The organism is Amycolatopsis marina, from assembly GCF_900111885.1.
Classification (GTDB): domain Bacteria; phylum Actinomycetota; class Actinomycetes; order Mycobacteriales; family Pseudonocardiaceae; genus Amycolatopsis; species Amycolatopsis marina.
Genome location: NZ_FOKG01000001.1, coordinates 57,672 through 113,970 on the forward strand (window position 1 = coordinate 57,672; position 56,299 = coordinate 113,970).

Sequence of the window (56,299 nt, forward strand, 5' to 3'; positions counted from 1 at the left end):
GATCGCCGTGGGCGGTGAAGACCACGATGCGCGCGGGGGCGTACGCCTGCCGCAGCCCGGCGATCACCTCGGGCGCGAGCATGTCCGGCAGCCGCAGGTCGAGCAGCACGAGGTCGGGCAGCAGTTCACTGACGCGGGTGATCGCGGCGCGACCGGACTCGGCGGAGCCGACCACGGTGAACGTCGGGTCCGAACGCAGCAGCAGGGTGACCCCGTCCCGCACCACCGGGTGGTCGTCGACCACCATCACGGTGGCGCTCACCGGCATGGCAGGGGTAGCCAGGCGCGCAGGGTGCAGCCGCCGTCGTCGTCGCGTACCAGGCTCACGTGCCCGCCCAGTCGCGCTGCCCGTTCCGCAAGCGAGCGCACCCCCATCCCCGTTCCCTCTCCCGCCTCGACCTGCTCGCCGGTGCCGTCATCGGCCACCACGACCTGGACCCCGTCGTCACACGGGCCCATGCTCACGACCACCGAGACCGCGCGAGCGTGTTTCTCCACGTTCAGCAGACCCTCCCGGACCACGGCGACCAGCATCGCGGTGCGCTCGGCGTCCATCGGCGGCACCGAAGCCAGCTGGACGAACCGGGCCGGGACTCCGCAGCGCGCCTCGAACGACCGCGTGTGCTCGGCGATCTCCACCGGCAGTGCCCGCTCCGGGCTGGTCTCGGACAGCGCGAGCAACGCTTCCCTGAGGGCACTGGACGCGGCCGACACATCCGACTCCAGCCTGCGCAGCCGGAGATCGAGCATCGGATTGTCCTGAATGGACTGATGCAGATCGCGAACCTGGACGCCGATGGAGAACAACAGCGCACCCACGGAGTCGTGCAACGCGCTCTGCATCCGCCGGCGCTCGGCGGAAACGGCGTTGTCCTTCGTGTTCTCCGCGACCGCGGCCAGGCGCAGCGCGGTGGCCGCGCGGTCGGCGATGCCTTCGAGATCACGCACGGCGTCGTCGCCGAAGTCACCGGACTCCCGCAGTGCGGCGTAGGCGATCGCGACGGTCTCCGGCTTGCCGCCCTGCCGGTCGAGGATCGGCACCGCCACCATCGCGGCGAGGCCCTCACCCCTGACCTGCGCGTCGAACTGGTGGGTGATCGTCGGCGAGCTGATGTAGTCGGACACCCGGGCCGGCTTGCCCAGCGCCAGCACCCTGCCACCGACCCCCTGGCCGACCGGCACGCGCAGGTTCTGCAGGTTGCCGGTCCGGTTCCCGCACAGCCACCGGATGACCGCCTCGCCGGGGCCGTCCAGGTCGGCCACGAAGCCCGAGTGGGCGCCGACGGTGTCGCGGATCAGCTGCGCGGTGCCGTGCAACGCGACTACCCGGTCCAGTACCGCGAGCAGGTCGTCGCGCTCGCGAAGGAGACCGTCGAGCACCATGCTTTGCTCGACCGCCCGCTCCTTTGCGACGCGCTGCTCGGCAGCCACGCGCCAACCATCGCATATCGGTCGCCGTTCGCGGTATCCCCGATCGGAGACACGCCCTGGGCGCTCAGGTGGGAGCGGCGGGGCTTTCGGCTGGCTTTCCCGTCCTGCTGGTGCACTCCTCGTGTTGTTTCCAGACGAATTGGAGTATTCATGCGAATGAGGACGATGCTCGCCACCACGGCACTGGCGATCGCGGTGCCGCTGGCCGTCGCCCCGGCAGCCGTGTCCGAACCGGCCACCGGTTCCGAACCGCGAGTCAACACGGTACGTGGCGACACGACGGTAGACGGAGAGCGCAACTTCATCACTTTCGTCGTGTCACCGGATCCCGCGGAGGCGAAGAAGTTGTCCAAAACCAGGGTCGAGGAGGAACTGCGTCGTTACGAGGAGGAGCTCGGTGAGGACTGCACCATCACCGCGCGGCAGTATTCGCTGCACAAACAGCTGAAGGTCCACCTCGGAGTCGCCGACATCCTGGCCGACTGCGTCATTCGCTGACGGGCTCACGGGGACGGGGTGACCGCTCGGCGCACGACACTCAGCGATTCGGGCAGCGTGTTGCCGACCGGTCGCGCCACGCGCTCGACCGCGGTAAAGCGGTCTTCCGGAAACCACAGAACGAAGGTGCTGCCCGCGCCCGGTGCGCTCTTCACGGTCACCTCTCCCCCGTGGCCCTCCGCGATCTGTCGCACGATCGCCAGGCCCAGCCCGCTGTGTCCGGTGGTTCCCGCGGTTGGCACCGCCTGCCAGAACCGGTCAAACACCCGTTCCTGATCCGCCGGATCGATACCCGGTCCTTCGTCCCGCACCGCCAGCCAGCACCAGCCATTTCGGGATCCCATGTGGACCGTGATGGTGCTGCCGTCCGGGGAGACCCGCACGGCGTTGCTGAGCAGATTGGCCAGCGCCCTGCGCAAGGCCCCCGGGTCCCCGATCACTGTGGCCTCCGCATCCTGCTGTTCGACGAGCGTGATGTCCCGGTTCGCCGCGAGAAGCCGGTACTCGGCACACACCGCGACCGCCACCTCGCCGAGATCGATTTCGACCTCGGTGAAGGCCAGGGCGTCCCGGCGACTGGTGGCCAGAAGATCCTCGACCAGTCCGTCCATCCGCTCGACCGCCCTGCCAACCACCCGTCCTGCCTGCGCCCGCTCGTTGACCGACACATCGTCCCTGGCCAGGACGGCATCCAGGTTCATCTGGATGATCGCCAGCGGATTGCGCAGCTCATGGGAAGCGTCACCGAGCAGCCGGCGCTGGTCGGTGAAAGCCGTCTCCAGCCGGTCCAGCATCCCGTCGATGGTGTCCGCCAGCCTGCTTAGCTCGTCCTCTGGCCCGGCCAGGGCGATCCGTCGGGAGAAATCTGTGGAGTTGATGTCCCGCGCCGTGTCCGTGATTCGCCTGACGGGCCGCAGCACCCGGCCCGCCTGTCGCCAGCCGATCACCAGACTGAGCACGAACAGCGCAGGCAGCGCGACGAGCGAATAGTTCCGCAGTGCGGTCACGGTCGCGTACTGCGTTTCCCGTTGCCACCGCTGCAGGTCCAGGCGGCCCTCGGCCGTCTGGGTCACACTGACCGAATGCGTCACCACCGGGACCTCGTCGGTGCGCACCGAGGAGAACACTCCGGCATAAAGGACACCGAGCAGCAGCGCGGTGAGCAGAAACAGCCAGGCCGCATAGGTCACGGTGAGCCGGAACCGGATGGTCGATGTCCACTCGGGCCATTTCGGACGGAAAACCGAACGGATCATCAGGCATCCACCAGTCGATAGCCTCGACCGATAACCGTATCAATGCGCTGGGTCGGGCAAGCGTCCTTCAACTTCCTGCGCAGCGTGCCGACCGTGACCCGCACGGTCTCGGTGAACGGATTCGCGTGCTCGTCCCACACGTGTTCGAGCAGTTCCTCCGCTCCGACGACCTGTCCGGGACGGGACATCAGGTACCGCAGCACGGAGAACTCCTTGCGAGTCAGGGCCAGCGGGCTGCCGTCGAGGTTCACCGTCATCCGCGCGGTGTCCATTTCCAGCTCACCGACCCGCAGCAGGCAGTCTCCGCCGCTGACGTCGCGGCGGAGCAGGGCCCTGATCCGGGCCAGCAACTCGGCCAGCGCGAACGGCTTGACCAGGTAGTCGTCCGCGCCCTGGTCGAGTCCCCGCACCCGATCGGTCATGCTGCCGCGCGCGGTCAGCATCAGGATTCTCGGCGCCGGCTCCGGTTGGTCCGCTCGGAGCTGCCCGCAGAGTTCGAGACCGTCGATGTCGGGCAGATTCAGATCCAGCACGATCACGTCGTAGCGGTGAACCTGGGCCTTCTCCCACGCACAGCGTCCGGTTGGCGCCAGATCCACCGCATATCCCGCACGAGTCAGTCCCGAGTGCAGTGCCCCGGCGAGATCCTGCTCGTCCTCGACGATCAACAGTCGCATGACGCGAACGTAGCCGTCCTGATCTTCGGCTCCCCACCCGGCTTTCGGCAGTTTTTCGCCTTCCGGGCGCGGTCCTCCGACCCCCTTTACGCACTACGGAGACTGGCTCCGACCATCGGCGACCCTTCCGGCCTGCAACGCAGCCCAGGTCTTCGCCCCGACCACTCCGTCGGCGCCGAGACCGCGCGAGGTCTGATAACCGCGTACGGCGCTCGTGGTGTTCGGACCGAACTGCCCGTCGACGGCGAGCCGCGCCGTCGTCACCGCGTTCAGCGCCCGTTGCAACCGACTCACCGCCGCGCCACTCGCACCGCTACGCAACAGCGGCGTCGTCCCAGCAGCGAGCAACGCTGTCCACGTGCGCGCCGCCACGGTGCCCGTGACCGGCAGTCCTGTCCGCTCCTGGAACCGGCGAGTGGCCGAAACGGTGCCTGTGTCCATCGTGCCGGTGGCCCGTCCGCCGTAACTGCCGTCGGCGGCCAGCAGGCACTGGGCCGCCGCCACCTCCGCCCGGCTCGTGCCCGCCGTGAGCGCGGGATACGCGGGGTAGTTCAGGCCGACGGACGCGCAGCCCTTGCCCTGCCCGCCGACATATTCCCGCAGCGGCATCAGCCGAGGGTCGTCCTGGCCGTCGAGGTGTTGCAGCGACCAGGCCAGCACGCCCCGGTGACCGCCGGCAGTGGCGTAGGCGGTCTTCTCGGCAACCCGCTCCTTGGTGACGTCGTGATAGGGCTCCTCGTCGCCGGTGCCGGTGTAGAGCCCGATGCCGACTGCGAGCTTGTTCGCCCCGATGCCCGCGTCGGTGTAGGCCGAAAGCTCGTCACGCCACCAACTCCAGTAGGACATCACGTTTATCCAGTCCACGTCGTCGGCGATCTCGGCGGCCACGGCAGGTGAAACGAACGCCGTGATCACGTCGGTGGTGAGTTCGAGCGTCGGATCGGCGCGGTCGAGCGCCTGGCTCAGCCCCTTGATCAAGGCGATGTACCTGTCCTCGACCAGGTCCTCCTCCCAGTCGATGTCCACGCCGTCGTACCCGTGGGTGGTCACGGTCTCGACGATGTTATCGATGAAGACCGCGAGGTTCTCCGGGCGGGTCGCGCCCTGGAACCGGGCCCCGACCCCGTCACTGCCGATCACCAGATTGATCTTCCGCCCGGCCGCGTGCGCGGCACGGACGGCCTCGGCCGGGTACTGGGCCTCCATGTTGTCCCAGCCGAGGCCGCCGTCGCTGTTGGGATAGATGCCGAAGTGCATGATGTGCGTCCACGCGGAGTAGTCGATCTCCTCCGGCGGCAGCTCGTCCTGGATCCATCCCGGGTAGTAGGCCAGTGCGATGCGGGCGGGCGCAGGTGCCGCCTGTGCGATCTGTGGCGTCACTGCCTGCAGCATCGCTGCCCCGGTCACGGCCATCGCCATCATGGCGACCGCTTGCCGCAATCGGGCCCGTACGCCCGCCCGCACGCTCACTTGCCTGCCTGCAGCGCGCTCCAGGTGTTCGGCCCGACGATGCCGTCCACGCCGAGGCCCCTCGAGGACTGGTAGGTCCGCACCGCGCTCGTGGTGTTCGGACCGAACTGACCGTCGACTGAGAGCTTGGCGGTGGTGGCGGCGTTGAGCGCCCGCTGCAGCCTGGACACGGCGGCCCCGGAGCTGCCGTCCTTCAACAGCGGGGTGCTACCGGCCGAGAGCAACGCGGTCCACGTGCGGGAGTCCACTGTGCCCGCCGCCGTCAGACCGACCTTGTTCTGGAAGGCCTTCACCGCGGCCATTGTGGACTCGTCCAGCTTTCCGCTCGGCTGCTCGCCTCCGGTGTCGTGACCGTTGGCCCGCAACAGGCACTGCGCGGCGATGACCCGGTCGCCCTCGGCGCCCGCGGCAAGCGCGGGATAGGTGGCGAAGCTCAGCTGCGCGGTGACGCAGACGGTCGGCTCGGGTGGTGTACCCGCCCTGACGTCGAGGTAGTTGCGGTCGATGCTGATCCGCACCCCGCCGTGCGTTTCCCCGACCTCACCCACGTACTGCTTGATCCGCTGTCCTTGTGCCCATTTCCCGGCATCGAGATAGGGGCCGAAGTCGGTGTTCGCCTTGCCGTTCCACCAGGCTCCCCAGAGGTGGTCCGGCAGGGTGTAGGTGCTGCTGCCGTGGTGGTTGTTCATGTCGGTGATGCCGGAGGCCCCGCTGGAGTAGAAGCCGGAGAGGTAGCCGTGCTGGTGCAGGCGCTCGGTCCAGCCCGAGGTGTGCGAGAGCACCGCGGTCGTGCAGCTGCCGCCACGCGAGTAGGCCTCGATGTCCAGGTAGATGGCGCTTCCGGCGGGCAGCCCGAGGCGCTTCGCCGCGTCCACCGCGATGTCCGCCTGCTCGACGCCCTGCTGCTTCGCCGTGGTCGGGTTGGACGAGAACCGGGACCGGTAATTGGTGCACGGTGCCTGCGGGCCGACGTGGATCGGCGTCAGCTTCCAGCCCTTTCCGACCTGCCTGCTGACCCAGTTCGCGGTGAGGTTGCTCTGACCGCAGGCGCGGCTGCCGCCGCTGGTGTAGACGCCGATCGCGCGGTAGGGAGACGACAGCCAGGCGTCCATCGCAGAGTTCGACGGCGCGGCACAGGCGTCGAATCCCTTGCCCTTGTACGTTCCCGGCTGCGCGGCGACCGCCGCCGCGCCGACGTCCCCTGTGGACCGAGGTTGCGGCGCGGCGGAGGGGCGGGCGGCATCGGTGAGCGAAGCGGATTTCAGCACCTCGGCCACCACCGCGGCGTCAGTACCGTTGTGCACTGCCGTTGCGAGCACCCCCGCTCCTTCGACAGCGAGCTCGAAGCTCCCGTCCCGCCACGCGGGGCGGGCAGGGTCGAGTTCGGTGCCCGTTGGCTGGGCGCTGCCCCGCTCGGCGTGCACCGGCGCACCCTCCGCGGCCGACAGCGCGGGTGCGTCGAGTGGCTGCAGGAGCAGGCCGGCGGTCCTGCCGACCGTGTTTCCGGCGCAGGCCGACTGGTCGCCGGGCCTGCCGAGATAAACGGTCGGGGTGTCGAACCGCACGCAGGTTTCGGGTCGGGCCTCCAGATCCACCACCGACCAGTCCGCGGGCACCTGCACCGAGTATCCGCGGTAGTCGACAGTCCGGTCGTTCTCCGGCTGCGCGGCGACGGCGGTGGCTTCCGAGCCAAGCAGGAGGCCACCCAGCACGGCGGCAGCGGAGACAAGGGCAGTGGGGTTCTTTCGCAGGGAGCGAGACATAACTGTCCTCTCGAAAAAAGGGATTCGCCGGCACCTGTCACAGTGACGAGCGGAAACAGACGCTAGCGTCGTGAGCAACACTTCGACCATATTTCGGTGACACCTTTTTCCCGGCATTCATATCCGGTACTCCGAATCGCGCAGTTCCCATAATTTCACCGAATTCGATTGGGGCCAGGTTGGCGAATAGTTGGCTTCGCGTGCCCGGACGAAAGTTAGTGATACACAAAGTTCCACACACTTGCTAGACTGCCGCGATCGACAGGTCGGCGAACAGGGAGGCGAAGGTGGGCAGCTACTTCGTGACGGGTGGGACCGGGTTCCTCGGTCGCAGACTGATCCGGCGACTGCTGTCCCGCCCGGACTGCGAAGCGGTGTATGTGCTGGTACGCGAGCAATCCAGGCACCGGCTGGCCGAACTGACCGAGCAGTGGCCGCACCCGGATCTCGTCGTACCCGTCATCGGCGACCTCACCACCGACCACCTCGGCGTCGACCCTGCGGGACTACGGACTCCGATCGACCACGTCGTCCACCTCGGTGCCGTCTACGACCTGACCGCGGACACCCAGCTCAACGAGCAGGCCAACGTCACCGGCACCCGCAACGTGCTCGCCTTCGCCGCGCGGGCACAGGCGCGCTGGCTGCATCACGTGTCGTCCATCGCTGTCGCGGGCGAGCACGAAGGCCGATTCACCGAAAGCGACTTCGATCTCGGCCAGCGGCTGCCGACCTCCTACCACGCGACGAAGTTCGCGGCCGAGAAACTGGTGCGCGAACAGAGCGGAACCCGCTACCGCGTGTACCGGCCCGCAGCCGTCGTCGGCGACTCCGTCACCGGCGAGATGGACAAAGTGGACGGTCCGTACTTCTTCCTCCCCGCCTTCGCGAAACTCGGCCTGCTGCCGTCCCGCCTGCCGCTGATCGCACCCCGTCTCGGCGACTCCAACATCGTCCCGGTCGACTACGTGGTCGATGCGATGGAACACCTGATGCACATCGAGGCGGAGTCCGGCGCCACCTACCACCTTGCCGCGCCTCGGCCCCAATCGCTTACCGAGGTACACAACGCCTTCTCCGCAGCGGCGGGCGGGCCGCGGATCGTGGCGACTCTGCCTGTCGACCTCTCGGCTCGGCTGCGCAGGGCAGGACGCGCGCTGACCCGAACCGGCAAGCGGCGGACGCTGCCGCACCGGGCGATCGCGGCGATGATCGAGGAAGTCGGCATCCCCGCCGAGGTGCTGCCGGTCCTCAGCACCCCGGTGGAGTTCGACACCACCGCCACCCGCGCGGCGCTGGCCGGATCCGGCCTCAGGTGCCCACCGTTGCAGAAGTACGCGGGACGGCTCTACCGGTACTGGGCCGAGCACCTGGACGTAGACAGGGCGCGGCGCGGACCGGCGATCCGAGGACGAACGGTGCTGGTCACCGGGGCCTCGGCAGGCATCGGGCGGGCCGTCGCCGTAGCGGTGGCCAGCGAAGGAGCCACGGTGCTGCTGGTGGCGCGGCGCGGTGAGGAGCTCGAGGCCGTCCGCGCGCAGATCACCTCGACAGGTGGCAGCGCCGCCGTGTATCCCTGCGATCTGACCGACGCCGAGGCGGTCGACGCGATGGTCAAGCGGATACTCGCCGAGCACGGCCCGGTGGACATGCTGGTCAACAACGCGGGACGCTCGATACGTCGATCGGTCGCGCTGTCGACCGACCGGATGCACGACTACGAACGCACGATGGCACTGAACTACTTCGCCCCGCTGCGCCTGACATTCGCGCTGTTACCCCCGATGATCGAGCAGCGCTTCGGGCACGTCGTCAACGTCACCACCCAGGGTCTGCAGAACCACACGCCCCGCTTCTCCGCCTACCTGTCCTCGAAGGCCGCCCTGGACGAGTTCGGCAAGGTCGCGGGCAGGGATTTGCTCGCAGCGGGGATCACGTTCAGCTCCGTCCGACTTCCACTCGTGCGAACCGCGATGAGCGCGCCGAGCGCGAAGGTCTACCGAAGGGTCCGGTCGCTGAGCGCCGAGCAGGCAGCAGGCCTGGTCGTGCGAGCCCTGCGGACCAGGCGAGAGGTGCTCAACCTGCCCGCGGGAACCGCCGCGGAGTTCGCCGACCGGCTCGCACCACGCACGATGCGCACACTCACGCACCTGGCCGCCTACCAGGCCATGCCCGAGACCGCGCCGGACACTCGGAGCAGGCAGCGAAGGACACATCCCGTTGTGGCCGTCCTGGCGGCGGTCACCCGCTTGGCGTGGCGGCCCCGCTGACCGGTTGGTTTCCGCCAATCCGCGCCGGGAGAGGTAAGTTCGGCTGATGCCCGAACGAGCCAACACGGTCAAGGACGGGCGCGCCGCGCGCTGGGAAGGCCAGCGGGAACGCAGGCGCGCGGAGTTCGTCGAGGCCGCGATCGCCGCGATCGAGGAGCACGGTCCCGACGTGCTCACCGAACAGATCGCCGCGCACGCGGGCGTGCCCCGGCCCCGGCTGTATCGGCACTTCGACGGCAAGGCGGACCTGCAGCAGGCGGTCTGCCGCCGCATCCTGGAACGCCTCACCGCCGATCTCTCGCCCATCTGGCAGGGGGGCCGCTCGCCGCTCGAGCTCATCACCGGCGCGGTGGACACGATCGTGCGTTGGCTCACCACACATTCCGCGTTGTACCGATACCTGGCCAAACACTCTGCCCCGGCCCACACCGGTGCCCCACCCGACCGCTCCGACGCGCTGACCGACTTCACCGGCACCCTTGCGGTGCGTCTGAGCAGGCTGCTGAAGACAGTGCTGGAGACGGCCGGTCGCGACGTACGAGGAACCGGGCCGCTCGCCTTCGGCGTCGTCGCGTTCGCCGAAGCCGCGATCGGACGCTGGCTGGCGAAGCCGGAGTGCCTTACGCCCGAGGAGTTCGGCGCCGCTCTCGTCCGTGGGATCTGGACTCTGCTCGCGGACTTTCTCGTCGAGCGCGGGATCAAGGTGGCCCCGGACGCCCCGCTCCCGCAGGGCCTCGCCGTGACCATGCTGGACCCAGCGTCGGCCTCGGCCTCCGAGTAGGCCCGCTCACGCAACCGGGCAGCGTGAGAACGGTCACGGACAGGCGCACGCGACACGGTGCCCAGAACTTCAGCAGGTCGATGTCCGACCGGCCGGTATGTAGGTGAGTTTCGTACTGCGATTTCTTGGCTTACAGGGACTTCTACCTGATCGGACTCAGACCCGCGCACAGATACCGCTCGTACTGATTGTCTGATTTCTGTCTGGTTCGCGTCGTAACCATTTGCTCCGCACCGCCGATACCACGGTTGCCGCAGACAGGAGGAACCATGAACAGAGTGACTGCTGGCACGAACGGCCGGCAACTCTGGCATTACCTCCCACGCCTGCCGCGCCCGGTGTTCTTCTACGCGGGCGTCCACTTCTCGTGCATGGCGGTCTGGCTCGTGCTCTGGCTGCTGAACTCACGCGACACACTGCATCTCGCGCTCGCGGGTGTCTTCGCGGCGCTCGGACTCGCGCACGTCGCCGTCGAATGCGTACACGCACGCAGGAGGGACGCGCCCATTATTGGTCTGGACAAATCGCGGGACGCTCTCTAACGTTGCCAGCGCCCCACGGTCGACGACCGTCCACTGTGGCCGCTGTAACGAAGGAGGCGCCTGCCGATGGCCGAGGGTGCGGGGAAACGAGTTCGCGAACTGCTCGACGAGGTGGACAACGCGCGAACCGGCCCGATCGCCGATGCGGCGGCGCTGCTGTTCAGGACGATCCGCGCGGACGGCATCATCCACACCGCCGGAGCAGGCCACTCACTCGCGATGGTGTGCGAGACGTTCTACCGCGCAGGTGGCCTCGCGCCGGTACGGCCGCTTTGGGAACCACCGGTGCTGCCATTGACCGGAGCGGTACCGAGCACGATGGCCGAACGAGAGCCCGGCCGGGGCGCCGCGGTCCTGCACGCGGCCGCCCCACAGCCTCACGACGCGGTGGTCGTGTTCTCCACAAGTGGGCGAAATCCGTACCCGGTCGAGATCGCCGCTGAGGCCGCAGCATCGGGCGTGCCGGTGATCGCGGTCACCTCACTGATCGCCTCGGCGCAGGCGAACGACCGCTCCGGCAGCCGGACCGCCGACCATGCCACGGTCGTGCTGGACACCGCCGTACCACCTGGCGACGTCGTGTATCCCGAGCGAGCCGCCCGGACGTCCGCAGTCTCCACGATGCTCGGCGCCTACCTCTGGACGCTGGTGCTCGCCGAACTCGATGACCTCGCGACGGCGGAAGGGCTCGAACTGCCCCTGTGGACGAGCTCGAACGTGCCCGGCGGCGACGAGCGCAACGCGGACCTGCTGGCCCGCTACGGTCCACGCATCCCGGAACTCGGCGTACCGGTCTCCTGCTCCTGAACAGCCCGAGCTCACACCCCGTATCCGCTGGTCCCCAAGGCATCCGGTAGCCTCTTCGGCGGAGGATTGGCCGAGCGGCCTAAGGCGCACGATTGGAAATCGTGTTGGGTGTAAAAGCCCTCACGGGTTCGAATCCCGTATCCTCCGCTCTCCAGCAGGCAGAACGCCGGGTGGCCCCAGGGCCGCCCGGCGTTCTGTCGTCTCGGCCGCAATTTCCGGCGCGGTGCCCCCTGGCCTGTCGGATGAACCGGCGGACAAACGCGTGTGCGCCCCGACCGGGCCGTTGTCGACCCGGTCACCGCACCCACTACTGTCTCTTCCGTCTCATCACGCGGCCCTGCTCACCACAGCGGGGCGGTTCCGGGTCGAGCAGGAACACCCGCGCCCGCTCAACCCTCACCGATGGTCACCCAATAGATGGTTCTCTACCCCACCTGCATCTGTCCGGAGTCGGCCGGTAACGCTAAGTTTGTAACGCCGACACCACACCTCAAGGAGCACGCCCCATGCCCGGAGTGGAAGAGATCCGCGCGGGGATCGCCCTCGCGAACGAGAAGGCTTCCGCCAGCATCGCCGCCCTGCAGCAGGCCGCCCAGTCCCTCGAGGAGGCGCAGCAGTCGCTGACCGCGGCCACCACGGGTAGCACCCAGGAGGAGGTGAATCAGGCTCACGGACTGCTCGCCGAAGCCCTCCAGGGGATCAACGGCACGCAGAGCACCATCCAGGCCTGCATCTCCTCGGCCGACTCCTACTCCGCCAGGCTCTAGAAATCGATGTCTCTGGACCAGCTGCACCAGTTGCTCGCCACGGTGCACGGCAGGCTCACCGACGCTCGCGCGCATACCGAAAGGGCGCGCGAACTGCTGGAGGAGTCCCGCCGCGCACTGGTCGACGCCCAGGCGCAGGCCCAGCCGTGGCTGCCGCCGCAGCTGGCGCTGGCACTCGACCAGGTCGACACCCACGGCGATCGGCTGAGCAGTGCCGATGACCTGCTGAACCGCTACGAAGCACGCCTTTAAGCGCGTGGCCTTGGAGATGGTCTGATGGGCAGGAAGGCCAGCGAGCAACGGGCCAGGGTGGTCACCGCACTCGACCAGTTGCGCCACCAGCTCGGGCTCGCACTCGGCTCGGCGGCGAACGCCAGGATCGCCGCCGAGACCGAACTCGCGAAGCTCGAGCTGGAGCAACGCATCGTCCGCGCGGGAATCGACAGATCGGCGGGCGATCCGGCGATCGCCGAACAGGCCGGGGATCCGGCGATGTCCGGCGTGCTGTCCTGGCTCGACACCGTGCGCCGGCAGTTCTACACCGAGTGGGGAGACGGCCCGAACCGGCTGCGTGAACTGGTGGCGGCAAGCGCACCGGGACCGGCGGGCAGGCCGCCCGGCGACTGGCTGGGCCGGGTCGGCAGCTACAGCGGCGTCACCACGCCGGAGTTGTGGCGCATCGGCTCAGCCACGGTGGACGGCTCCAGCGCGGGCCAGACGGCGGGCGTCGAGCTGACCTTCGATGTCGCCGTCCCACTGCTCGGTGAGTCGCACATCAGCATCACCTCGGCGCCACCCGGCGCCACGACCCAGCCGAGGGCGAGCGTCGACGCGCTGGTCGAGAACCTGCTGACCAGGGTGCTCAGCACGTTCGAGCCCGGTGCGGTCCGGGTGCATCTCTGGGACGTCGGACAGCTCACCGCGGTCCTGCCGAACTTCTACGCGCTCGGCCGCACCAGCGCGCTCACCGTGCACGACCCCACCCGCCTTGTCGACCTGCTCGACGAGCTGGCCGGGCACATCCGCCGGATCCACGCATACACGATGCAGGCGGGTCACACGTCGCTGCAGTCGATGCGCAAGGCCACCGGGAAACGGGTCGAGCCGTGGCGGATCGCCGTGCTCTACGGCAACGGCGAACCGTTGCAACCCGAACAGCTGCGCGATCTCAAGCGCGTGGCGAGCGGGGCGCTGGCGGCCGGTATCTCACTCGTTCTGGTGGACGTGCCGACCGCGCTCGGCGGTTCGGTGGAGTCGATCAGCCTGATCGACGAGCGGCGTGCCGTCTGCAGCATGACGGGCACCGACCTCGTGGTGCAGCTGGACCCGCCACTTCCCGGCGGGCAGGTGAATCGCGCGGCGGCCAGGATCGCCGAGGCACTCATCGCCAAGCAGGGCGGCCCACGCTCGTTCGCCGATCTGCTGCCCGCCGAACTCGGACAGGAACACTCGGGGCGCGAACTGCGGGCTCCGGTGGGCTTCTACGAAGGCGAGGCGGTCGAGGTCGTGATCGGCGACGCCAGCCCGCACGTGCTGATCGGCGGGCCAAGCGGATCCGGCAAGACGAACTTCCTCTACTCCATGCTCGGCAGCCTCACGGCCCGCTACTCCCCGGACGAGCTCGCGCTGTACCTGCTCGACTTCAAGGAGGGTGTCTCCTTCGCCGGCCTGGCCCCCGGCCGCAAGGACGCGAGCTGGCTGCCGCATGCCCGGTTGGTCGGGGTCAACGTGAACACCGACCGCGAGTTCGGTCTCGCGTTGCTCCGGTTCCTCGCCGACGAGCTGCGCAGGCGCTCGGCCGCGGCGAAGGACCACGAGGTGACCAACCTGGCCGAGCTGCGCGAACAGGACCCGGAGGGACACTGGCCGCGCATCGTCGCGGTGATCGACGAGTTCCAGTACCTGTTCGCCGGGCGGGACACGGTGACCGCGCTCGCGACCTCCTTGCTGGAGGACATCGCCCGACGTGGCCGTTCGCAGGGCATCCACCTGGTACTGGCCAGTCAGGACGTCGCTGGGATCGAGGCGTTCTGGGGCAAGCCCGCGGTGTTCGAACAGTGCACCCTGCGGATCGCGATGCCCAAGGCTCGCCGTGTGCTGGCCGAGGCCAACCAGGCAGCGGTCGCCGCGCCCCGCTGGCATGCGGTGATCAACCACGACTCCGGCGTCGCACACGGCAACCAGCTCGCGCACATTCCCGATGCCAGCGCGAAGGGCGTCTTTCCCGGACTCCAGCAACGGCTGTGGGAACGCTACGCGAGTGGGCACCAGCAGCCCCGGCTCTTCGACGGCGCACACGCGCCGTTACTGGAGGAGGCCACGGCGTTCACCTCGCTCGTGCCCGTGGCCCGTCCACGGGCACTGCTCGGGCAGTCGATCGACGTCGCCGAGGTCGCGCAGGGCGTCGAACTGTCCGGCGCGCCGGGGCGCAACGTCGCCGTGCTCGGCACCGCGACGAAGGAGGCCGTGTCCATTCTGGACTCCGCCACCCGCTCGCTCGCCAACCAGTTCCGGCAGGGCGATGTGGAGTTCGTGCTGACGTGCCTGGTGGAGTCGTGCGAGCCTGCGGTGAACGAACTGGCCGACTGGCTCGCCACGACGGGGCACAAGGTGGAGGTCGTTCCCGGATCCGACCTGCCTGCCAGGGTGAGCGCACTCGCGGGCGACCTCGGCTCGGGGGCGATTCGGCGGATGCTCGTGCTCTACGGTGCGGACGCGGCCCTGCCCGCGCTGGAGCAGAAGGCACCCGGCCAGCAGAGCGGCCTGGACCACCTGCGAGCGCTGCTCAAGCAGGGACCGTCGAACGGCCTGCACGTAATCGGCTGGTGGCGCGGAACCGCAAGACTCAAGGACACCCTCGGGTTCGGCGGGACCGACGACATCGGCGCGTGGGCGGCACTGGACGTCCAGGGAAATGAGCTCAGTCCGTTCTCCGCCGGGCAGGTGGTGCACTGGTCGCCGCGGTCGGGAAGGGCGTTGTTCTTCGACCGCAGCACACACGCATCGCCGGAAGTGATCATTCCGTTCCACCGGCCGGAAGCGGAGGAGCACGATGACTGAGAGTGCCGCCTTGCGCTACAAGGAAATCGTCGCGCTGGCCCGTAAGTCCGCGGACGACCTGCGGTCCTGGGAGCTGGCACGGGCCGAGGAACTCGACGGCGCGATCGCGGGAGCAAAAGCCGAGATCGAGCAGGCGGCCCAACGCGAGCAGACCACTGAGGAGCGGGCCAACCGCTGGTGGCGGATGGCGGTGGACAACGTGTCCAGGGTGTCGTGGCTGGAGGCAGGCGCCGGGCCCGAACCGGTGTCCTCGGCACGCGGGGAGTGGCTTAGCCGGTACCTGGAGGACATCCGGCCTGCCTATCACGAGCTGAACCAGTCGATTCTGAACCTGGGCTGGCGGGCCCGCTGACCTTCCCTCCTGCGGGGGAGGCGAGTCCACCGCAGCGGTGAAGCGGGCGGACGCTGCGCGCGGCAGGCTGGCCGGCATGACGACCACAGCGCGCCAAAGCACGGGACCTGCCGGCCCCACGGACAGTGGGCCAAGCGGGCGGGCAAGGCCGTTCGCTGTAGCCGCATTGGCAGTCGCCGTCCTCTATGGAGCACTGCGGACATGCTGGCAGCTGCTCGGCAGTCCGACGGAGCTGTCCGCGCGTGGGGGCGACCTCATCGGTTTCACCGGCTGGAGCGCGATCGGGCTCTGTGCCGTGGCGGCGCTGGCCGCGGGGGCACTCGCCACGCTGCGGCTGACCGGTGCCGCGCGAACGGCGCTGCTGGTCCTCGCCATGGTGGTCAGTGTCGCGCTGCTCGGAGCCAGTGCGATGTTGCTGCTCGACGTGGTCGGCGGCATCCTGCCAGGGCTGGGGATCCGCTTCTACCCACTCGGCGCGCTGAGCCGAGCCGCCTGCGTCGGCACGGCCGTGCTGCTGATGCTGGCCACACTCGCCTACCGGAAGGCGACCCACTCCGGTTGTCCCGACTGCGGCCGGGGCGACGACGGGCCCACGGAGCCGCGTCGCACTCCGGCGTGGGCGTACTGGGCCGCGTATCTCTCCGTTGCGGGCTGTGTCGCCAGGATCATCGCGCAACTGGTGGTCGGGATGGACCAAACCCCCGTGGGCGGCGGTATCTCGGTGATCCTGTTCGAGGTGGGCTTCGTCCTCGGCGGCACGCTACTGCCGCTCGCCCTCGTGCACACCTGGGGCCTGATCTGGCCGCGATGGCTGCCAAGGCTCGCGGGGCGGCGGGTTCCCCGCTGGCTGGTGCTCGGCCCCGGCATCGGGATCTCCGCCGGTCTTGTTGTCTACTTCGGACTGATGCTGCTGACGATGGCGGCCGAACGGCTGCAGGGCCGGAACCCGTTCCCGCCGTCGGATGGTTTGGTACTGCCGGAGGCGTTCTTCTGGATTTCCGTGCCCGCTTATCTGCTCTGGGGGCTCGGCATGGCGGGTGCGGCGCTGTCGTACCAGCGCCGCACCCGCCCCACCTGCGTCACGTGTGCTGCCTGACGCCAGCTCAGCGGCGGCCGAAGATCCGCTCCAGCCAGTCGATCAGCTCGTTGACCGCGTCCAGTGCCGGGTTCCCGGTGCCAGGCAGGAAGCGAACCAGTTGCGGGTCATGGTCGCTGGCCTGCTCCGCGAACTCGGCGTTGATGTGGACGACGTCGTAGTCCACACCGCGCGGAGCAACGGAGATCAGCACGTGGTCGAGCACCTGCGAATTGCCCTCGAACACGTAGCTGTACCTGTCACCCTCGGGGAGGGTGTCGATCAGCGCGGTCAGCGCTCCACCCTCGGTCAGGGTCCGCACCGTCGGGGAGAACGAGTAGTCGTTGATGTCACCCGCGACGACCACGTTCGCCCTCGGGTCGGCCGCCAGCACGTCGTCGACGAACCCGCGCACGGCCTGAGCCTGCGCCACCCGCTGCTCCTCGGAACCGCGGTTCGGCGGCTGGAACCGGCCGTGCGTCGGCTGGTCCCCGCCCTTCGACGCGAAGTGGTTGGCTACCACGAACACCGTGCGACCACGGAAGACGAACTCTCCGGCCAAGGACTTACGGCTGTCCTCCCACGCGGCGTTCGCCGGGTCGATCCGGCCCGGCGAGACCGACAGCTTCGCCCTGCCCCGTTCACGGGACACCTCGACGGGCGTGACGGCGTCTCCACCAGGACGGTCCACAAACGACACACGATCCGGATTGAACAGGAAACCGACGCGGATGTTGCCACCCGGCTGACCGCCGTCGGTGAGGTCCTGCGGGTCGATCTGCCGCCACTCGTACCTGGGGCCGCCAGCCGCCGCGATGGCGTCAACGAAGCGCGCCATCGTCTCGTCTGCGGCCACCACGCCGTCGCCCCTGCCGTCCGGGCCGTTGTTGTCCTGGATCTCCTCCAGGGTCACGATGTCCGGAGAGGCGAGATTGTCCACGACACCGCGGGCGAGCTCGTCGAACTTCGCCTGCTCGTTGCGGGCGGAGAGGTTCTCCACGTTGTACGTCGCGATCGCCAGCTCGCCACCACGCTGTGCCCGGGTTACCTCCCTGGCCAGCCCGTTGTCCTTGACCTCACCGAGCATCGAGGCGAACAGGGTGTAACCGCCGAAACTGTCGTACTCCACCGGTCCCGCGGTCAGTCCGGTCAGCACGTCACCGGTGTTGGCCTGCGGGAACGGCCGCTCGGCGAACGGAATCAGGGACTCGATCTTGAGGATTCCGGTGTTCGGCCGGTCGTAGCCTTGATAGACCGTTCCGCCGCGCACCGAGGGATTCTGCTCCGGCTTCGTCGTCACGTACAACTCGTTGTACTGACTGCTCGGCCCGACGACGCGGGCGTCGCTGACGCTGATCAGCTCACTCTCATGGGCCTCCCAGAAGTCCAGCGAGTACCGGTCCGGTTCGAGGGGCAGCGGTTCGATGTTGCCACCGGGCTGAGCCACCAGCTCGTCCGGCAGCGTCTCCTGTGTGATGACCGTCGGCTCGGGAACGGGATTCCCGCCCGACACAACCGTCCACTGGGCGTCGGTCAGTTCGGTCAGCGACTGGTACTTCGAACTGGAGGGGTTGTCCGGGTAGTACTCCTTGACCGTCGCGGTGACCGTCACCTCGTCACCGGGCGCGACGTCGGGAGCCACTGATCCACTGTAGACGAAGATGCCCTCGCTGGTGCGCGGGTCGTCGTCGCTTTCGGGGTCCTGCATCCAGAATCCGCGTGAACCGAAGTTCCTGGTCGTCGTCACCACGCCGGTCACCCCGACGCGCTCGCCTGCCAGCGGCGAGATCCGGGTGGTGCCCTGGATGTCGTGGATCCGCGCGGCGGTGGGGGGCTCGGGGTCCGGGTCGCCGCCATCGTCTGGGGTCTCGCCCGCCGTGTTCGTCGGGCTGGGTGCGCCCGCGGTGAAGTCTGCCGCGTTGGAGTCCGTGTCGGTCAGTTCCGGCCGCGCCACCGAGGTCGTGTTGTTGGTACCAGGCGCGGGCGAGTTCTCCCGCACCACGGCTCCGCCGTAGCCGACCAGGTCGACGATCCGTGCGTCGGCGGCACAGTCGGCGGCGGTGCGGCAGGTCAGCGGTTCGGTGCTCGCGACGAGGGCGACGGTGCCGGCCGAGGCGGACATGGCGATGCTGCCCGCCGCGTCCGGTGTGGGCAGTTCGACCGTGCCGCCCGCGCCCCTGCCCTGCGCGACGAGGTAGCGCGCATCGGGCTCGATCGCGCCGGTCAGTGCCGTGGCCTGCCAGCGGCTGCTCGCGCTGGGTGAGGCAGGCAGGTACTGCACGGTGAAACCGTCGAGGGAGGCAGCCGCGCTGCCCACCGTGGCGAGCTCGACGAAGTCGTTGGTCAGTTCGGCGCCGGAGTTGCCGCCGCCGCCGTAGACCTCGGCGATCAGCGCGCCGGTGCTCGGCACCGCCGCGGCGACCGGTGCGGTGACCATCAGGCCGACCCCGGTCGCGACGGCGGCGGTGACCGCTCCGACTCTTCGACCCACTACTCGTGAACGTTTTGTCACGTTCTGTCCTCCTCGGTTGTCCGGTCGTGGAATCGTCCCCCGAACAAGTGAGGAGAATGAAGACAATCCGGCAACTGTTAGTAACAGTTCACCCACCCGGCCGCCAGTCGCCAGGTTGGAGCGCCTGCAAGTACACCCAAGCAAGATCGTTTTCGCCGCTAACCGCAGCCATCCAGTCTCCGGTTGGCTGCGGTTGCAGACGGGTTTGATCTTGCTTGGAGGTACTTGCAGACGCTCCATCCCCTGTGGGGAGGTGTGGGGCTAGAAGGGCTGGTCTCCCGCGATGGCCACGCGTTCGGCTACCCGGGGGTGTGGGTGGTAGTCGTTGACCGCGTAGTGCTGTGTCGCGCGGTTGTCCCAGAACGCCACCGAGTTCTCCCGCCACTGGAACCGGACCTGGAACTCCGGCACGTGGGCCTGGGTGAACAGCAGATGCAGCAGCCGGTCGCTCTCCGCGCGGTCCATGCCGACGATGTGCGTGGTGAACGCCTGGTTCACGAACAACGTCCGCCGCCCCGTCTCCGGGTGCCTGCGCACGACGGGATGCTCGACCGGCGGGAACTCGTGCTGGTGGCTGGCGAGGTGGGCGTGATCGCTGAAGCGGTCGAAGCCGGGAATGAAGTCGTGCACGGCACGGAGCCCGTCGATCCGCTGCCGCACGTCCTCGGGCAGGTTGTCGTAGGCGGCGGCCATGTCCGCCCACATGGTGTCGCCGCCGACCGGCGGGACCTGCACCAGCCGGAGCACCGACCCCAGTGCGGGACTCGGCCGGAACGTGACGTCGGTGTGCCAGATGTTCTCGTAGGCCGGCATCGAGCCGCCCCTGGCGAAGCGGGTCACGTGCTCGTCGTCGCCGACCGGAATGAACGGGTTGGTCTCCAGCTCGCCCCAGTTGCGCGCGAACGCACGCTGCTGCTCCGAGGTGATCCGCTGGTCGCGGAAGAACAGCACCTTCCACTCCAACAGGGCCCTGTTCAGCTCCGCGCGCAGTTCCGGCCGCAGCGGCTCACCGAGGTCGACGCCGTCGATCTCGGCACCGATCACCCGCCCGAGCGGGCGCAGGTCGAACAGGTCGTACGGCGCGGACTCCACGCCGTCGGGCAGTCGGCGCAGCACGCGTGGGCCTTCCAGAATCCCGTCGGCGGGCACCTGGGCCGCACGCAGGGCAGGACGGGACGGCAGATCAATGGACATACTGGTTTTCCTCACTTCTCGGCGAGTCTGCTGGGTTCCCACGAAGCGCACGCAGCCCGCACCGGGGTAGGGCGAAAGCCTCGTACCCGGATCTGTCAGGACTACTGGATCTCCGGCTGCGCGCTGAAGCTAGTTCGGCGGGGAACCGAGACGGCCGCGGCGCAGCAGCAGGGCGACTACGCCGACTCCGGCTACCCGCGAAACACGGTGCAGCCGCGGGACAACAGAGTGTTCCCGGAGAAGTGGCATGGCCTGATGGTGGCCTACCGGACGCCGATCGGTCAACTCGGCCCAACCAGCGGACTCGGCCGTGCCGGTCAGGCCGGAACGGGTGTGGCGACAACTCCCTCACAACCGCGCGCGACGACAGCGGCGGCCCGGCGTGCGGCGGCCGGAAGGCTTCCGTCCTCCGCGTGCGCCCGCCAGCGTTGCAACGCGTCGAACGCGGCAGGACGAGGATCTTCTCCCGGTTCGACACCAAAACGTTCCGCCACACCCGCCCCGACGTCACCGAGGAGCCGAAGAGCCTCCGTGCGCAGCTCGGCCGGGAGCACGATTCGGCCGCCGCGCAGTGCGGCCAGCAGGCGTAACTCGCGAAACTCGTGTGCGCCCGCCATGACGCGTTCGAGTTCGCCGGCGAGGGCGGCGGCCGCGGGACGTGGCTCCATCCGCAGCACGACCTCCAGTGCGATGAGCGCGGAGCGTGCCTTCAGCACCGGCCTTCGCTCCACAAAGGAATTCTCGATCGCGTCCCGCAGGTCGCCGAGTCCGCTGCGTTGGACGAGTTCGGCAGCCAGGGCGGGCAGGGTCATCGAGCCACGACGCAGCAGAGTGAGCACGAGACGAACGCCGAACAGACCGAACCTACCCAGCAGTGCCACCCTGACATCCGCGGGAACCGAACCTGGCACAGCGTCCCCCGCGAACCGGTCCACCGAGAGCAGATATGGCTCGATGTCCTTCCTGGGCAGACGTGCGAGTTCGCTGAACGCGTCGAACTCCGGCTCACGCAGCGTTCTGCCCGCGCAGGCGAGCATCCCCGACATCGGCACCACGTCCTGACACAGCCCGCCGATCTCCGCCTCGCGGCGGTGTCTACGGGCCACCTGCCGTGCCGAGATCAGTGCGTCCACCCGGCCACCGCCGAGTTCGTCCGCGCGCGTGACGACGGCCAGCATGTTCACCGGGGCCGCCCTGGCAATGGGATGTTCCTGGACCGCCCGCAGAAACCCCAGGTCGCCATATTGTGGCCGGGGCAGCAGATACAGCACGGCATCGGCGTCGGAGTAGATTCGCTCCACGGCATGCGCGAGCCCAGAAGCCTCTTCGTCTCCGCCCTGCTGGGCAGCTCCCTCCAGCGTGGGCGACTCCAGTGCCGGGGTGTCGATCAGGGTCAGCTCGCGCAGCGCCCGGTTCGGCCAGGACACCTCGACACGGTCCAACGGCATCCCGTCGAGCATCGAGGTGTCGACCCGCAGTTGCTTGTCCTGCCGGGACACCGGCAGCTCCACGGGGCGCCCGCCCTGAGGAAAGGCGACGGCGGACGACTCGGTGCTCCCGGTCGTCGCCCGGTACCACAAGAGCGGAGCACCTCCGGTCTGCGCAGGCGTCACCTGCTCGCCGCACAATGCGTTGACCACAGTCGACTTACCGGATTCACGGGGCCCGACGACGGCGAGGCGGACCGGTTCGTCAAACCTGGCAACATGCGCACGCAGCCAGCCGAGGGCACGCGGACTGTCCTGGTAGGCATGCATTGCCCTGTCGAGCAACGCCCTCGTCCGCTCCTCCAGCCGATCGTGCGCCATCACGCCGTCAGCTCGCGTGGCGCCGTCGTCGCTCGACCGCCTCCCGGATCGAGCGCGCGAACCCTGGTCCGCAGCGCTGCGAGTTCGTCCATACCACGCTTGAGCTCATGGGCACGTGCTGTGCGCCGCGCGGTTTCGGCGTCGATGACCTCCTTGATCTCCTTCGCGGACTCGGTGATCTCCGCGCGCAGTTCCTGGGCATAACCGGCGAACCGATCCCGCAGCGCGCGATGAATCAGCCGTGAGGTGTCCTTGCTGTGCTTGCCGTAGCGGAGAAAGAAGTCGTCGACATAGCGATGGGCGGCGGAGCGTGCGGCGGCCTGCCTGCGCTTCAGCCGGTTCCCGCGCTCCTCGAAGACACTCTTGGCACCGAAGGCCGCTCCCGCGCCGATCGAGATCGGGTTGATCAGCGGCATGCCCGCGAGAGTGGTGGCGAGACCGAACATCAGCAACCCGCTGTACGAGCCGCGCATACCGACGAAGAGCTTCTGACCGATCCCGAAACGCTCCACATTGGGCATTCGCAGGGTGCCGATGTGGTCATCCCTTCCGGCGCGGGAGATCGAGTCGGGCAGTACCCCGTTGCCGCCCGGCGCGACCTCGCGGGCCAGTTTTCGCGCGATCCAGTCGAATCGGTCGAGCAACCAGCCGGAGTTCGCCTCGGCCACGGACGTGAGGTTCTCCCGAAGCCAGTCCTCGAATTCGGGCCAGGTCTTCGCCGGGTCCGCCTCCTCGAAGTACTCGTCCGCCTCGCGCAGGATCCGCCGGGTCCGGTCCCGTAGATCGAACTCCACGTCGGACATGAGATCCGCGACCTCGTCCCCGAGCAGCGTCTGCCACCGGGCGGACTCCCGCTGCAGTTCCTCGAGTCTGCGTCCCGCGGCACGCCAGCGCTTCGTCAGCTCCTCGGTCCCGTCCTTCGCCGCCGCCCCGTACTCGGCCCGCACGGAGGAGATCAGCTGGTCCACCGCGACACCGGTCGCAGCGGACACCGAACGTCCGGCAAGGACGTCCGCCTTGCCGAGCAGATCGCGGTGCAGGAACCGGACGAGCTCGCCGAATCCGGACTCCTCGTTGAGGCTGCTGTCACCCGTGCGCGCGGCCGCGAGCCGCAGCGTCGCGGAAACCGGGATCAGCGTCGCGGGCAACCCTCCTCTGACGAGTTTGGCTCGGTTGCGCTCGGCCACCCGACGCCATCCCGGGACCAGGTCGATCTTGGTGAGGACCACCACGACGGTTGGGCACAGTCGCACGGCGCTGGCCAGTAGGTTCAGTTCGCCCGCGGAGAGTTCCCGCGTGGCATCGGAGACCATCAGCGCCGCGTCGGCCTGTGGCAACTCCCGCACCGCGGCCGCCGGGGTGTCGATCAGCGCGAGCCCGGTGGCCAGCAGCGCGCGGGGCAGGCCGATCTCGGTGCGGACTACAGTGCCCGCCGAGCGGTTGGCCTGCGCCGTGGCCGACTCGACGGGGACCGCGGTGCGACCACTCCTCGGCGCCTCGATCGTGGCCAGCTTTCGTTCGTCGGTGACCAGCGCGGCCGCGGGAGACTCGGCGTGCCGGACGAACGCGGGGACAGTGGTGGTGCCGTCACCACCCACAGCGCAGACGGGTGCGTTGACGAGCGCGTTGATCAGTTCGCTCTTGCCCTGACCGGACTCGCCGAACACGAGCACTCGCAGGGTGGAATCGAGCAACTGCGAGCGACGGCCGTGAAGCCATTGGACGAGGTCCGGACGATCGTGCGCGGCGCACGCCCGGATGGTCTCGTCCAGGACGTCGATCCATGGAGCTGCCATCACCCCGGAGAGTGTGCCGGTTCGTGATTCAAACGTGAAGGCGGCCGGGCCCGACTCACAGGACGGACCCGGCCGCAATCACCGTTATGTCGCTTATCAGCCGAAGTTCAGGTCACCAGAGGCGTCACCCGACGCGCTGCCGCCCAGTGCACCACCGGTGGCATCCGGCAGCTCGCCGAGCGGGCTGTCGGAGACGACGTCGCCGAGCGGGCTCTGCGAAACGCCCTGCTCGAAGTCGCTGCGCATCTCGCCCGCCTCCGGCAGCGGGTTCGCGACCGGCAGCTCCGGCAGGTCGACGGGCAGGTCGGCAGGCAGCTCCGCTTCCGGCAGCTCCGGGGTCGCGGGCACGTCGACCGGGAGGTCGGCGGGCAGGTCGGCCTCGGGCAGCTCGGCGGGCAGCTCCGGGGTCGCGGGAACCCCGGCCGGGAGGTCGGCGGGCAGATTTGCCTCGGGCAGGTCCGCGGGCAGCTCGGCAGGCAGCTCCGGGACGGCCGGAACGCCGTACGCGGGCAGCGCGCCCTGGAAGGCGTCACCACCGGAGGAAACGTAGGTGGCGAGGGTGCCGCCTGCCGCCTCCTCGACCTTGCCAAGGGCGTCGGCGTCGAGGACGTCGGAACGCTCGGTCATCTCGGCGGCCTCGGCGAGCCCGGCCGTGGCAGGCTGCCCCGCGGTTTCCAGGCCGTAGCTGCCCAGCGCCGAGTCGGTGGTGCCGCCGAGCGCGAACTCCTCCTTGCTCCCTGCGCCACTGCCCTCGAAGGACAGGTGCTCACCCTCGAACGCCGCACCGCCGGCGACGCCGTCGACGCTGGCCGCGGAGAACGCGGCGAACTCGCCGAGCGAAGAGTCCGAGGCGAACTCGCTGGTCACGCCGTCGAGGCCACCGGAAAGGCTGCCCTCGCCGGAGAACTGGTCGTTCTCGAAGATGCCGCTGCCGGAAACGCCCTCGGAGCTGCCCGAGCCGGCGAAGTCGAAGGCGCCGAGCCCGGTGCCCTCGCCGTGGTCGAAGGAGACGCCGTCCGGGCCGACGGAGATCTGCGCCTCGCGGCTGAACTCGTCGGTGCCGAGCGAGCCACCCGCGGTGACGCCATCGGTGAGGTTGCCCTCGCCGACCACGGTGCCGTTACCCAGGTCGGAGTCGAAGCCACCGGCGCCGGCAACGCCCTCGGTGCTCGCGGTGAACGCGCTGGCGCCGCTCAGCTGGTCGCTCGCGTAGCCGAAGGTCCCGGAAACGCCGTCGGCGCTGCCCGTACCCGCGTACGTGAAGTCACCGAGCGCGGGGACACCCTGCACGGCACCCGCGTCGGCGACCGCCTGCAGCTGCTGGATGGCGCTGTCCGCGGACAGGTCGGCCGGCAGGTCCGCACGGGCCGCGCCGATGTCGGAGAAGTCGGCCACCAGCGGGATGACCTCCTGCACGTCCTGTGCAGTGACATCGCCCAGACCGGCGCCGGCGAGCGCGGCAGCCGGGTCGGTGGCGAAGTCCGACCGGGCGGACTCGTCAGTCAGCAGGTTGAGCACGAAGTCGTGCAGGGTCTGGTCATTGAGTGACAACGAAGTCTCCTTGGTGCGAAAAGTTTCAGTAGACGTGCGGCATGGAATGTGCCTGCGACCGGGCCGACACTAGAAGTCCACGAACGAGGGCGCATCGGGGATCACCCCCCGCCGCCACCCTTGGCCCCGTTAGGGGATCGCGCGCCGTTCGTTAGGGGATTAGGGGGCGGACACCAAAGTCACCTGGGACTGTCAGTCGGGGGTGCCACTTTGGTACGAAAGGGGGTACCCGACCGGGTCACCCGCTGGCGAAATGTGAAGGAAATTCCAACATGCGCTACGTACTGGGCATCGACGTCGGCGGGAGCCGCACGACGGCCGCGGTGTCCCGGTACAACGGCGACGCCTGGGATGAGGCGCAGCCGCTGACGCTGGACGGCGACCGGTTCGTCGAGTCGGTGTTGTACCTCTCACCGGACGGTGTGCTGGCGGGTCGGGAGGCCCGCCAGGCCGGTTCGCTGGACCCGTCCCGGCTCGCCAGTGGCTTCCTTCGCCGGATCGGCGACGACGTGCCCTACGTGCTCGGCGACGTCTATTACGGCGCCGAAACCCTGACGGCCGCACTGGCGGGCTGGGTGGCCGACCGGGCCGCCGAACAGGAGGGCGGGGAGCCGACCCGGATCGCCGTGACCCATCCACCGGACTGGGGCGGTTACCGCAGGTCCCTGCTGCACGACGCGCTCGACGCCGCCGGGCTGCCGGGCGCGCTGCTGCTGCCTTCTCCCGTCGCCGTGGCCGAGGACTACCGCGCCCGCGCCGAACTGGAGGCGGGCGCCGTGCTCGCGGTGTGCCGGGTGGGTGGCGAGCAGGTCGAGAGCACGGCCCTGCGGCGCACGTCCGGCGGGTTCGAGCTGCTGGGTCAGTCCTCGGCAACCGATCCCCTCGGCGGAACCCGGCTCGACGACCTGGTGAGCGACCACGTTCTCGGCCGGCTCGGCGCGCCGGAACCGGGCCCTGGCGAACTCGTCGAACTCCGCCTCGCCTGTATCGCGGCCAAGGAGCGGCTGTCCGCCGTCGCCGAGGTGACGGTGCCCGTCCCCTTCGCACCGGTAGGTGGCATCCTGCTGCACCGAGCGGAGTTCGAACGCCTGGTCCGGCCGACGGTGGAGATGATCGTGGCGCAACTGAACGGAATCGTCGCGGCCGTGCCCGGCGACCGGCTCGCGGCGGTCGTGCCCGCGGGGGGCGGTGCGCGGGTGCCACTGGTCACCCAGCTCCTGCAGGACGCGCTGGACTGTGCTGTTGACGTCGAGGCCGACCCCGGGCACGCGCTGTGCCGCGGAGCCGCGGTGGCCGCGCGGCCACCTGCACGTGCCCGGGTGCTCGACGAACAGCCCCGGCCGTCGACATCACTGGTGACGCAGAGCCGCGAACTCCCCATCCCCTCGCTCGACGACGATGCCGAGCTGGGCGAGCCGCCGCCACGGCCGCCCGTGGAGATCACCCCGCTGCACCCGCCCCGGCAGCGGTTCGGCAGGGGCCGCAGGGCCGCGGCGACCAGCACCGAAACCACGAGGCAGAAGACGTGACAGGGACAACGGGGACGAAACAGCCCATGGCACCGCCCGTCGAGATCGTGCTGGACGAGCCGACCCGGCAGCTGTGCGACGCCGTGACCCTGGGTAGGCAGGATCCGGTCCGCCTGGCCATCCTCGCTCCTGGTGGCTACGGCAAGAGCGCGGTACTCGACCATCTCGAGCAGGGCTGTCTGCGTGCGGGCACCCCGGTGGCCCGGTTCCGCCCGCCGCACGCCGAACCGGCGCTGGTGCTGGTCGACGACGCGCACGAACTCACGGGCCCCGAGTCCGCGGAGCTGTTGCGGATCGCCGCCGACGACCGATTCGGCCTGGTGATCGCCGCCCGCCCCGCCCCGAGGCCTGCCGGGCTGAACGAGGTACTCGGCAGGTTGCGCGGGCAGCTGGTGTTGCGGCCGCTCGACCAGAGCAGGATCGGCAAATTGGCGGGCGGGGTGCCGCCCCGGCTGACCGAGTTCGTCCGCACGCAGACCGGCGGTGTGCCGGGCTTCGCGCGGGACCTGCTGAGGACACTGGACAGGACCGGAGAGCCCACCGTTCCTCCCGCGGCGCTCACCTCGTTCCAGCACGAACTCGACCGGGCGGACGAGGATGTGCTGCAGGTGCTGCTCGCGGCGGAGATCGGCGCCGGAGGCAACGCGGGACTGCTCGCCGGGCTGTTGGAGTCGTCCGCACAGCGGGTCGGCGAGGTGGTCGAGGTCGCCCGCGCCACGGGCATGCTCGGCCAGGACGGGGCACTGCTGCCGATCGCCGGCGCGGCACTGCGCGCGCTCGTGCCCGCCGACCGGCGCAGGACGGTGTTCGGCAGGCTCGCCCGGCTCCAGCTCGACCGGGGTGGACAGGTGCTGCCGTTCGTCCGTCCGCTCCTCGGTTCCGTGCACGGTCGTGCGCAGCACGGGAACAGCGACACCACGACGGCAACCGTGTTCGCGGCTGCCGCACAGGAGGCGACCGCGAACGACCCTGCGCTGGCCGCCCGGCTGTACGACGCCGCCGTCGCCGCGGGCCTGCCGCCGACCGAGATCGGCGCGAAGCGAGCGGAGGCAGCGGCGCGAGCGGGCGACCTCGACTCCGCCCTGCGCCTCGCGGACGAGGTGATCGCCGCCGCCGACGCGCCCGCGCGCGCAGAGGGAGCGATGGTCGCGGGGGCCGCGCTGGCGCACCGTGGGCAACTGGCCCGCAGCGCGCAGTTGTTCCGCTGGTCTGGCACGAACCTGTCGAGCGTGTTCGCCACGATCGGGCTGCTGGGCACGGGGCGGCTCGACGACGCGCGGCAGCAGTTCGAACACCCGCCGGCGAACGAGCCGCCCACACTGCTCGCCGGCGCGATGTCCGCCGCGGCACAGGGACTGCTGGAGTCCGTCTCCGGCTCGCCGACGATGGCGCTGTCCACCCTGGCCAGTTCGGCGGAGATGCTGGAACCGGTCGGCAGGTCGGTGCTGATGCCGGACAGTCCGGCCGCTCTCGGCGCCCTTGTGGCGCTGCACAACGGCGAACTGGCCATCGCGGAGACACTGCTGGAGCGGGCGATCGCGGCGGAGTCGGGCGGTCGCGTGCTCACGGCGCGACACCGTCTGCTGCTGGCCTGGGTCGCGATGGTGCGCGGGGACGCCGAAACAGCGTCGAGCAGGCTGGCTGCGGCCGGATCGGAATTGACTCCGAGGGACTGGCTGTTCGCGGTCGCACTTCGGGTCGGCCTCGCCCGCAGGGCAAGCGACGTCGCCGGGCTGCGGCGGATCTGGGGCCAGGCAAGGGAAGCGGTCATCCGCCACCCGGTCGACCTCTTCACCTTCCTGCCGTTCGGTGAGTTCGCGATCGCGGCCGCCCGACTCGGCGAACGTGACCGGCTGGCCCCGCATCTGCGGCAGGCGAGGGAACTGGCCCTTTCGCTCGGTGACCCACCACTGTGGACAACCGCGCTGCACTGGAGTGGGCTGCACGCCGCGATCACCGCCGAACGTCCGGAGGAGGCACGGGAGGAGGCCGCCGCGCTCGCGGCAGGCTCGGGCCCGTACCCGGAGGCTCTGGCAGCGGCCGCGACATGCTGGCTGCGGGTGGTCGGCGGCGAGATCGACCGGGACGAGGTCGAAGCCGCTGCCAGGGGTTTGCACGATGCCGGACTGTGGTGGGACGGGGCCCGGCTGGCCGGGCAGGCCGCGATCCGCACACCCGATCGCAAGGCGATGGTGGTGCTGCTGGAGACGGCCCGGATGCTGCAGGGCGGGCACGTCCAGGCGCCGCGCGCGGAGGAGGCGGCCGCGGACCCCGCGGGCGCGCCCCGGTTGAGTGAGCGCGAACTGCAGGTCGCGGAACTCGTCGTCGCGGGGATGACCTACAAACAGGTCGGCGACCGGCTCTTCATCTCGGCGAAAACGGTGGAGCACCACATGGCACGCATGCGTCAGCGCCTCGGCGCCGCCAACCGCAGCGAACTCCTCACCCGCCTCCGCACCCTGGTCCTCCCCGACTGACCCCGACTTGGCAGATCCCGGGCCCGAGTTGGCAGATCCGCGGGCGAGCCGCCGCACCCCGCGATCGACCAAACAGGCTCGCGTCGTCCACCTGACCCAGCAAACAGCACAAGGCGGGTATCGGAAACCCGATACCCGCCTTGTGTGAGAGCGGTAGCGGTGGGATTTGAACCCACGGACGGGGGATACCCGTCACGCGCTTTCGAGGCGCGCTCCTTCGGCCGCTCGGACACGCTACCGGGGAACACCCTACCGGACGCCTTTCGCGCGTTCGAAAGCCCCTTCCGGACACGAACACGACCCGGGCGACCGCTGCCGGCCCGGGCCCTGTCGCCACGCGGTCAGTTCTTGGTGAACTTGTCCTTCATGTCCTGAGCGGCGCCGGTGGCCTTGTCGCTGAGGTCGTGTGCGGCCTCCTTGGCCTCGCCCGACGTCTGGTCGGCCTTGCCCGAGTCGGTGAGGCTTTCGTTCCCGGTGACCTCGCCGAGCTTCTCCTTCGCCGTCCCCAGCGCCTGCTCGGCCATGTCCTTCGCCTTGTCGAAAAGACTCATCGGATCAATCCCTCCTGCCAGTGGCGGGCCCGGAAGCGAGCCGCACACAAGGACAGACGTCTCCTGTGCCCGGAACGTCACGTTGCCATGACCCAGTTCACTCTTCAGGAGGACGAACCCGCTGCCCGGCGAAGAACTCCTCCAGCAATCCGGCGCATTCCTCGGCCAGCACCCCGCCCCGCACCTCGGGCCGGTGGTTGAGCCTGCGGTCCCGCACGACGTCCCACAGCGACCCGACCGCGCCGGTACGTGGTTCCCAGGCGCCGAACACCACCCTGGACACCCTGGCGAGCACCAGTGCCCCGGCGCACATCGTGCACGGCTCCACCGTGACGGCGAGGGTGCAGCCGTCGAGCCGCCAGCCGTCGCCGTACACGCGAGCGGCGGCCCGGATGGCCAGGATCTCGGCGTGCGCGGTCGGATCCGCGAGTTCCTCACGCGCGTTGTGTGCCCCGGCGAGTTCCGTGCCGTCCGGACCGAGCACGACCGCGCCGATCGGCACGTCCGCCGTGTCCCGTGCCGCTCGCGCGAAGCCGAGCGCGGTCCGCACGGCGGCGTGGTCCGGGTCCTCCGGCATGTCGATCTGGCTCAGATCTCGTCCAGCAGGGCCGCGAACTGCTCACCGAAGCCGCATCTCTGCGCGATCATCTGCAACTGCTCGTCCGGATAGAGATCGACCTCGCCCACGATCACCTGCAGTTCGGCCCCCGGAAGGCCGAGATCGGCGAGCACGTCGAGATCACCCTCCGGCCACACCGAGTCGTCGTCCTCGTCCGGCGGGTCCACCCGCAGGAGGTCGAGAACGTCGGCCGCGATGTCGTAGTCCAGCGCGGCAGCCGCGTCGGAGAGCAGCAACGACGCCCCGCGCGGGCTGGGCCGCACGATCACGAAGAACTCGTCGTCCACCGCCAACAGGCCGAACACCGCGCCGGTCGAGCGCATTTTTCCGAGTTCTGTGATCGCGGCATCCAGTTCCGCGAGCGCAGCCGTATCCAACGGGCTGCACCGCCACTGACCGTCCTCCCGGACCACGGCCACTGCGAATCCCGTGATCGGCTCCTTCACCGCCATGCGCACACCGTATTCCGCCTGTCAGCCGAAAGCACGCGCAGCACCCCCGAGCGGCGCGTGGCGCCCCGATCGGGGCCTCCGTGTGGAGAATTGCGGGCATGGAACCAACCGATCTTCCCTCCCTGCCGGATGCGCGCTTCGCCGGGCTGCTGGCCGAGGCCGAGGAGCTGCAGCCGAGGACCGTCGAACTGCGGCGCGCCATTCACCAGCACCCCGAAGAAGGCCTTGAGCTCCCCCGGACCCAGCAGGCGATCCTGGCGGCGCTCGAAGGGCTGCCGCTGGAGATCCAGCTGGGCAAGTCCACCAGTTCGGTAACCGCCGTGCTGCGCGGCAGGCTGCCGGGCCCGGCCGTACTCCTGCGCGGCGACATGGACGCGCTGCCGCTCACCGAGGACACCGGCGTCGACTACGCCTCGGCGACCGAGGGCACCATGCACGCCTGCGGTCACGACACCCATGTCGCGATGCTGGCTTCCGCGGCCCATCTGCTCTGCGCGCATGTCGAGGAGCTGGCCGGGTCGGTCGTCTTCATGTTCCAGCCCGGTGAAGAGGGCTATCACGGCGCGCGGCACATGATCCATGAAGGCGTGCTGGACGCCGCGGGTGAACGGGTCGAACGGGCGTTCGCCCTGCACACCTACGCCAACCTGGCCAGCGGAACCATCGCCAGCAGGCCCGGGCCGATCCTGGCCTCCGCGGACCGGTTCGAGGTGCGGGTGATCGGCAAGGGCGGGCACGGGTCGGCACCGCACCTGGCCATCGATCCGGTTCCGGCGGCCGCCGCCATGGTCGGCGCGCTGCAGACGATGGTCGCGCGGCGAGTCAGCGTCTTCGCTCCCGCTGTCGTGTCCGTCACCCGGATCACCTCGGGCACGACCAGCAACATCATCCCCGAGGTCGCGGATCTGGAAGGCACGATTCGCACCCTGTCCGAGCGCACCAGGGCGCAGATCCGGGAGGAGCTGCCGAAGGTCTGCGAAGCCATCGGGCAGGCACACGGCTGCCGGGTGCTCGTGGACATCGAGCCCGGCTACCCGGTGACGGTGAACGACGACCGGCTCGGCGAGCACGTGGTGGCGCTCGCGGGCGAGGTGCTCGGCGAGGACAACGCCGAACTCATGGCCGACCCGCTGATGGGCGCGGAGGACTTCTCCTACGTGCTGCAACGCGTTCCCGGCGCGTTCGCCTTCCTCGGCGCCTGCCCACCAGGCACAACACCGGAGGAGGCCGCGCCCAACCACTCCAATCGGGTGCACTACGACGAGGCCGCACTGCCGAGCGGCGTCGCGATGTACGCGGCGTTTGCCCTCGACGCCCTTCGTTAGGGCAGGATGTCGCTCGTGCGAGAGATGTGCGTGATCGGACTCGGGTTGATCGGCGGCTCACTGCTGCGCGCGGCGACCACCGCGGGCAGGACGGCGTGGGGCGCAACGGAGTCTACTGTGGACGTTGAAGCTGCCACAGTGGACGGCTACGACGCCGGAACCGACGTGGCCGCCGCGTTGCGCAGGGCCGCGGAACGCGACGCCATGGTGGTGCTGGCGGTTCCACTGACGGCCGTCGACGACGTGTTGCGACAGGTCGGTGAACACGCATCCGGGTGTCTGCTCACCGACGTGACCAGTGTGAAGGGGCCGATGCTCAGCTCGGTTCGGCGACTGGCGCCTTCGGCGAGGTACGTGGGCGGGCACCCGATGGCGGGCACCGCGCGGTCGGGCTGGGAGTCGGGCAGGTCGGCGCTCTTCGCCGGTTCGGCATGGGTCGCATGTGTCGAGGAGGACACCGACCTCTCCGCGTGGGCCGAGGTGGCCGAGCTGGCACTGGAGATCGGCGCGCGGGTGGTGCCGCTGCCCGCGGCGGTGCACGACGAGGTCGTGGCGCGGATCTCGCATCTGCCGCACCTGCTCGCCGCCGTGCTGGCAGGTGTCGGTGCGCAGGGCGGCCCGCTGGCGGCGACGCTCGCGGCGGGCTCGTTCGGCGACGGGACACGGGTGGCCGGGACACGGCCGGAGCTGGTCAGGGCGATGACCGAGGGCAACAGGGACGCGCTGCTGCCGATCCTGGACGAGGCGCTCGGCAAGCTGGGCGCGGCACGTGGGTCGCTCGCGTCGACCGGGGGCCTTGCGGCGACCATCAATGCGGGCAACCAGGCGATCCGGACCATGGAGGAACTGCGTGCGAGCAAGCGGGCGGGGGTCCGCGTGGATCTCTCCGCCCCTGAGGCGCGCGACGGGCTCTGCGCACTCGGCGAGCGCGGCGGCCGCATCACGGCGATCGACGGCACCGTCGCGATCGGCGAGGTCGCCTGACCCCCGTCCCCCGGCGGGAAACGCACTTTCCCGGGAAAGTGTCGCTCCAGGTCTGACACTTTCTCGGGAAAGTGCGATACGTGCGCGTGCAAGTAGGGCACTTTCCCGGGAAAGTGCCCGCTTACCAGCTGGGGTTACTGCGGGGGCTGCTGCTGACCGCCTTCTCCGCCCTCGTCGCGGTTGATGAAGCCCTTGGCCTTCTCCGTCGCGCTGTCGATCTTGTCGGAATGCTCGCCGAACCTGGACTTCGCGGCCTCGCTCGCCTTGTCCACGCCCTGCTCGGCCTTGTCACTGTGCTGACCGAGCGCGTCCTTAGCCTTGTTCTTCATGTCGTCGAAGTTGATACCCATGAGATTCCTCCTTCTCCGTAAGAAAATTCGCGGCCCCCTCCATCCCAACCGGACTCAACGGAGTTCGCAACGCGAGCGCGGCCGAACCTCACCCACACGGGGTGGTTATCCACTCTGCCTACGCCGAAACGTGAACCACGAGCGAGTGAAGTCTGGACCGCGGACAGCCTCAAAGGCGGCATTGACCTGCTCCGCCACCCCGGCGAGCCGCTCCGAATCCGGCAACTCGACGTCCACCGGCTCGCGCTGCTCGCGCACCGCGGCCGCGAACTCGGCGAGCGCCGCGGTGAGCAGTCGGACATCGGCGGAATCGGGCGGATCGGCACCACGCTCGATCGCGACCACGACCTCTGTCACCGCGTCCGCCACTCGTTCCAGTCCCACGATCACCGGCCACCATGCGGCGGCCTGCCTGCCGGCCGCCGAGGGCTCCACCACCGCTTGCTGGAACGCGGTGCGCAGGTCGGCGAGGCCGCGGTAGGCGCGCCGCCTGCGGCGAGAACGGACGGTGCGCTCCTCGGCGGACTCCGCAGGGCGCAGGCCCCGCTCGACGTAACGCGCCACCGTGTCGGCGACCTCGGCCAGCCTGCCGCCGACGCGCGGGCGCATGCTGCCGGGCCAGAGCAGGTAACCGAACACCAGCACGATCGCGCAACCGAGCACCGTGTCGACAAGGCGGGCCAGGACGACCGCCCAGTCGCCCCGGCTGGCCAGATCCATCTGCACGATGATCAGCGGCGTGACGAACGCGCTGAGGATGCCGTAGTTGCGCACCTTGCCGATCGCCACCCCGGCCGCGAAGATCACCACCAGCCCCACCAGCAACCAGCCCTGGATACCGGCCCCCAGCACGAGCGCGCCGATGCCCACTCCGGCCACGGTGCCGATCCCGCGCAGGACCGCGCGACCGAACACCGAGCCGAAGTCGGGTTTCAGGACGATGCCCACGGTGAGTGTGATCCAGTAGGAACGCTCCACCGGCAGGACGAGACCGGCCCCTTCGGCCAGTGCGACGCACAGAACGAGCCGGAGCGTCGCGAGCCAGGTCAACGGCCCCGCGAGGGACACCGCCCACTCCCGCAGCACCGACCACGGTGACGTTCGCTCCCTGCGTTTTCGCTCGGCCCCGTGGCCGATGGTGGCCAGCCCCGCATACAGGGCGGCGAGGACGCGGTCAGTGGGCCGCTCGGGGCCCAGCGTGGGGGCAGGGGGCAGTGGTGTCGCCGCGAGCACCGCGGTCGCGACCGCGGTGAGGTGTTCGATCACCTCGGGCGGAGCCTTGCGGCCCGCGTGTGTCATCGCCACCCCGGCCTCCACCGCGGGCGTCGCGGCCGAGAGCAGGTTGAGCAGCGAGCGGTAGGTCTCGTCCCGGCCCGATAGCCAGGACCTGGCGCCGAGCATCCGGTCGTATGCCGTGTTCAACGCCGTGGTGAGCTGGTGCCGGGCCGCCCGCGAGGTCGCGTCGTCCTGCGCGGACAGCATCGCGGCCAGCTCGATGAAGACGTGTGCGACGGCCGTGCGCTCCGGTGACGTCGCCCGGACGGTCCACCCGGCCAGTGCGACCAGCAGGCCCCAGCCCCCGCCGAGGAGGAAGCAGACCATCGCCAGGTCGGCGGGCACACCCATCGCGTGCTGTCCCGTGCCGAGCACGGCGAACACGAACAACTGCAACGCCGCGACGCTCGCGTTGCTGCCCGCCGCGCTGACCAGTGCGGACACCGCCGCGACCAGAACGACGGTGACGAACGACGCCACGGTGTTCGCACCGCTGAGCAATCCCGCGGCGAACCCAGCCGAAGCCGCGGCGGCCGCGCCGCCAAGGCGGATCGCACGGTAGCGGTAGGGCCCGGTCGACTCGGCGAGCACGGTGGGCAGTGCACCGGTGGACACCAGCGCCCCGGTGCCGATGTCGCCGAGGGCGTAGCCGACGGCCATCGGGACCGCCATGGCCAGTGCGGCGCGTATCGCTCTGGTCCAGGGAATCGGCGCCGGGGTACTGCGCAGGAGTTGGACCAGCCAGATCGGGGCAGCCAGGTCTGCGCGGTTCGACCGCACGCGGTCCTCCTCCCCCTGCTGTGACGGTTGCCACTGCCACGTTCACCACCGGCCGTGTTCGTTACCGTCACGGCAACAACGAGCCGGGAGGCATCGATGCCAGCGAGGACATTCTCCGTCGAAGTCAATCGGAGCAGCAGCGCGAGTGCGGCTGAGTTGTTCCGGCTCGAGACGGACGGGGAACTGTGGTCGAGCTGGGCGCGGCCACTGGTGCCACAGTCCGGTTGGGAACGTCGGGGCGACCCCGAACCCGGTGGGGTCGGCGCTGTCCGGAAGGTCGGACTGTGGCCGCTGCTGCTGCGCGAAGAGACGCTCGAGTACGAACAGGACCGCCGCCACGTCTACGGCTTCGCGGGCCCACCTGCCCCGTTGAAGGAGTACCGGGCCGAAGTGTCGTTCACTCCGAACGCCGAGGGCGGCACGGACATCCGCTGGCGCGGTACCTTCGTGGAAGGGCTGCCCGGCACGGGACCGATGACCAGGGCGGTGCTGCGAGCAGCGCTCACGTTTCTCGCGGCTCGGCTCACGAAGGCGGCCGAACGGGCCTGAGCTGTTCGATCGGCGCGAGGGCTGCCAGCTGTTCGGCCCAGATCCGGTACCCGGCCGGGCCGGGATGAAAGCCGTCGTCGGCGAACGAGTCCGGATCCAGCAGCGCAGCGGGCATCGGAGCGTGCAGCACTCCTGGCAGGGCGGCCAGCTCTGCCGCGGCCGAGTCGAGGACCCGTGAGCGGATGCCGAGTACGGCGCGCAGTGGCTGGGGAAGAGTCGGGAACCGGCTCATCGGGGGCACGCCGGCGAGCAGAACGGGCGGCGCCCCGAGGCGGGCGCGCAGCGCGCCGATCAGCCGCAGGAGGTCCTGCCGGTAGCGGGTGGCGCCGTGCAGGCCGACGGTGTCGTTGACGCCGAGGGCGATCACCACCAGGTCGGCGCGGCGCTCGCAGGCGCTCTCGAGCAGTTCGGCGTGCACGGTTCTGGCGTCGGCACCGGAACGGCCGAGCGCCCGCCAGCGCACCGCTCTTCCCGAACGTTCGGCCAGCGCCGAGGCGAGCTGGCCGGTCAACGCCTCTTCATGGTCGCGCGCTCCGACACCCGCAACCGTCGACTCGCCGAGAACCAGCAGGTCCAGGGGACTTCCGGCGCCGGTACCGCCACCGGTCGGACCAGCGGCGTCAGGCAGGCGCGGGGTGGTCCGCCGCACTCGCCGTCCCTGAATCAGGAGGGCCGGAGCGAGCAGCACGGTCGCGGCGGTGGCAAGCAGAGGGCGAGCCGATGAGATCATATAACAACGTTATCTTACTTCTGTCAGCCGGCTTTGCGCTGCTCTTCCTCGCGCTGCCGATGCCAGCGTTCGAACAGCACGGGCAGCTCCCTGACCATGAAGTCGAGGAAGCCGCACATCTCGCCGAGCCGCCGTCCCGCCGGAGTGTCCTCGCCGAGGACGGTCAGGCCCTCGGCGGTCGCGTCCCGCCACATGACCATCATGCGGTCACGCTTGAGGAACGTCGCGTACCAGAGGTCGTCGACGAGGCAGTAGTGGTCGCGGCGTCCGCCGGGCTCCCGGCGTTTCGCGACAAGGCCGAGCTGGTCGAGAAATCGGACCGCACCCGAGACCGCGGCCGGACTGACCTCCAGCCGCTCGGCGAGCTCGGCCGCGGTGAGCTGACCGCTGTCGGTGGACATCAGAGTGGCGAAGACCCGAGCGGCCATCCGCTGGAGGCCGATCTCGGTCAGCACCATGGCGAGCTTCTCCACGTAGTGCTGGACCTCCGTTTCGTCCCGGTCGACGTTCGGATCACGCTGCGACTGCGGCCTGCTGGACATGACTCCATCCTCTCCGACGGCGGTGGAAGGTCCCACCCGTTATATACGTTTTCTTAACTTCACAACTTTGTGAAATCACAGTACGGTCTGATGCATGACCAACGCCATCACGATCTCCGGCCTACACAAGTCGTTCGGGCCGACCAAGGCCCTCGACGGCCTCGACCTGAACGTCGCCACGGGCGAAGTGCACGGGTTCCTCGGTCCGAACGGATCGGGGAAGTCGACTACCGTTCGGGTGCTGCTCGGCCTGCTGCGCGCCGATTCCGGCGACGTGCGGCTGCTCGGTGGCGACCCCTGGCACGACGCCGCGTCGTTGCACCGCAGGCTCGCCTACGTTCCCGGCGACGTCAATCTCTGGCCCAACCTGTCCGGTGGCGAGGTGATCGACCTGCTGGGGAGGTTGCGGGGCGGCCTCGACCCGCGGCGCCGCAAGGACCTCATCGAACGCTTCGACCTCGACCCGAGGAAGAAGGGGCGCACCTACTCCAAGGGGAACCGGCAGAAGGTCGCCATCGTGGCCGCATTGGCGTCCAATGTGGAGTTGCTGATCCTGGACGAGCCGACGGCGGGACTCGACCCGCTGATGGAGGCGACGTTCCAGTACGCCATCCAGGAGGAGCGCGAACAGGGCAGGACAGTGCTGCTCTCCAGCCACATCCTCGCCGAGGTCGAGGCGCTGTGCGACAGGGTGAGCATCATCCGCAACGGCCACACCGTCGAGAGCGGCACCCTGTCCGAGCTACGCCACCTCACCCGCACATCCATCTCGGCGGAGCTCGCAGGACACCCGAACGGCCTGAGGAACCTGCCGAACGTGCACGACCTGCGCATCGACGGCAACACGGTGCACTTCGACGTCGAGACCACCGGGTTGGACGAGGTGCTGCGCAGGCTCACCGAGGTGGGCGTGCGCAGCTTGACCAGCCAGCCGCCGACGCTGGAAGAGCTGTTCCTGCGGCACTACACGAACGAGGCTTCGGCACCGAAACCGGAAGCGAGGACCCGATGAACCGGCACACGGGGACGACGACAAAAGCGGGCCCCAACGTCGGCACCAGGCACCTGGTCCGGCTGGCCCTGCGCCGTGACCGGATCATTCTTCCACTGTGGATTTTGCTGCTCGGCATCATGCCCGCGAGCACTGCGGGAACCTTCGAACAGCTCTACCCGACGATGGCCGAGCGCGCGGGCCTGACCTCGGCGATGCAGGCGAACCCGTCGATCGCGGTGCTCTACGGGCCCGCGTTCGACCTCTCCACGGCAGGCGGTTTCGTCGCCTGGCGGCTCCTTGGGTTCATGGCCGTGTTCATCGCGCTGATGGCGATCTTCACCGTCACCAGGCACACCAGGGCCGAGGAGGACACCGGACGGGGCGAACTGCTCGGCTCCACGGTCGTCGGCCGGTACGCGATGCTCACCGCCGCGGTCATCGTCGCGGGTGGCACGAGTGTGCTCATCGGCCTGATCCAGATAGTGACACTGGCGGGCTCAGGCCTGCCGATGGCCGGTTCGCTGGCCTTCGGCCTTGCCACCGCGACGACCGGGCTGGTGTTCACGGCGGTGTCGGCGGTCGCGGTGCAGATCGCGGAGTACTCCCGCACGGCGAACAGCATCAGCTCCGCCGTGCTCGGTGCCGCATTCCTGATCCGCGGGGTCGGTGACGCGAACGCAGGCGGCGACCTCGGCTGGATTTCGTGGCTCTCGCCACTGGGCTGGCCACTGCAGCTGCGGGCGTTCGCCGACGAGCGCTGGTGGGCGCTGGGCCTGTCGCTGGTGACGGCCGTCGTGGTCGGCGCAGTCGGCTACAAACTACTGCCCCGACGCGACTTCGACGCCGGAATCCTGCGGGGCAAGCCAGGGCCCGCCACCGCGGCCCCGACCCTGAACAACCCGCTGGCACTCGCGTGGCGGCTGCACAGGGGTTCCCTGATCGGCTGGTCGGTCGGCTTCGCGGTGTCCGGGCTCATGATGGGTGCGATCGCCAACGGAATCGGCGACATCATCGGTGACAGCGAGCAGGGCAGGCAGATGTTCGAGCGGATGGGTGGCTCGAGCGGGATGATCAACGCCTTCCTCGCCGCGATGACCGGCATGTTCGGCATGATCGCCGCCATCTACGGCGTCCAGGCCACACTGCGGATGCGCGCCGAGGAGGTGGCCGTCCGGGTCGAACCGCTGCTGGCGACACGGGTGAGCAGGCTGAGCTGGACCGCCAGCCACCTGACGTTCGCGTTCCTCGGTACCGCGCTGATCACGGTGATCGCGGGATTCACCACCGGCCTGGCACACGGACTGCAGGTTGGCGACGTCTCAGGAGCACTCGGCGACGTACTGGCGGGCACCCTGGTGCAACTCCCCGCGGTCTGGCTGATCGTCGGGGTCGCCGCGGCGATCTTCGGCCTGCTGCCGAAGTACACCGCGGCCGCATGGGGAATCGTGCTGGCGGTGCTGCTGCTCGGCTGGCTCGGCCCGGCACTTCAACTGCCCCAGGTTCTGCTGGACCTCTCGCCGTTCACCCACGTTCCGAAGATCCCGGGGTCGGAGTTCACCGCCGCCCCGCTGGCCTGGCTGATCGCGATCGCCGCCGTGGCGTTGGCAGCCGGACTCACCGCCTTCCGCCGCCGCGACATCGGCTAGGACCCGGGGGTGCGAATGCCGCCCTGCCTGCGTCGGGGCAGGCAGGGCGGCCCTTTCGGCGCGCAGGTGCCAGCGCAGGGATGGTGCGCCTGCAAGTACCACCAAGCAAGATCACCGGCACCGCCAACCACCCCCAACCGCACTTTCCCGGGAAAGTGCTACTGGCTTTGAGCTTGACTGGCAGCGAGCACTGCGAGGAAAACCGACCACGCGCCTGGGGTGAGCGCCAGTGCACCGTCGCGACGAGCCTTGGTGTCCCGAACCGCGACTGTCTCGCCGAACGCAACCTCGACACAGTTGGAGTTCGACCCGCTATAGCTGGACTTCCTCCAGCTGACCAGCTCCGCCATGGTCCTTCCACCTCGCCTGGATTCGGGTGATGAGCTGAGCTGATTCTGTCTCACTCAGCGCAACGGCAGCGAGATGGGGGACTGTCTCCAGATAGGCCCCGGTCTGCCAATCCTCGTCCATGAACACACTAGAGCGGAGCAGCTCCACGAGGACTACAGGCGGCGCACCGAGGAACTCCAGGGTGAGGAACGCGCCAAGTTGCCCCCGATGGGGACCTGCATCGCTCGGCACAACCCGGACCGACACATTGCGGCGCTGCCCTGCCTTCCGTAGTGCCGCGAGCTGATTGGCTGAGATTCCCGCGTCACCGACAGGGGCACGCAAGGCGGCCTCGCCGATGTAGGCGGTGTACTCCACCCCTTGATCGAGGATGCTCTGGCGTCGCGCCCTCGCGGCCGCTCTCACCTCCACGGCATTGGCGGGAATGCCATCGGCGAGCATCCATTCCGTGGCGTATTCCCTGGTCTGTAGCAACCCCGGGACGAGGAGCGGTGCCCAGTCTGTGATGCGGATAGCCTCGCTCTCGTAGTCGGCCAGCGTTGCCGACTCCTTCGGCAATCCCCAAAGCCCCTGCTCCCACCAGCCCGGCTCGTCCATCGTGCGCGCCGTTGCCAGCAGGTCGTCGCGCAACTGCCCGCGTACCCGGTAGACACCTAACAGTTGCGCGACTTCCTCGACCGTCATGTTGCGCTTGCCCGTTTCCAGTCTGGACAGCGTCGACTTGTCCCAGTCGATCGCCTCAGCCGCCTCGCGCACGTTCAGTCCGGCGCTTTCTCGACAAAGCCGCAACTGCGCTCCCAGCCCTTTGGCCTTCGCACCAGGTGCTTTGCGTGGCACGAGAACCTCCCCTGTCTCGTTGTTGCAACACGATTGCACTCAGCATACGAATGACTACCGTTGTTGCAACACGACACCGGGGAGGCGAGTGATGTTGCGGTGGCAGCAGGCAGAAGGACAGCGGCATGCGCTGGACGGACGGGCACCGAGCGAGGGTGGCGCGTTCGACGCCTTGTGCGGGAAGACGGTGACGGTTCGGCGCGGCGACATTCCGGACCTCGGCGGGCATTGGTTCGACCCGACATGCTGGGATTGCGATTGCGCTTGGCGGGCACGACTGTGACGCCGGAAGACCGGGTGCTGCTGGACCGCGTTCGCGCCCTGCACTCGACCCTGACACATCGCACCGTGTTGCTCGCACACGTTCAGTCCGATGTGGACGTCTTTGCCGAAGGGTTGCGGGACCTGGGTCAGGACTTACGCGACCTCGGGGACGACATGTTGTGCCGGGTCGCGGAACTCGACCTGGCGGACGCTCCTCCACACACGACACTTTCCCGGGAAAGTGCTTGGTGTGCGGGAGAACTTGCCTCTTTCGGGCCGCTCGTCGGGCCGAAGTGACCGCTTACCGACAGCGGGCTTCGATAGAACGCGTGTTCGAGTAACGTTAGTGGGGTGGACGTTGATGAGCAGGTGATACCCGTGTGGCAGCTTTCCGAGGGGGAGCTGCTCGGCGGCCTGCTCGAGTCCGAAAAGGCCTTGCGGCGGCAGTACGGGCGGATGCTGGATTTCGTCGGCGAAGTGGAGAAGCGCGGTTCGGCCGTGACGCAAGGGTATGCGGGAACGGTGTCGTTGTTGATGATGGCGCTGCACCTGACTCGGAGTGAGGCGAAAGCCCGCTTCGCGCAGGCCACCACCCTCATGCCATTGGCACAGGAGGCGTTGCGGACGGGGGAGATCGGTACGGCGCAGGTGCGGGAGATTCAGAAGGTGCTTGCCCACGCGCCGGACACCCTGCCCGAAACCGAACGGCTCGCCACGGAGAACACATTGGTCGAACTCGGGCGTCAGGCCAACTCCACCGACGTCGCCAAGGTCGGGCAGCGGATCCTCGGGCACTGGGACATCGAGAACGCTCCGCCGAAAGACCGGGAACGGCCTGCAGGGCCGTATCGGGAGTTCCATGGTCGGTATCGCCGGGATGGGCAGTACGTGTTCTCCGGCGAACTGGACCCCGAATCCGCCGGGGAGCTGGAAGGTGTCCTGCATCCGCTGGCCAAGCCCAGCCCGGCGGATGCCGACGGAGCCCCTGATCGTCGCAGTGTCGCGCAGCGGCAGGGCGACGGGTTAGCGGAGATCATCAGCCTCGCCGCCCGCGCCGACGACCTGCCTGTCACGGGCGGTGAACGCGCCGTCGTGACCGTCACCGTGTCGCTGGCCGAGCTGGAACAACGCGCCCAAGCCGCGACGCTGGGCGCCTCCGGCTACACCAGCATCGACCAACTCCGCCGCTGGTGCTGTGAAGCGAAGGTGCTGCCCGCTGTGCTCGGCACCCGAGGCGAAGTGCTCAATCTTGGCCGCAGTGCACGCACCGCCAGCTCCGCCCAACGCCGGGCACTGGCCATCCGCGACGGCGGCTGCGCCCGACCGGGGTGCACACGCAGTCCCAAGTGGACTCAGGTTCATCACGTATGGCACTGGATCGACGACGGACCATCCGATCTCGACAATATGATTCTCGTGTGCGCCAAACACCACCGGGAACTGCATCACACCGGCTGGACCGTCCGCATCCGCCACGGCACCCCGGAGTTCATCCCACCCGAGTGGCTGGATCCGGAGCAGAACCCCATACGCAACGCCGCTACGCCGTCAGTTCCCGAACCTGACGGATCAGCTCCACTCGCTCGTCGGCGGTATTGCCGAGCGGCTGCACCAGCAACGTGGTCACACCGGCCTCGGCATACGCGGCAACCCGTTCCCTGACATGCCCCTCGGGGCCGACCAGGGAGATCGCGCGCAGCAGTTCGGCGGGCACTGCGGCCGCGGCCTCCATCTTCTTGCCTTGGAGGTAGAGGTCCTGGATCTCCTTGGCCTCCGCCTCGAAGCCGTAGCGGCAAGCGAGGTCGTTGTAGAAGTTCTTGCCCTTCGCGCCCATGCCACCGACGTAGAGGGCGATCATGTGCCGGTAGGGCTCCAGCAGGTGCTCCACATCCTCGCCGATGGCCAGCGGCATGCTCGCGATGGTGTCCAGCTCACCGAGCTCGGCGGCTCGTTTCGTCTTGCCCTCAGCCAGCGCGGGGCCCCAGACGTCGGCGGCCTTCTCCGGGTAGAAGAAGATCGGCTGCCAGCCTTCGGCGAGTTCGGCCGTCAGCGCGACGTTCTTCGGGCCGAGTGCGGCGAGCAGGATCGGGATCCGCTCCCGGACCGGCTGGTTGATCAGCTTGAGCGGCTTGCCCAGCCCGGTGCCCTCCTCCGGCGGCAGCGGAATCCGGTAGTGCCTGCCCTCGTGCACCACACGCTCACGCCGCCACACCTGGCGGCAGATGTCGATGATCTCGCGGGTGCGGGCGATCGGGGCGTCGTAGCGGACGCCGTGGAATCCCTCGATGACCTGCGGGCCGGACGCTCCCAGACCGAGAGTGAACCGGCCCCTGGACACGTAGTCCAGGCCGGCGGCGGTCATCGCGGTGAGCGTGGGGGTCCGGGTGTAGATCTGCAGAATCCCCGATGCGAGCTCCACCCGCTCGGTCTTGGCCGCGAGGTAACCGAGCTGACTCACCGCGTCGAAGGAGTACGCCTCCGGGACGAAGATGATGTCGAGACCGGCACGCTCGAACTGCACCGCCTCCTCGGCCATGTCGATGAAGTTGCCCGCGTAGTTGAGCTGAGTGCCGATCCGCATGCTGCGCCCTCCACGTGATTTACATGCCGCGTGGAACGTAACACCTGCGGGTGTTCGGGAGGAGGTGAGTTCAGTCGCGCTCCTGGACCGAACCCGACTCGTCGACGACGAGATGGGCCTGCACGCCACCCGGCGGACACTCGGTCCCGTTCGGATAGGTCAGCTCGGGCGTGACCTCGAGTTCCTGCCGCACCACCTGACCGTCCGCGCCGGTCAGGGTGAGCGTCGCTCGCACCGGGGCCTGCGGCAGATCCCGCAGATCCGCGAACGCGTTCTTCCGCCCGTTCTCGCTCACCTGCGCGGAGCAGTTGTCCTCGGGGCCGTCGCCGGTGCACGTGGTCTCGCCCGCCTCGGTCGACGGCCTGAGCTGCAGGTCCCGCTGCACGCACTCGCCGTCCCAGCACACCTGCAGCGTGCCACCGGTGACCTGCTCGGCGATCGGGGCGGCCACGTCGACGCCGATACCCGGCGGCGCACCGATCTCGGTACATATCTGACCGCCTGGTCCACCCGACCCGCCGCCACAGCCGGTCACGGCGACGAGCAGTAACAGCAGCCACGGGTATCTACGCATATCCGACAGACGTTGCCGGCCCGGAGCAGGGTTGCATCGATCGTTCCCGGCATGTCCTGGGCGCAGACCGGGTATCCGCGACCATGACTGAATTGAGCGACCGAAACCCCACCCAGCTCTTCGTCGACGGGAAATGGCGCGAGGGTGCCTCGGGCGCCCGGTTCCCGGTGATCGACCCGGCCACGGAGGACACCCTCTCCGAGGTGGCCGACGGCCAGCGCGAGGACGCCCTCTCGGCAGTGGAAGCCGCTGCCGCTGCCCAGGCCGAGTGGGCCGTCACGCCACCGCGCGAGCGCGGGGAGATCCTGCGCCGCGCCTGGCAGCTGATGACCGAGCGCGCCGACGAACTCGCCCGGCTGATGACGCTCGAGATGGGCAAGAGCCTCAAGGAGTCCCGCGCCGAGGTCACCTATGCCGCCGAGTTCTTCCGCTGGTTCTCCGAGGAAGCCGTCCGCATCGACGGCCGGTACGCGCGCGATCCGTCGGGCGCCAAGCGCACCCTGGTCACGAAGCAGCCGGTCGGCCCCTGCCTGCTGATCACCCCGTGGAACTTCCCGCTGGCCATGGGCACCCGAAAGATAGGTCCCGCCATCGCGGCGGGCTGCACGATGGTGCTTAAACCGGCCCAGCTCACGCCGCTGTCGATGCTGAGCCTAGCCGCGTTGCTGACCGAGGCAGGCCTGCCGGACGGGGTGCTGAACGTCGTACCGAGCACGTCGGCAAGCCGCATCGTGGCCCCTGCACTGGAGGACCCCCGCATCCGCAAGATGTCCTTCACCGGCTCGACCGAGGTCGGCAAGAAGCTGGTGGAGCAGTGCGCGGGCAACCTGCAACGGATGTCGATGGAACTCGGCGGAAATGCCCCGTTCCTGGTGTTCTCCGACGCTGACGTGGACGCGGCGGTCGAGGGCGCGGTCGCCGCGAAGATGCGCAACAACGGCGAGTCCTGCGTCGCGGCCAACCGGTTCCACGTCGCGGAACCGGTCGCGGAGGAGTTCACCCGGCGGCTGACCGCCGCGATGGCGGAGCTGCGGACCGGACCGGGTACCGAGGAGGGCGTCTCGGTCGGCCCGTTGATCAACATCGGCCAGCGCGACACCGTCGTGGAACTGGTCGCCGACGCGGTGGATGCCGGCGCGACCGCCACCACCGGCGGTGAGGTGCCGGAGGGCAAGGGCTTCTTCTACCCGCCGACGGTGCTCGCGGACGTACCGGCGAACGCGCGAATCCTGCGCGAGGAGGTGTTCGGGCCGGTCGCCCCGATCACCACCTTCACCGACGAGGAGGACGCGCTGCGTCAGGCGGCGGACACCGAGTTCGGGCTGGTGGCCTACCTCTACACCCGCGACATCGACCGGGCCGTCCGCGTCGGCGAGGCACTGCCCACCGGAATGGTGGGCATCAACACCGGAATCGTGTCGAATCCGGCCGCCCCCTTCGGCGGCGTCAAGGAGTCCGGCTTCGGCAGGGAAGGCGGCGTGGAGGGCATCGAGGAGTACCTGGACACCAAGTACATGTCACTGGCGTTGGGCTGAGCATCCTCAGGTTCGCGAACGGGCCTTTCGGACGTCCACCCTCCCGGCCTTGACGTCGGCGCGCAGGTCCTTGACGAAGCCGACACACATGGCGATGAGGACGAGCACGAAGGGCGACGCGACCACGATCGCTCCCCACTGGAGGGCATCGAGCCCGCCGACGATGAGCAACATCAGCGCGACGAGGCCGACGAGCAGCCCCCAGCACACCGTCAGCCACTTCTTCGGGTCGGGATTACCCTTCGAGGAGAACGTGCCCAGCACGATCGCGCCCGCGTCGGCACCACTGACGAAGAACACGGCGGCGAGCACGACCACAGCGAGGCTGGTCACCGTGGCCAGCGGGAACGCCTGGAGCACCTCGAACAGGGCGGCCTCAGCACTCTCGCCCGCCGCGGAGGCGACGTCGACCTCGCCGGAGAACTGCAGGTCCAGTGAGGTGCCACCGAGCACCGAGAACCAGACCACGGTGGCGACGCTCGGCGCGATGAGCACACCGAGCACGTACTCCCGGATCGTGCGCCCGCGGGAGATCTTGGCGAGGAAACTGCCCACATAGGGTGCCCAGGAGATCCCCCATGCCCAGAAGAAGATCGTCCAGTTCTGCATCCAGGTGCCGTCGTCGAACGCACCGGTCTGGAAGGACATCGGCAGGAAGTTGAACAGGTAACCGCCCAGCGCCTCGGACAGCAGGTCGAAGATGAACTTGAACGGCCCGAGCAGGAGAAGGAACAGCATCAGCCCGATCGCCAGCACGACGTTGAAATCGGCGAGGCGTTTGATCCCCCTGTCCACTCCGGCGACAGCGGAGAACACAAAGGCGATGGTCAGCAGTCCGACCACGAGCACCAGGACGAAGGTGGAGCTCTGGATGCCACCGACGAACCGCAGGCCGGCGATGATCTGCAGGGTGCCGAGACCGAGGGTCACCGCGTTGCCGACCAGTGTCGTCACGATCACCCAGGTGTCGATGCTCCTGCCGACCCCGCCGTCCGCGCGATCGCCGAGCAGCGGTCGCAGCGTCGACGTCACCAGCGAACTGCGGCCCTTGTTCATGGTCGTGTAGGCGAAGGTGAGACCGGCGACGCCGAAGAACGCCCACGGGTGCAGTGCCCAGTGGAAGATCGAGTACTGCATCCCGACGACCGCGGCCTCTTCGGTGCGCGGTGCGGGCCCACCGGGTGGCGGCTCGGCGTACAGCAGGACCGGCTCATAGGCGCCGTAGAAGATCAGGCCGATGCCCACACCGAGGGCGAACATCATCGAGATCCAGGAGAACGTGGAGTACTCCGGACGATCATCCGGCTTGCCGAGTCTGATCCTGCCGAAGCGACTGAAGGCCAGGTAGAGGATGAAGAACACGAACCCGGCGGTGGCGAGCACGAAGACCCAGCCGAACCAGTCCGCGATGAACGCGTAGACGTGCAGACCGGCCACCCGCAACTGGTCACTGAAGATCAGACCGACGGCGAGAAAGATGATCGCGAGCGACGCCGCGACGACCGTAACCGGCAGGTCGATGCCCGCACGCCAGCCCTGCCTTGCGGAGTTCTTGTCCGAGGACACCCGGTCACCTCGGCAACGGGTCGAGGTAGGCGCCTGCCGTACCGGTTCGGCACAACTGCTCGGTCGTGACGTCCGACGGTGGCATCTCTGCCCTGGTGAAGCCGTACGGTTCGGTGAGCGGCAGAATCCTGCCCTCCCGGCGGAGCGCCGTCAGTTCGGAGTTGAACGCGTCCCGCAGCGCCTGATCGGTCTTGCGGAACGCCGCACCCCCGCAGCCGAGCTGGGGCTGCCCTTCCACGGCAGGCACGAACGGGTCCAGCACCTCGACCAGTTCGGCGGGCTCCCCGCCGTCGAGGGCGGGGTCGTCGGGCCTGTCCGGTGGCGGTTCCTGCGCGCGCAAGGAGTCCACGAGCGCCCGCAGCGACACGCTGGTCAGGGTGAAGGCGTCCGCATCGTTCTCCGCCACCGCCTCCACACCTTCGCGCTGAGAAGCGACCACCCTCAGCCGCTCTCGCGCAACGCCTGCGGCAGCGGCATAGCTCTGCTCCGCGGTCCCGCCGAGCACGGCCAGTTTCGCCTCCCTGGCCGCGACCGACGCGTAGTCGCTCAGCCCGACCGGATTTCCCTTCCGGACGAGCAGAGCCGCCCGGGCGCAGTAGATCGGCGCGGAGAACAGGGCCAGATCGCATCGCGGCCCGCCGATGAACATCCCGGCAGCGACGGCGTCGTACCTGCCGGAGTTGAGGCCTTCGAGCAGGTAACGGAAGAGCGTCCGGACGCCCACCACCTCGACTCCCTCGCCGACCAGACGCTCGAACACCACTCGGTGCACGGCGGGCAGCGCGCCGAGCAGGCCGTCGTCCTCGTAGGCGAAGGGCCGTTCACCCGCATGACCGAGCCGGACAACTCCCTCCCGCCTGATCCGCTCGAGGGTGTCGCCGAAACCGAGTTCGGCGCATGCCGTCGTGAGGCCGGAGGTCATCGCGACGGCGCCGGTGGCGAGCCCGGCTCGGAGAATCTCCCGCCGGGACCAGGGTCCCCGCATTACCACGTCGCCCCTCCCGACTGCTGAACAACCACGTCCGCACTTACCCGTTCCAAGCGGACTCAATCTTCGGTCCTGCCCGCAGGCGGCGCAGTGCGACTAGGGTCGGGATGAACAGCACCGCCGCCGTCCCCGGGAGGGCCCGATGAAACCGTGGTTGCTGCTCACTGCCGGAATTCTGCTGCTCACCCTCGGGGCGATCTGGGGGCTGCAGGGCATCGGGGTGATCACCGGAAGCCCGATGACCGGGCAGAAACTCTGGTTCGGTATCGGCCTGGTGTGCGCGGTCGCGGGCCTGGCGTTGATGGCGGCAGGCACCCGCCGGACCAGCCGCTGAGCCCAACGAGACGCTTCGCGACGCTGAGCCCGCCCGTCACGCTTCGCGCCGTTCAGGCGGTCTCCACCCGGAACACCGGGTAGCCGGGAGCGATTTCCCTGAGCTTCTCGGTGGGGGCACTGGCGTCGACTCCGTCGAAGAACATTCCCACCTCGAACGCCCAGCGCTTGAGGTAGGCGCGGAGCAGTTCCGGCTTGGCGTCGTCGTCCAGCTCCATGGCCGTGAACGTCTCCGCACGCCTGCCGAGGCGTAGTTCACCACCACCCGCGGCGCGGAGGTTGCGCACCCACTGGGTCCGGCCGCGTGGCGCCACGAGATACCGCTCGCCCTCGAAGGTCATCAGGTTCACCGGGTTCGTGCGCCACTGCCCGCTCTTCCGCCCCCGCACCGCGAGCACCCGGCTGCCCCACAGGCTGATCCCGAGCCGAGTCAGGCCGGAGACCGTCCTGTGCAGGATGGCCTCGTAGCGCTTGGGCTCGATGTACCGGTGCGCGTTGTCCTGGGTCATCACGTTCTCCCTCACTTTGCGAGAGCGGTGCTCTCTGTTGTGGCACAGTCAAACAAGAGCGCCGCTCTCTGTCAAGAGCGCCGCTCTTTATTTGGTGCGCCGCTCTCCTGTCTGGCACAGTGTCCGGCGTGACCAGCAGCCGCACCGCCCGCCAGCGAGCACGAGCCGAGCTGACCCAGGAAATCAAGGACAGGGCTCGCAGACAGCTCGCCGAAGTGGGCGCCGACGGCCTTTCCCTCAGGGCCGTGGCACGGGAGCTGGGCATGGTTTCCTCAGCCCTCTACCGCTACTTCGCCAGCCGGGACCAACTGCTGACCGCGTTGATCATCGACGCCTACAACGCGCTGGGCGACACCGCGGAGGCAGCCGTCGAAACGGCGGACACGGCTCACGAGCAGTGGCTGGCGCTCTGCCACGCCGTGCGGGGATGGGCGAAGGCGAACCCGCACGAGTACGCGCTCATCTACGGCTCCCCGATCCCGGGCTACCAGGCGCCGGAGGACACCATCGCTCCCGCCAGCCGGGTCGCGATCGCCTTCATCGGCATCCTGGCCAGGGACGAGGCCGAGCACGGCCTGCGCCCGCCGCTGCCCGGTCCCGAGCTCACCCCGGTGCTCGATGGTCAGCTACGGCGACTTGCCGCCGACCTGGCACCCGATCTGCCGCCGGAGGCACTGGGCAGAGCCATCTTCGCTTGGACCCAGCTGTTCGGCATGATCAGCTTCGAGTTGTTCGGGCAACTGGTCGGCAGCGTCGACCCAGCAGACGAGTTCTTCGCCCACTCGGCCAGTCAGCTGGCGGAGTTCGTCGGACTCCGGAGGCAGCAAGGAGAACCGTGCACGCAGTAAAGACAGTCAGCGCCTTCGTCGGCCGCTGGTTCGCACTGATCGTCGTACTCGCGGGCGCGGCGGCGATGGCGTTCCCCAGCTCTTTCGACGGATGGGGTCCCGCGGTTCCGTGGCTGCTCGCGGTGATCATGTTCGGCATGGGCATGACGCTGCGCGGCAGCGACTTCGCCTACGTCGCCAAGCGCCCGGTCGCGTTCGCCATCGGCGTCGGCGCTCAGTTCGTGGTCATGCCCGCACTGGGCTGGGCCATCGCGAACGGCCTCCAGCTCTCGCCGGACCTCGCGGCCGGCGTGATCCTGGTCGCCTGCGCCCCGGGCGGCACGGCGTCAAACGTGATCGTCTACCTGTCCAAGGGCGACACCGCACTGTCGGTGGCGATGACCTCGGTGTCCACCCTCCTCGCCCCGCTGCTCACCCCCGCGCTCGTCCTGCTGCTGGCCGGGGAGTACCTGCCGGTGGGCTTCGGCGATCTCTTCGTGTCGATCATCAAGGTCGTCCTCGCCCCGGTGCTGCTCGGCCTGCTGCTGCGCCGCCTCGCCGCCCGCGCCATCGAGAACGTCCTGCCCGTGCTCCCGCTGGTCTCGGTCGCCGGTATCGCGCTCGTCGTGATGATCGTCGTCGCGGCCAGCGCCCCGACACTGGCCACGGTCGGCGTACTCGTCCTGGTCACGGTGGTCCTGCACAACCTGCTCGGCCTTTCGCTCGGCTACGCCGTCGCCCGCGCCTGTCGACTGCCGGAACCGGCGCGCCGGGCGATCAGCATCGAGGTCGGGATGCAGAACTCCGGTCTGGCCGCGAGTCTCGCGACGACCCACTTCAACCCCGCGGCCGCGCTTCCCGCCGCGATCTTCTCCGTCTGGCACAACGTCTCCGGATCGCTCCTCGCAAGTTACTGGGCCCGAAAGTAAATTGCGCACAATTTAATTGTGGACTAGGTTGGCGTCATGTCCGACGCCAACCGCGCACTGCTGCTCGAGGAGCAGGTGTGCTTCGCGCTCTACGCGGCTTCCAGGGCGGTCACCGACACCTATCGCCCACTGTTGTCCGAGCTCGACCTCACCTATCCCCAGTACCTGGTCCTGCTCGTGCTGTGGGAGCGCGACGGGCGGCCGGTCAAGGAGATCGCCGCTGATCTGCACCTCGACTACGGCACCGTCTCGCCGCTGCTGAAACGGCTGCAGGCCAGGGGACTGCTCACCCGCGAGCGGCTGGCTGGCGACGAGCGCAGCGTGACGGTGAACCTGACCGACGAAGGTAGGGCGCTACGCGAGCGAGCCGCGCCGATCCCTTCGGCGATGAGCTGCAGCATCGGCCTCGACGAGACCACCCGGCGGGACCTGATCCGAACCCTGCGCGACCTCACCGAGGCCGTGCGAAGCACACCGACAGAAGGAGATTGAAATGCCGAGTCGCGACGCCACCACCCACTGGGAAGGCGGCCTGCAGTCCGGAAAGGGCACCGTCACCCTCGATTCCTCGAACGCCGGGCAGTTCCCGGTGTCGTTCCCGACGCGGGCGGGCGACCCCGAGGGCCAGACCAGCCCCGAGGAACTGATCGCCGCCGCGCACTCCTCCTGTCTGGCGATGAACCTCTCCGGAGTCCTGGAGAAGGAGAACCTCACCGCGACCTCGCTGGACGTGAGCGCGGAGGTCACCCTCGGCCCGGACACCAACGGCTTCAAGATCAGCGGAATCGCGATCACCCTGCGCGCCAACGTGGACGGTGTCGACGAGGAGAAGTTCCAGCAGTTCGCCAAGGCGGCGAAGGACGGCTGCCCGGTGAGCAAAGCGCTCTCCGGAACCACCATCACGCTGGACGCCGCACTCGCCTGAGGGGACACGAGGAGTGGAAACGGCCTAGTTTCGGCCGTCCCCACTCCTCGTGCACTGCTACTTGCCCGACTGAAGCGCGGCCCACGTCTTGGAGCCGACGATCCCGTCCGAACCGAGCCCACGCGAGGACTGGTAACTCTTCACCGCCGAGGTGCTCTTCGGCCCGAAGTGACTGTCGACCGCCAGCTTGGCGCTCGTCGCGGCATTCAACGAACGCTGCAACCTGCTCACCGCACTACCACTGGAGCCGTTCTGCAGCGTCGGCGTGCTGCCCCGCGAGAGCAGCGCCGTCCAGGTGTGTGAATCCACCGTCCCATTCGCCGGCAATCCCACCTTGGCCTGGAACTTCTTCACCGCTGCGACCGTCGCATCGTCCATGGTGCCGTTCGGATCACCTTCACCGAAGTCGTGCCCGGCAGCACGCAGAAGACACTGGGCGATGCTCGCCTGGGCGTTGGTCGAGCCCGGAGCCAGCTTCGAGTAACTGCTGCGGTTCAATTGGACACTGATGCAGCTCTTGCGACCGGACACGAGGTCGGCGGCGGCCTGCTGGCCCTTGCTCACCGCGTCGGCGTGGTTCTCGATCGGGCTCGCCTTCACTCCGGGGAAAGCGATGTAGTCCACGACTTTGCCGGAGACGCCGCCGGTGCGCGGATTGGGGTTGATACCCAACGCCTTGGCCAGCGCGTAGGAGCCCTCCCCGATCGCATCCTTCGGTCCCCGGTCACCGACGACCGCGTAGACGACCTTTCCCTTGTAGACAACCGCGACGACAGTTCCGCCAGGGACATTGGATTGGTCGTGATTCCACGTCGACGTGGCCTGGGGCACCACGACGAACGGCAGCTTGTCCGCGATCAGTGGCTTGCCGTCCGACTGTGGGAACGACGTCTGCGGCTGGAAGTACGGGTCCGTCGACTTGTTGCAGTTCGTGGTGCGCTGGCCGTCGCAGTCGATGGTCATCCCAGAGCGCCAGTGCACCGCGTTTCCGGTGGCACACACGGGAACCGTCCGTGATTGACCGCTGCGCTCGCCGTACTTGCCGTTCGAGATCTGCTCGGTGCAGTTCTGCACCGCCCCGCTCAGCTGGTCACCGGTCGGCGGATCGGCCGCCTGTGCCGGTGCGGTCGCGATAGCCGTGGCTCCACCGGCGACCAGGAGCCCGACCGCCAGTTTCGCCAGAATCCTTCGCATCGTCATTCCTTTCCACCGCTCACTTACCCGCTTGAAGTGCGGCCCAGGTGTTCGGGCCGACGATTCCGTCCGAACCGAGTTTCCGGGAGGACTGGTAGTTCTTAACCGCTGTGGTCGTCTTCGGGCCGAACTGACCGTCGACGTCAAGGCCCGCGTTCGTCGCGGCGTTGAGGGAACGCTGCACCCGGCTCACCGCGCTGCCCGTCGACCCGTCCTGCACCATCGGCGTGCTGCCGCGCGACAGCAGCGCCGTCCAGGTGTGCGAATCCACCGTGCCGTTCGACGGCAGGCCGACCTTGGTCTGGTACTGCTTCACAGCGCTGGTCATGGTCGCGTCGAAGGTCCCGCTCGGTCCGTCCGCGCCGGTGTTGAAGCCGGCCCCGGCAAGCAGGCATTGTGCGGCCTTGACCAGTTCGCCCTTCGCTCCTTCCGCGAGCTGGGTGTAGGACTTGTGGTTCTCGTTCACCACGGCGCAGGTCTTCGCGTCGCCCTCGATCACGTTCTTGTAGCGGATAGCGGTAAATTTCGAGGTCCAGCTGGCCGACCAGGTGCGCTGTGCGGCAACGGTTCCGGTCCGATACTCCTCACGGACCACCGCCTGCGTCTTGGCCGAGTCGGCCCACCTGACGAAAATGGCGATGTGCTGCACACTACTGCCGTGCACCCAGAGTGCGTCACCGGGAAGCAGTTTGGACTTACTGATTCTGGTCGCGACCTCCATGATGTTCCCGGTCCAGCGAACGTTCTTCAGCCCCCAGGCCATCGAGACATAACCGGAGCAGTCCTGGCGGTACCGGCCGTACTGGTTGGTGTGCCACTTGCTCTGGCTGTAGGGGACACGCTCGTCGATCCAGCTCTGCGCCCGCGTGAGTATGTCGGTCCTGGTCAGTTTCAGGTCCGAGGTCGGATGACCGGCGACGCCGACCTCGGCCTGGATACCGGTCGCCTCGCTCGATGGCGCGGACGCTTGGGCTCCTGCCACCGGGCTTCCCGCGCAAAGCAGTCCTGTCAGGACCGTTGCCACTCCTGCGGTCCTGATTCTGTTGCGTATTGAACGACTGACTCTCATATGCCCTCTCCTCGCCGAAGCGGATAGGACATATCTACCGGATAAAACAGCGTTTTCAGCCGATCGGAATGAAAGACGAAAACGGCCAAAATAAGCGAAAGATCCACTTGACCAATGTTGGGAAAATTATGGATCCAGGATGAGAACCCAGTCAGCTCGCGCTGGACCAACTGCGCGTTCTCGCCAGCGCCCGCGCCGCATCCTGACTGTACCAAGGCATCGACAGTTCGTCGAAGATCGCCAGCGCCGTGCGCAGGGAACGTTCCGCTTCCCGCCACCGGCCGGTGCGAACATACAGGCCGCCGAGACTGCGCATAATGTACGCCTGCCCACGACGGTCACCCAGCGCCTCGAACATCGCCTGACAGCGTTGCAGACTCTCGGCCGCCTGCTCGTAATCCCGGACCTGGGCGTACAGATCTCCGAGACTGCGCAGGGAATAGGCGACCGCATGACGATGGCCGTGCTCGGTGAAGAGTTCGAGCGAGCGCACGAGACTGGCCCTGGCCGTCCCGGTGTCCCCCTGGAAGCGCTGCACCTCGCCAAGGCTGCGCAGCACATGGGCTTCCCAGTGCGCGTCGCCCGCAGCTCTCGCCCTGGTGAGCGCTTCGCCGAGCAATGCGGTCGCGCGGTCGTAGTGACCCGCTCTGCGGAGCACGTCGGCCAGCCGTTTGAGCACGCTCACCGTGGCCCGCTCGTCGCCCACCTCGCTCGACAACCGCAGTGCCTTGGTGAAACATCGCTCCGCCGCACCGAACTCCCCGGCGTCCGAGTGCACACCGCCCAACTCGTCCAGTGCGGCGGCCTGCGTGCGATTGTCACCGGCGGCCTCGGCGACCTCGATCGCCGTGCTGAGCCGGGTCCTGGCCTCGGAAACCCTGCCGGTCTCGGCGAGCACATCGGACTCCGCGACGAGCGTCCTGGCCAGCTCCACCTGATCTCCGAGGTCTCGGTAGCGCTGCGCGGCAGCGGCCAGGTACCGCATGGCACTGCCGACTTTCATTTGCTGCCAGTGCAGTTCGCCGAGCCTGCGCAGGCTGCGCGCTTCCGCTCGCGGGTCGCCGGAGCGCCTGCCTGCCCAGACCGCGAGCACGGTGACGTTGCGAGCCGAAGCCGAACCCGGCCGTACCGTCGCCAACTCGGCGAAGGCGTCGGCCAACTCCCAGGCACGGGACCACCAGCCTCGCTGCAACGCCGCGTCGACGACCACGAGCACGTTGTCCGCCTCCGCCACGCACCAGCGGGCCGGATCACGCCTGCCGCAGCCCTCGTCCACCGCTTCGAGGTAGTAGGCGATCATCGCTGCCAACGCGGCGTCGCGCGCCTGCTCGGAATCCTCGGTCCGCGCCTTCTCCTCGGCGAATTCCGCGATCAGATCGTGCAACTGGTATCGCAGTTCGCCGA

53 protein-coding genes, 2 tRNA genes and 1 pseudogene (2 of these 56 only partly in view) are annotated in these 56,299 nt (G+C 68.8%); 27 read left to right on the forward strand and 29 right to left on the reverse strand.

Annotated features, from left to right (window positions below; all coding sequences use genetic code 11):
• Positions 1-268: the 5' end (the start) of a response regulator gene (locus tag BM199_RS00240; protein WP_091667734.1), read on the reverse strand. It extends 359 nt beyond the left edge of the window; only the first 268 of its 627 coding nucleotides appear in the window; the start codon lies at positions 266-268; the stop codon falls past the left edge of the window.
• Positions 259-1,383: a GAF domain-containing sensor histidine kinase gene (locus tag BM199_RS00245; protein WP_091667736.1), complete on the reverse strand. Its 1,125-nt coding sequence runs from the start codon at positions 1,381-1,383 to the stop codon at positions 259-261. The genes BM199_RS00240 and BM199_RS00245 overlap by 10 nt, the downstream gene beginning before the upstream one ends.
• A 198-nt stretch (positions 1,384-1,581) precedes the next feature.
• On the opposite strand from BM199_RS00245, the gene BM199_RS00250 reads away from it, so the two are divergent.
• The gene (locus BM199_RS00250; protein WP_143101729.1) at positions 1,582-1,929 is read left to right on the forward strand and encodes a hypothetical protein; all 348 of its coding nucleotides are present in this window, start codon (positions 1,582-1,584) and stop codon (positions 1,927-1,929) included.
• A 5-nt stretch (positions 1,930-1,934) separates the two neighbouring features.
• On the opposite strand, the gene BM199_RS00255 is transcribed toward BM199_RS00250, so the two are convergent.
• The 4 genes from BM199_RS00255 to BM199_RS00270 all read right to left on the reverse strand — a co-directional run bounded on the left by BM199_RS00255 (position 1,935) and on the right by BM199_RS00270 (position 7,095).
• On the reverse strand, positions 1,935-3,185 hold the full coding sequence (locus BM199_RS00255) for a sensor histidine kinase (RefSeq protein ID WP_091667741.1): 1,251 nt from the start codon (positions 3,183-3,185) through the stop codon (positions 1,935-1,937).
• Positions 3,185-3,862, reverse strand: a complete 678-nt coding sequence (locus tag BM199_RS00260) for a response regulator transcription factor (RefSeq protein ID WP_091667744.1) — start codon at positions 3,860-3,862, stop codon at positions 3,185-3,187. Before BM199_RS00260 ends, BM199_RS00255 begins: the two co-directional genes overlap by 1 nt.
• A 93-nt stretch (positions 3,863-3,955) precedes the next feature.
• Complete coding sequence (locus BM199_RS00265) at positions 3,956-5,332, reverse strand: peptidoglycan-binding protein (RefSeq protein WP_091667748.1); 1,377 nt, start codon at positions 5,330-5,332, stop codon at positions 3,956-3,958.
• Positions 5,329-7,095, reverse strand: a complete 1,767-nt coding sequence (locus tag BM199_RS00270; protein WP_218160269.1) for a glycoside hydrolase domain-containing protein — start codon at positions 7,093-7,095, stop codon at positions 5,329-5,331. The genes BM199_RS00265 and BM199_RS00270 overlap by 4 nt, the downstream gene beginning before the upstream one ends.
• A gap of 287 nt (positions 7,096-7,382) precedes the next feature.
• Here BM199_RS00270 and BM199_RS00275 point away from each other — a divergent pair, with 287 nt between their 5' ends.
• The 10 genes from BM199_RS00275 to BM199_RS00320 all read left to right on the forward strand — a co-directional run bounded on the left by BM199_RS00275 (position 7,383) and on the right by BM199_RS00320 (position 16,770).
• Positions 7,383-9,365, forward strand: a complete 1,983-nt coding sequence (locus tag BM199_RS00275) for an SDR family oxidoreductase (RefSeq protein ID WP_091667754.1) — start codon at positions 7,383-7,385, stop codon at positions 9,363-9,365.
• Between the two features lie 46 nt (positions 9,366-9,411).
• Positions 9,412-10,146 carry a TetR/AcrR family transcriptional regulator gene (locus tag BM199_RS00280; RefSeq protein WP_091667757.1) on the forward strand — a complete coding sequence of 245 codons (735 nt, stop codon included), beginning with the start codon at positions 9,412-9,414 and terminating at the stop codon, positions 10,144-10,146.
• 269 nt (positions 10,147-10,415) lie between these two features.
• Complete coding sequence (locus tag BM199_RS00285) at positions 10,416-10,688, forward strand: hypothetical protein (protein WP_091667760.1); 273 nt, start codon at positions 10,416-10,418, stop codon at positions 10,686-10,688.
• Between the two features lie 66 nt (positions 10,689-10,754).
• A complete protein-coding gene (locus BM199_RS00290; protein WP_177242417.1) occupies positions 10,755-11,495 on the forward strand; it encodes an SIS domain-containing protein in 741 nt (246 codons plus the stop codon).
• 60 nt (positions 11,496-11,555) lie between these two features.
• Positions 11,556-11,642: transfer RNA gene (locus tag BM199_RS00295), tRNA-Ser, on the forward strand.
• 359 nt (positions 11,643-12,001) lie between these two features.
• Positions 12,002-12,262 carry a hypothetical protein gene (locus BM199_RS00300; protein ID WP_091667763.1) on the forward strand — a complete coding sequence of 87 codons (261 nt, stop codon included), beginning with the start codon at positions 12,002-12,004 and terminating at the stop codon, positions 12,260-12,262.
• A gap of 6 nt (positions 12,263-12,268) precedes the next feature.
• Positions 12,269-12,514 (forward strand): hypothetical protein, encoded by a 246-nt coding sequence (locus BM199_RS00305; protein WP_091667766.1) that lies wholly within the window; start codon positions 12,269-12,271, stop codon positions 12,512-12,514.
• 24 nt (positions 12,515-12,538) lie between these two features.
• Positions 12,539-15,322 (forward strand): FtsK/SpoIIIE domain-containing protein, encoded by a 2,784-nt coding sequence (locus BM199_RS00310; RefSeq protein ID WP_091667769.1) that lies wholly within the window; start codon positions 12,539-12,541, stop codon positions 15,320-15,322.
• Positions 15,315-15,674: a hypothetical protein gene (locus tag BM199_RS00315; RefSeq protein WP_091667772.1), complete on the forward strand. Its 360-nt coding sequence runs from the start codon at positions 15,315-15,317 to the stop codon at positions 15,672-15,674. Before BM199_RS00310 ends, BM199_RS00315 begins: the two co-directional genes overlap by 8 nt.
• Positions 15,675-15,750: 76 nt before the next feature.
• Complete coding sequence (locus BM199_RS00320) at positions 15,751-16,770, forward strand: hypothetical protein (RefSeq protein ID WP_143101730.1); 1,020 nt, start codon at positions 15,751-15,753, stop codon at positions 16,768-16,770.
• Between the two features lie 7 nt (positions 16,771-16,777).
• Here the strand turns inward: BM199_RS00320 and BM199_RS00325 are convergent, their stop codons facing one another.
• From BM199_RS00325 to BM199_RS00345, 5 genes are all read right to left on the reverse strand, one after another.
• A complete protein-coding gene (locus BM199_RS00325; RefSeq protein ID WP_091669482.1) occupies positions 16,778-19,186 on the reverse strand; it encodes an endonuclease/exonuclease/phosphatase family protein in 2,409 nt (802 codons plus the stop codon).
• 336 nt (positions 19,187-19,522) lie between these two features.
• A complete protein-coding gene (locus BM199_RS00330) occupies positions 19,523-20,455 on the reverse strand; it encodes a TauD/TfdA dioxygenase family protein (protein ID WP_091667777.1) in 933 nt (310 codons plus the stop codon).
• Positions 20,456-20,772: 317 nt separating this feature from the next.
• A complete protein-coding gene (locus tag BM199_RS00335; RefSeq protein WP_091667779.1) occupies positions 20,773-22,263 on the reverse strand; it encodes a P-loop NTPase family protein in 1,491 nt (496 codons plus the stop codon).
• Positions 22,263-24,062, reverse strand: a complete 1,800-nt coding sequence (locus BM199_RS00340; RefSeq protein WP_091667782.1) for a dynamin family protein — start codon at positions 24,060-24,062, stop codon at positions 22,263-22,265. The genes BM199_RS00335 and BM199_RS00340 overlap by 1 nt, the downstream gene beginning before the upstream one ends.
• 93 nt (positions 24,063-24,155) lie before the next feature.
• A complete protein-coding gene (locus tag BM199_RS00345; protein WP_091667784.1) occupies positions 24,156-25,610 on the reverse strand; it encodes an IniB N-terminal domain-containing protein in 1,455 nt (484 codons plus the stop codon).
• 272 nt (positions 25,611-25,882) lie between these two features.
• On the opposite strand from BM199_RS00345, the gene BM199_RS00350 reads away from it, so the two are divergent.
• Complete coding sequence (locus BM199_RS00350) at positions 25,883-27,139, forward strand: Hsp70 family protein (protein WP_091667787.1); 1,257 nt, start codon at positions 25,883-25,885, stop codon at positions 27,137-27,139.
• 26 nt (positions 27,140-27,165) lie between these two features.
• Positions 27,166-29,616 carry a helix-turn-helix domain-containing protein gene (locus BM199_RS00355; protein WP_091667789.1) on the forward strand — a complete coding sequence of 817 codons (2,451 nt, stop codon included), beginning with the start codon at positions 27,166-27,168 and terminating at the stop codon, positions 29,614-29,616.
• Between the two features lie 151 nt (positions 29,617-29,767).
• Here the strand turns inward: BM199_RS00355 and BM199_RS00360 are convergent.
• The 4 genes from BM199_RS00360 to BM199_RS00375 form a co-directional block, all read right to left on the reverse strand.
• A tRNA-Ser gene (locus BM199_RS00360) sits at positions 29,768-29,855 on the reverse strand.
• A 102-nt stretch (positions 29,856-29,957) separates the two neighbouring features.
• The gene (locus tag BM199_RS00365) at positions 29,958-30,167 is read right to left on the reverse strand and encodes a CsbD family protein (RefSeq protein ID WP_091667792.1); all 210 of its coding nucleotides are present in this window, start codon (positions 30,165-30,167) and stop codon (positions 29,958-29,960) included.
• Between the two features lie 97 nt (positions 30,168-30,264).
• Complete coding sequence (locus tag BM199_RS00370) at positions 30,265-30,744, reverse strand: nucleoside deaminase (protein ID WP_091667794.1); 480 nt, start codon at positions 30,742-30,744, stop codon at positions 30,265-30,267.
• Positions 30,745-30,755: 11 nt separating this feature from the next.
• Entirely contained in the window at positions 30,756-31,238 is a 483-nt protein-coding gene (locus BM199_RS00375; RefSeq protein ID WP_091667797.1) for a tRNA adenosine deaminase-associated protein, read from the reverse strand.
• Between the two features lie 98 nt (positions 31,239-31,336).
• Between BM199_RS00375 and BM199_RS00380 the strand changes: the two genes are divergently transcribed.
• Positions 31,337-32,563 carry a M20 metallopeptidase family protein gene (locus tag BM199_RS00380; protein WP_091667800.1) on the forward strand — a complete coding sequence of 409 codons (1,227 nt, stop codon included), beginning with the start codon at positions 31,337-31,339 and terminating at the stop codon, positions 32,561-32,563.
• Positions 32,564-32,569: 6 nt separating this feature from the next.
• Positions 32,570-33,547 carry a prephenate dehydrogenase gene (locus BM199_RS00385; protein WP_281245637.1) on the forward strand — a complete coding sequence of 326 codons (978 nt, stop codon included), beginning with the start codon at positions 32,570-32,572 and terminating at the stop codon, positions 33,545-33,547.
• A gap of 134 nt (positions 33,548-33,681) precedes the next feature.
• On the opposite strand, the gene BM199_RS00390 is transcribed toward BM199_RS00385, so the two are convergent.
• Together BM199_RS00390 and BM199_RS00395 are read right to left on the reverse strand one after the other, a co-directional pair.
• Positions 33,682-33,897: an antitoxin gene (locus tag BM199_RS00390; RefSeq protein WP_091667802.1), complete on the reverse strand. Its 216-nt coding sequence runs from the start codon at positions 33,895-33,897 to the stop codon at positions 33,682-33,684.
• A gap of 105 nt (positions 33,898-34,002) precedes the next feature.
• Positions 34,003-35,952 carry an FUSC family protein gene (locus BM199_RS00395; RefSeq protein WP_091667805.1) on the reverse strand — a complete coding sequence of 650 codons (1,950 nt, stop codon included), beginning with the start codon at positions 35,950-35,952 and terminating at the stop codon, positions 34,003-34,005.
• 96 nt (positions 35,953-36,048) lie between these two features.
• On the opposite strand from BM199_RS00395, the gene BM199_RS00400 reads away from it, so the two are divergent.
• Entirely contained in the window at positions 36,049-36,501 is a 453-nt protein-coding gene (locus tag BM199_RS00400; RefSeq protein WP_091667808.1) for an SRPBCC family protein, read from the forward strand.
• Here BM199_RS00400 and BM199_RS00405 read toward each other — a convergent pair.
• Complete coding sequence (locus tag BM199_RS00405) at positions 36,476-37,231, reverse strand: SGNH/GDSL hydrolase family protein (protein WP_091667811.1); 756 nt, start codon at positions 37,229-37,231, stop codon at positions 36,476-36,478. The two genes, BM199_RS00400 and BM199_RS00405, sit on opposite strands and share 26 nt — an antisense overlap.
• Positions 37,232-37,254: 23 nt before the next feature.
• The gene (locus BM199_RS00410; protein ID WP_091667814.1) at positions 37,255-37,773 is read right to left on the reverse strand and encodes a GbsR/MarR family transcriptional regulator; all 519 of its coding nucleotides are present in this window, start codon (positions 37,771-37,773) and stop codon (positions 37,255-37,257) included.
• 94 nt (positions 37,774-37,867) lie between these two features.
• Here BM199_RS00410 and BM199_RS00415 point away from each other — a divergent pair, with 94 nt between their 5' ends.
• Entirely contained in the window at positions 37,868-38,785 is a 918-nt protein-coding gene (locus BM199_RS00415) for an ABC transporter ATP-binding protein (protein WP_091667817.1), read from the forward strand.
• Positions 38,782-40,413 carry an ABC transporter permease gene (locus tag BM199_RS00420; protein ID WP_091667820.1) on the forward strand — a complete coding sequence of 544 codons (1,632 nt, stop codon included), beginning with the start codon at positions 38,782-38,784 and terminating at the stop codon, positions 40,411-40,413. Before BM199_RS00415 ends, BM199_RS00420 begins: the two co-directional genes overlap by 4 nt.
• A gap of 158 nt (positions 40,414-40,571) precedes the next feature.
• Here the strand turns inward: BM199_RS00420 and BM199_RS00425 are convergent, their stop codons facing one another.
• Complete coding sequence (locus BM199_RS00425; protein ID WP_091667822.1) at positions 40,572-40,763, reverse strand: DUF397 domain-containing protein; 192 nt, start codon at positions 40,761-40,763, stop codon at positions 40,572-40,574.
• Positions 40,726-41,601: a helix-turn-helix domain-containing protein gene (locus tag BM199_RS00430; protein ID WP_177242418.1), complete on the reverse strand. Its 876-nt coding sequence runs from the start codon at positions 41,599-41,601 to the stop codon at positions 40,726-40,728. The genes BM199_RS00425 and BM199_RS00430 overlap by 38 nt, the downstream gene beginning before the upstream one ends.
• Before the next feature lie 91 nt (positions 41,602-41,692).
• Here BM199_RS00430 and BM199_RS00435 point away from each other — a divergent pair, with 91 nt between their 5' ends.
• The 3 genes and pseudogenes from BM199_RS00435 to BM199_RS00445 form a co-directional block, all read left to right on the forward strand.
• Positions 41,693-41,884, forward strand: coding sequence for an HC3 family zinc finger protein (locus BM199_RS00435; RefSeq protein WP_091667828.1), 192 nt, complete (start codon positions 41,693-41,695; stop codon positions 41,882-41,884).
• Positions 41,845-42,162: a hypothetical protein gene (locus BM199_RS00440; RefSeq protein ID WP_177242412.1), complete on the forward strand. Its 318-nt coding sequence runs from the start codon at positions 41,845-41,847 to the stop codon at positions 42,160-42,162. Before BM199_RS00435 ends, BM199_RS00440 begins: the two co-directional genes overlap by 40 nt.
• A gap of 81 nt (positions 42,163-42,243) precedes the next feature.
• A pseudogene (locus BM199_RS00445) lies at positions 42,244-43,302 on the forward strand (HNH endonuclease signature motif containing protein); the annotation flags it as partial.
• Between the two features lie 103 nt (positions 43,303-43,405).
• On the opposite strand, the gene BM199_RS34375 reads toward BM199_RS00445, so the two are convergent.
• Together BM199_RS34375 and BM199_RS00455 are read right to left on the reverse strand one after the other, a co-directional pair.
• Positions 43,406-44,446 carry an LLM class F420-dependent oxidoreductase gene (locus BM199_RS34375; RefSeq protein WP_091667833.1) on the reverse strand — a complete coding sequence of 347 codons (1,041 nt, stop codon included), beginning with the start codon at positions 44,444-44,446 and terminating at the stop codon, positions 43,406-43,408.
• Between the two features lie 70 nt (positions 44,447-44,516).
• Entirely contained in the window at positions 44,517-45,020 is a 504-nt protein-coding gene (locus BM199_RS00455) for a hypothetical protein (RefSeq protein WP_091667835.1), read from the reverse strand.
• An 83-nt stretch (positions 45,021-45,103) separates the two neighbouring features.
• On the opposite strand from BM199_RS00455, the gene BM199_RS00460 reads away from it, so the two are divergent.
• Positions 45,104-46,555: an NAD-dependent succinate-semialdehyde dehydrogenase gene (locus BM199_RS00460; RefSeq protein WP_091667838.1), complete on the forward strand. Its 1,452-nt coding sequence runs from the start codon at positions 45,104-45,106 to the stop codon at positions 46,553-46,555.
• Between the two features lie 6 nt (positions 46,556-46,561).
• Here BM199_RS00460 and BM199_RS00465 read toward each other — a convergent pair whose 3' ends face one another.
• Positions 46,562-48,121, reverse strand: coding sequence for a BCCT family transporter (locus tag BM199_RS00465; protein ID WP_091667841.1), 1,560 nt, complete (start codon positions 48,119-48,121; stop codon positions 46,562-46,564).
• Positions 48,122-48,125: 4 nt separating this feature from the next.
• Positions 48,126-49,106, reverse strand: coding sequence for a transporter substrate-binding domain-containing protein (locus tag BM199_RS00470; protein ID WP_091667844.1), 981 nt, complete (start codon positions 49,104-49,106; stop codon positions 48,126-48,128).
• A gap of 145 nt (positions 49,107-49,251) precedes the next feature.
• Here BM199_RS00470 and BM199_RS00475 point away from each other — a divergent pair, with 145 nt between their 5' ends.
• Positions 49,252-49,443, forward strand: coding sequence for a hypothetical protein (locus BM199_RS00475; protein WP_091667846.1), 192 nt, complete (start codon positions 49,252-49,254; stop codon positions 49,441-49,443).
• Between the two features lie 52 nt (positions 49,444-49,495).
• Here the strand turns inward: BM199_RS00475 and BM199_RS00480 are convergent, their stop codons facing one another.
• The gene (locus tag BM199_RS00480; protein ID WP_091667849.1) at positions 49,496-49,951 is read right to left on the reverse strand and encodes a nitroreductase family deazaflavin-dependent oxidoreductase; all 456 of its coding nucleotides are present in this window, start codon (positions 49,949-49,951) and stop codon (positions 49,496-49,498) included.
• Between the two features lie 128 nt (positions 49,952-50,079).
• Here BM199_RS00480 and BM199_RS00485 point away from each other — a divergent pair, with 128 nt between their 5' ends.
• From BM199_RS00485 to BM199_RS00500, 4 genes are read left to right on the forward strand one after another with little or no spacing between them, the layout of a single operon-like run.
• Complete coding sequence (locus tag BM199_RS00485) at positions 50,080-50,799, forward strand: TetR/AcrR family transcriptional regulator (protein ID WP_091667851.1); 720 nt, start codon at positions 50,080-50,082, stop codon at positions 50,797-50,799.
• Positions 50,787-51,707 carry a bile acid:sodium symporter family protein gene (locus BM199_RS00490; protein ID WP_091667854.1) on the forward strand — a complete coding sequence of 307 codons (921 nt, stop codon included), beginning with the start codon at positions 50,787-50,789 and terminating at the stop codon, positions 51,705-51,707. Before BM199_RS00485 ends, BM199_RS00490 begins: the two co-directional genes overlap by 13 nt.
• 36 nt (positions 51,708-51,743) lie before the next feature.
• Positions 51,744-52,199 carry a MarR family winged helix-turn-helix transcriptional regulator gene (locus BM199_RS00495; RefSeq protein WP_091667856.1) on the forward strand — a complete coding sequence of 152 codons (456 nt, stop codon included), beginning with the start codon at positions 51,744-51,746 and terminating at the stop codon, positions 52,197-52,199.
• 1 nt (position 52,200) lies between these two features.
• Positions 52,201-52,632, forward strand: a complete 432-nt coding sequence (locus BM199_RS00500) for an OsmC family protein (protein WP_091667859.1) — start codon at positions 52,201-52,203, stop codon at positions 52,630-52,632.
• 57 nt (positions 52,633-52,689) lie between these two features.
• On the opposite strand, the gene BM199_RS00505 is transcribed toward BM199_RS00500, so the two are convergent.
• The 3 genes from BM199_RS00505 to BM199_RS00515 form a co-directional block, all read right to left on the reverse strand.
• Positions 52,690-53,826 carry a peptidoglycan-binding protein gene (locus BM199_RS00505; RefSeq protein ID WP_091667862.1) on the reverse strand — a complete coding sequence of 379 codons (1,137 nt, stop codon included), beginning with the start codon at positions 53,824-53,826 and terminating at the stop codon, positions 52,690-52,692.
• A gap of 19 nt (positions 53,827-53,845) precedes the next feature.
• Positions 53,846-54,808: a peptidoglycan-binding domain-containing protein gene (locus BM199_RS34190; RefSeq protein ID WP_218160270.1), complete on the reverse strand. Its 963-nt coding sequence runs from the start codon at positions 54,806-54,808 to the stop codon at positions 53,846-53,848.
• 238 nt (positions 54,809-55,046) lie between these two features.
• Positions 55,047-56,299: the final stretch of an ATP-binding protein gene (locus BM199_RS00515; protein WP_177242419.1), read on the reverse strand. It continues 1,657 nt past the right edge of the window; the window shows 1,253 of its 2,910 coding nt (coding positions 1,658-2,910); its start codon lies off the right edge, out of view — the gene reads right to left on this strand; its stop codon occupies positions 55,047-55,049.

Excerpts from the sequence above, each read along its gene's own strand:
- BM199_RS00355 (WP_091667789.1), top strand. The coding sequence starts at position 27,166 with ATGGCACCGCCCGTCGAGATCGTGCTGGACGAGCCGACCCGGCAGCTG.
- BM199_RS00435 (WP_091667828.1), top strand. The coding sequence starts at position 41,693 with ATGTTGCGGTGGCAGCAGGCAGAAGGACAGCGGCATGCGCTGGACGGA.
- BM199_RS00460 (WP_091667838.1), top strand. The coding sequence starts at position 45,104 with ATGACTGAATTGAGCGACCGAAACCCCACCCAGCTCTTCGTCGACGGG.
- BM199_RS00285 (WP_091667760.1), top strand. The coding sequence starts at position 10,416 with ATGAACAGAGTGACTGCTGGCACGAACGGCCGGCAACTCTGGCATTAC.
- BM199_RS00270 (WP_218160269.1), bottom strand. The coding sequence starts at position 7,095 with ATGTCTCGCTCCCTGCGAAAGAACCCCACTGCCCTTGTCTCCGCTGCC.
- BM199_RS00320 (WP_143101730.1), top strand. The coding sequence starts at position 15,751 with ATGACGACCACAGCGCGCCAAAGCACGGGACCTGCCGGCCCCACGGAC.
- BM199_RS00455 (WP_091667835.1), bottom strand. The coding sequence starts at position 45,020 with ATGCGTAGATACCCGTGGCTGCTGTTACTGCTCGTCGCCGTGACCGGC.
- BM199_RS00310 (WP_091667769.1), top strand. The coding sequence starts at position 12,539 with ATGGGCAGGAAGGCCAGCGAGCAACGGGCCAGGGTGGTCACCGCACTC.
- BM199_RS00440 (WP_177242412.1), top strand. The coding sequence starts at position 41,845 with ATGCTGGGATTGCGATTGCGCTTGGCGGGCACGACTGTGACGCCGGAA.
- BM199_RS00315 (WP_091667772.1), top strand. The coding sequence starts at position 15,315 with ATGACTGAGAGTGCCGCCTTGCGCTACAAGGAAATCGTCGCGCTGGCC.
- BM199_RS00420 (WP_091667820.1), top strand. The coding sequence starts at position 38,782 with ATGAACCGGCACACGGGGACGACGACAAAAGCGGGCCCCAACGTCGGC.
- BM199_RS00290 (WP_177242417.1), top strand. The coding sequence starts at position 10,755 with ATGGCCGAGGGTGCGGGGAAACGAGTTCGCGAACTGCTCGACGAGGTG.
- BM199_RS00280 (WP_091667757.1), top strand. The coding sequence starts at position 9,412 with ATGCCCGAACGAGCCAACACGGTCAAGGACGGGCGCGCCGCGCGCTGG.
- BM199_RS00325 (WP_091669482.1), bottom strand. The coding sequence starts at position 19,186 with ATGGTCACCGCACCGGTCGCCGCGGCGGTGCCGAGCACCGGCGCGCTG.
- BM199_RS00415 (WP_091667817.1), top strand. The coding sequence starts at position 37,868 with ATGACCAACGCCATCACGATCTCCGGCCTACACAAGTCGTTCGGGCCG.
- BM199_RS00390 (WP_091667802.1), bottom strand. The coding sequence starts at position 33,897 with ATGGGTATCAACTTCGACGACATGAAGAACAAGGCTAAGGACGCGCTC.
- BM199_RS00330 (WP_091667777.1), bottom strand. The coding sequence starts at position 20,455 with ATGTCCATTGATCTGCCGTCCCGTCCTGCCCTGCGTGCGGCCCAGGTG.
- BM199_RS00475 (WP_091667846.1), top strand. The coding sequence starts at position 49,252 with ATGAAACCGTGGTTGCTGCTCACTGCCGGAATTCTGCTGCTCACCCTC.
- BM199_RS00500 (WP_091667859.1), top strand. The coding sequence starts at position 52,201 with ATGCCGAGTCGCGACGCCACCACCCACTGGGAAGGCGGCCTGCAGTCC.
- BM199_RS00245 (WP_091667736.1), bottom strand. The coding sequence starts at position 1,383 with ATGGTGCTCGACGGTCTCCTTCGCGAGCGCGACGACCTGCTCGCGGTA.
- BM199_RS00425 (WP_091667822.1), bottom strand. The coding sequence starts at position 40,763 with ATGGCGGAGCTGGTCAGCTGGAGGAAGTCCAGCTATAGCGGGTCGAAC.
- BM199_RS00405 (WP_091667811.1), bottom strand. The coding sequence starts at position 37,231 with ATGATCTCATCGGCTCGCCCTCTGCTTGCCACCGCCGCGACCGTGCTG.
- BM199_RS00400 (WP_091667808.1), top strand. The coding sequence starts at position 36,049 with ATGCCAGCGAGGACATTCTCCGTCGAAGTCAATCGGAGCAGCAGCGCG.
- BM199_RS00410 (WP_091667814.1), bottom strand. The coding sequence starts at position 37,773 with ATGTCCAGCAGGCCGCAGTCGCAGCGTGATCCGAACGTCGACCGGGAC.
- BM199_RS00365 (WP_091667792.1), bottom strand. The coding sequence starts at position 30,167 with ATGAGTCTTTTCGACAAGGCGAAGGACATGGCCGAGCAGGCGCTGGGG.
- BM199_RS00350 (WP_091667787.1), top strand. The coding sequence starts at position 25,883 with ATGCGCTACGTACTGGGCATCGACGTCGGCGGGAGCCGCACGACGGCC.
- BM199_RS00380 (WP_091667800.1), top strand. The coding sequence starts at position 31,337 with ATGGAACCAACCGATCTTCCCTCCCTGCCGGATGCGCGCTTCGCCGGG.
- BM199_RS00300 (WP_091667763.1), top strand. The coding sequence starts at position 12,002 with ATGCCCGGAGTGGAAGAGATCCGCGCGGGGATCGCCCTCGCGAACGAG.
- BM199_RS00335 (WP_091667779.1), bottom strand. The coding sequence starts at position 22,263 with ATGGCGCACGATCGGCTGGAGGAGCGGACGAGGGCGTTGCTCGACAGG.
- BM199_RS00305 (WP_091667766.1), top strand. The coding sequence starts at position 12,269 with ATGTCTCTGGACCAGCTGCACCAGTTGCTCGCCACGGTGCACGGCAGG.
- BM199_RS00470 (WP_091667844.1), bottom strand. The coding sequence starts at position 49,106 with ATGCGGGGACCCTGGTCCCGGCGGGAGATTCTCCGAGCCGGGCTCGCC.
- BM199_RS00255 (WP_091667741.1), bottom strand. The coding sequence starts at position 3,185 with ATGATCCGTTCGGTTTTCCGTCCGAAATGGCCCGAGTGGACATCGACC.
- BM199_RS00250 (WP_143101729.1), top strand. The coding sequence starts at position 1,582 with ATGCGAATGAGGACGATGCTCGCCACCACGGCACTGGCGATCGCGGTG.
- BM199_RS34375 (WP_091667833.1), bottom strand. The coding sequence starts at position 44,446 with ATGCGGATCGGCACTCAGCTCAACTACGCGGGCAACTTCATCGACATG.
- BM199_RS00375 (WP_091667797.1), bottom strand. The coding sequence starts at position 31,238 with ATGGCGGTGAAGGAGCCGATCACGGGATTCGCAGTGGCCGTGGTCCGG.
- BM199_RS00480 (WP_091667849.1), bottom strand. The coding sequence starts at position 49,951 with ATGACCCAGGACAACGCGCACCGGTACATCGAGCCCAAGCGCTACGAG.
- BM199_RS00495 (WP_091667856.1), top strand. The coding sequence starts at position 51,744 with ATGTCCGACGCCAACCGCGCACTGCTGCTCGAGGAGCAGGTGTGCTTC.
- BM199_RS00260 (WP_091667744.1), bottom strand. The coding sequence starts at position 3,862 with ATGCGACTGTTGATCGTCGAGGACGAGCAGGATCTCGCCGGGGCACTG.
- BM199_RS00370 (WP_091667794.1), bottom strand. The coding sequence starts at position 30,744 with ATGCCGGAGGACCCGGACCACGCCGCCGTGCGGACCGCGCTCGGCTTC.
- BM199_RS00385 (WP_281245637.1), top strand. The coding sequence starts at position 32,570 with ATGTCGCTCGTGCGAGAGATGTGCGTGATCGGACTCGGGTTGATCGGC.
- BM199_RS00505 (WP_091667862.1), bottom strand. The coding sequence starts at position 53,826 with ATGCGAAGGATTCTGGCGAAACTGGCGGTCGGGCTCCTGGTCGCCGGT.